The sequence below is a fragment of the Streptomyces kurssanovii genome (genome assembly GCF_040677245.1).
GTDB lineage: Bacteria > Actinomycetota > Actinomycetes > Streptomycetales > Streptomycetaceae > Streptomyces > Streptomyces kurssanovii.
In genome coordinates this window covers 57,672-113,156 of sequence record NZ_JBFAQK010000016.1, presented here as the reverse complement: position 1 = coordinate 113,156, position 55,485 = coordinate 57,672, and the positions used below count along the sequence as shown (strand labels likewise).

The window sequence follows — 55,485 nt, the reverse complement described above, 5'->3', positions numbered from 1 at the left end:
CGAGGTGAACCGGTCCGTCCTGGAAGGCATCGAACCGCACACCGCGGGCACCGTCGACGCCGCCAGCGAACTCATCGGCCGGGTACGCGTCGAGGCCGGCGCGGAGGTCCGCGGCTCACGCATCGTCGGCCCCGCCGTCATCGGCACGGGCACGCTCATCAGCGGCTCCTACGTCGGCCCCTACACCTCGATCGCGGAGAACTGCCGCATCGAGGACAGCGAGATCGAATTCTCCATCGTGCTGCGCGACTCCCGCCTGGAAGGCGTGCCCCGCGTCCAGGCCTCCCTCATCGGACGCAGCGTGACCGTCACCCCCGCCCCGCGGATCCCGGCCACCAACCGGCTCATCCTCGGCGACCACAGCAAGGTGCAGATCTCCTCATGACGACCCGAATCCTGGTGACCGGCGGAGCCGGCTTCATCGGCTCCCACTACGTGCGCACCCTCCTGGGCCCGCACGGCGACCCGGACGTGACCGTCACCGTCCTCGACGCGCTCACCTACGCGGGCAACCCGGCCAACCTCGACGCCGTCCGCGACGACCCGCGGTTCACCTTCGTCCACGGCGACATCTGCGACGCCGGCCTCGTCGACGCTCTGATGCCCCGCCACGACCAGGTCGTCCACTTCGCCGCCGAGTCGCACGTCGACCGCTCCATCGCCGGCGCGGCCGACTTCGTCCGCACCAACGTCTCCGGCACCCAGACCCTGCTGGACGCGGCCCTGCGCCACGGCCCCACCACCTTCGTGCACATCTCCACCGACGAGGTGTACGGCTCGATCGACATCGGCTCCTGGCCCGAGACCGACCCCCTCGCCCCCAACTCCCCCTACTCCGCCGCCAAGGCCGCGAGCGACCTCATCGCCCTGGCCCACCACCGCACCCACGGCCTCGACGTGCGCATCACCCGCTGCTCCAACAACTACGGGCCCCACCAGTACCCGGAGAAGGTCGTCCCGCTGTTCATCACCCGCCTCCTCACGGGCCGCCGGGTGCCGCTGTACGGCGACGGCGGCAACGTCCGCGACTGGCTGCACGTCGACGACCACGTCCAGGGCATCGAACTCGTCCGCACCAAGGGCCGCCCCGGCGAGGTCTACAACATCGGCGGCGGCACCGAACTGTCCAACAAGGAACTGACCGCGCTGCTCCTGGACGCCTGCGGCGCCGACTGGTCCAGCGTCGACCACGTGCCCGACCGGAAGGGCCACGACCGGCGCTACTCGGTCGACTGCCGCAAGATCACCCGCGAACTCGGCTACGAGCCGCGCACCGACTTCGCCGACGGCCTGGCCCGCACCGTCGCCTGGTACCGCGACCACCGCGCCTGGTGGCAGCCGCTCGAGGAGCGCTCGAGCACCGGTCGAGGAACCGGCGGCCATCCTTGACCGGCCGGTGACCGGCCGGTGATCGTCGAACCGGTGCCCCGCCGGTTCGAACACTGACGCAACAACCGAGGAGAACGCGTTTCCATGGCAGACGAGCTGCAGCCTTTTGTCGCGGACTGGAACCGGCCGGTCGTCGAGGAGTTCCGGGCGAACGGCGGCAAGGTCGGCGGACCGTTCGCGGGCGGCACCCTGGCGCTGCTGACCACCGCAGGCGCGAAGAGCGGCCGCGCGACCACCAGCCCCGTCGGCTACATGGAGATCGACGGCAAAGGCGTCGTCATCGCCTCGGCGGGCGGCGGCCCCAAGAACCCCGCCTGGTACCACAACCTGCGCGCCAACCCCCTCCTGACCGTCGAGGTCGGCACCGACAAGTACCAGGCCAGGGCCACCGTGCTGGAGGGCGAGGAACGGGAAGAGGTCTTCGCGAAGGCCTGCGAGATCGCCCCCGGCTACGCCGACTACCAGAAGAACACCGAGCGGATCATCCCCGTCGTCGTCCTCGAGACCGAGACCTACGACGACGGGCGGCGCGCCCGCGGCCTGGGCCAGGAGCTGACCGAGATCCACGGCTGGCTGCGCGGCGAGATCGCCGAACTGCGCCGCCAGGTCGCCGACTTCGCCGCCGGACGCACCGACACCGTCGACATCGGCGACAGCACCCTGCTGCAGCAGCTGCGCGACAACTGCCTGAGCTTCTGCAAGGCGCTGGAGGTCCACCACGGCGGCGAGGACCAGGGCGCCTTCCCCGTCCTGGAGTCGAAGTTCCCCGGCCTCGCACCGACCCTGGCCAAGCTCCGCGAGGAGCACAAGGTCGTCGCACAGCTGCGCGGCGACATCGCCGACCTCGTCACCCGCCTGGAGCCGGGCGACCCGCAGGGCCTGCGGCACGAACTGGAGCGCCTGACCGGCGAGCTGGAGCGCCACTTCGACCACGAGGAGGCCGCGGTCGTCGCCGCGCTCGACGCACTGGCCTTCGCGCCGGCCCACCGCGGCGCGCCCCCGGCCTGAGCGATGCGGATCCTCTTCCTCGCCGGCGGCAGCCCGGCCACCGTGTTCGCCCTCGTGCCGCTGGCCACCGCCGCCCGCAACGCGGGCCACCAGGTCCTCATGGCGGCCACCGCCGACATGAGCGGCGTCATCACCTCCGCCGGACTGCCCGCCGCGCCCGTCACCGAGCGGACGATGCGCGACTTCATGCTGGCCGACCGGGACGGCACCGCGCTGACGCTGCCGGCGGACGCGGGGGAGCGGATGCGCTTCGGCGGCCGCGGCTTCGGCCGGCTGGCCGCCGGCAGCCTGCCCGCACTGCGGGAGGCCGCCCGCGACTGGCGCCCGGACGCCGTCGTCGGCGGCACCCTCGCCTTCGGCGCCGCGCTGCTGGCCGCCGAGCTGAAGATCCCGTACGTGCGGCACGCCTGGGACATGGGCGAGCCCGCCGCGATGGACCGGGGCGCCGAGGACGAACTGGCCCCCGAACTGCGGGCCCTGGGCCTCGCGTCCCTGCCCGCGCCGGACCTGTGGATCGACATCTGCCCGCCCAGCGTCGCGGACCCCGGCGCACCCGCGGGCCGGACCATGCGGTTCGTGCCCTGCGGCCGCCAACAGCCGCTGGAACGCTGGATGTACACCCCCTCCCAGCGGCGCCGGGTGTGCGTGACGGCAGGCAGCCGGGTCAGCAAGGACTACGAGTTCGACCACCTCGACGCCCTCGTCTCCCACGTCGCCGGGCCGGACGTGGAAGTCGTGGCAGCCGCCCCCGAGGACGTCGCGGCGGCCCTGCGCGAGCGCCACCCCGGCCTGCGGGCCGGCTGGCTGCCGCTGGACACGGTCCTGCACACCTGCGACCTGCTCGTGCACTCCGGCGGCGGCCAGAGCGCCCTGACGGCCGTGCACGCCGCCGTGCCGCAGCTCGTCGTCCCCACCATGCCGAAGGTCCTCGCCCCCAACCAGCGCCTGGCCGCCTACGGCACGGCCCGCGTCCTGCCCCCGGGCGAGGACGGCCCCGAGACCGTCGCCGCCGCCTGCCGCGACATGCTCTCCACCCCCTCCTACGCCCGGCGCGCCGAAACCCTCGCCGCCGAACTCGCCGCGCTGCCGGGCCCGTCCGAGACCCTCACCGCGGTGGAAGCCCTGACCCGCGCCTGACCACCGGCCCTGGCCGGCACAAGGACCGAGACGCCCCGTGGGCGCGGCCACAGGGCCGGGGCCTTCGATCTTCCGCCTGGCCAGGAGACGCGGCGGGCACGCGACGCGTACGCCGCGCCGCCGGGCCGCCTCGGGCCGGGTGAGCGGGTGCCCGACAGGGCCTCCGCCTCGGCCGCTTGCCCAGGAGAGGAACGAGCCGCCTGCCCCCTGCCCTCACGGGCACGCCCTGGCACAGGCCCACCCCGAGCCGGATGGAACCGGCTGGGGCGGGGCCTTCGTCGGGACGGTCGTTCTTTCCACTGCGACGCACGTGGCGAGCTCACGCAGCCACCACACCGGCATCGAGCGCGCGCGGCAGTTGCTGCTCCCCTCAGCCCACGGCCGGGCGCCGCCGCCTCAGAACCGCCCACCAGGCCGATCACGTGTGCCGAACGACCACCATCACATGCTCGGCGCCGGCGGCTGACCGCTGATCCCCTCGGCCGGTTCCTGGCCGCCCGCCGCGCGACGGATCGCGGCCAGCAGGTCGGCCTGCGCCAGCAGGTCGCGCAGTTCCTCGCCGGCGGGCGCGGCATCCCCACCGCGGACCGCCGCCGTGAACGCGGCGAGCGTGGCCGCCACCTGGTCCTCGGCCGCAAGCTCGACCGTGCGCGCCCCGGACGCGTCCTCCACCTCGATGCGGGGGCGGTGACCGGCCGGCGGGGTGAACGCGCGGTCCACCGTGATGCGGCCCTTGCTGCCCCACAGTTCGTAGCGCGAGCGGTACGCGCCGTCCATCCCGAACGTCAGCTGCGCGCTCACCCCGTCGGCGCGGCGCAGCAGCGCGGCGCCCGAGGTCTCCACACCGCGGCCCGCGGCGGCCGACAGCACCGCCCCCGCCACCCGCAGGCCGGGGCCGAGCAGGTGCACCGCGGCGCGCACCGGGTACAGGCCCACGTCCGACAGCGCGCCGCCCCCCAGTTCCGCGTCGAAGCGGATGTCCCCGTCGGCGGGGGAGGGGATCGTGAACGCCGCGTGCAGCGAACGCAGTTCGCCGATCACACCGTCGGCGACCATCGTGGCGACCGTCCGGTGCTGCCCGTGGTGCACGAACATCACGTTCTCCCGCAGCACCAGCTTCCGCCGCCGGGCCTCGGCCAGCAGCGTGCGGGTGCGGGCCGGGTCCGTCGTCAGCGGCTTCTCCGCCAGGACGTGCTTGCCCGCCTCGAGGGCCGCCTCGACCCAGGGGGCGTGCAGCGCCGCCGGCAGCGGGATGTAGAGGGCGTCCACGTCCGGGTCGGCGAGCAACTCCTCGTACCCGGTCACCGGACGGGCGCCGTGCGCGCGGGCCGTCTCTGCGGCGCGGGCGGGCGAGCGGCTGGCGACCGCGGCGAGTTCGATGTCCGGCGCGGCCGCCATCGCGGGCAGCACCCGGCGGCGCGCGATGTCCGCGCACCCGAGGACCCCGAACCGCAGCACACCCGCCGCAGGCGCCGTCACCGGCGGTGCTCCGCGGTCAGCGCCTCCAGCACGGACACGAACTCGGCCGGGCCGGGCGCCTGGTTGATCTCCGCGCGCAGCGCCTGCGCGCCCTCGCCGAACGACGGCTCGTCCAGCAGCCGCGTGATCTGCTTGCGCAGCAGTTCCGTGTCGAACTCCTCGGTGGTGACGACCAGTCCGGCGCCCCGGCCGGCCATGAAGCGGGCCGTGGTCGCCTCGCTCCAGCACGGCATCGGCACGATCAGCTGCGGCACGGCGGCCGCCGTGGCCGCCGCGAACGTCCCGCCGCCGCCGTGGTGGATGATCGCCGAGCAGCTCGGCAGGATCTGCGCCAGCGGCACGTACTCCGTCAGCCGGACGTTGTCCGGCACCCGGGTCACCGTCTCCAGCATCGCCCGGTGCAGCGTGGCGACCACCTCGACGTCGAGGCCGGCCAGCGCGTCGACCACCTCGGGGAAGGAGACACCGGCCGCCTTGAACAGCTGACGGCCGCGGCCGCCGATGCCCAGCGTCAGCAGCACCCGCGGCCGCTCCGGCCGTTCGTGCACCCACGCCGGCGCCACCGCGCTGCCGTTGTAGGGGACCCGCCGGAGCGGCTCGTAACGGTGGGGGAGCGGCAGGCGCAACGCCTCGGGCATCGGGTCGATGGTCCACTGGCCGAGCAGCAGGTCCTCCGAATAGTCCAGCCCGTAGCGCTCGAGCATCGGCGCCATCAGCGCGTCCACCGGATCGGCCCCGCCGCCCCGCCGCTCGAGGGACGTGCCGCGCAGCCAGCCGATGTTGTCCTGACCCCACAGGAAACGCGCGTGCGCCGCGCCCGTCACCCTCGCCGCGACACCCGCCGCCACACAGAACGGGTCCCACACCACCAGGTCGGGCCGCCAGCCGCGGCAGAAGGCCACCAGGTCGTCCACCATCGGCGTGAACATCCCCAGCATGCCCGTCAGCCCCTGCCACTGGCGCTCCCACTGCGGGGCGTCACCCGTGTCCAGGGACAGCGCGTCGCTGAGGCTGTCGAGCATCTCGAAGTTGTCGTTCCACTTCACCGCGTCCGCCAGCACCTCCCGCGAGCCCAGCGGCACCGCGGGCAGCCCGGCCTCGGTGACCAGATGCACGGTGTCGGGGTGGATGGCCACCCGCACCTCGTGGCCCGCGTTCTGCAGCGCCCAGGCGAGCGGAACGATCGGATGCACATGGGCCGTGGCCGGGAACACGGTGAACAGAACACGCATGACAGCGACTCCAGTCGTCCTATGGGGGCTTCACACTCCGGGCGGCGGCTCGATCCCGGGTCGAGGAGGGATCGAGACGGCTGGGCGAGATTGCCGGGTGACACGAGCCCGCCCACCGTCTGGAGATGCGGATGACAGCCGCCGGCCGCTCGGCCGAGTACGTCGCCACGACCCCGGCCCCCGCCCAGCGGGCCTACCGGCTGATCGCCGGCATCGACCGCTGGCCCCTGCTGTTCGCGCCCTGCCTGCACGTCGAACGGCTGGGCCCCGGCACCGACGGCGGCGACCGCTTCCGGATGTGGGTGGCCTCCGGCGACGACGTGCGCGAGTGGACCTCCTCGCGCCACGCCGACGAGCAGGCACTGCGGGTCACCTTCCGCCAGGAGCGGCCGAGCGCCCCGCTGTCCGCCGCCGAAGGCACCTGGCACTTCGAACCGGACGCCGACGGCACCCGCATCACGCTCACCAACGCCTACACCCTCACCACCGCCGACGAGGCGACCGCCACGTTCCTCGCCCGCGCCCTCGAGCGCCACAACGCGGACGAGGTCGCCGCCGTGCGCTACTGGGCAGAACGCCCCGAGGACCTCGACGACCTGCTGTTCTCCCTGACCCAGGAGATCCTCCTCGACCTGCCCGCCGACACCGTCCACGACCTTCTGTGCCGCGGCGCGGGCCCCCGCGTCCGCCTGCCCGGGCGGCGCCTGGTCCTGGACGGCGGCCCGGCGGTGCCCGCGCCGCTGCGCGCGCACACCGCCACCTGGAGCGTCACCGCCGACGGTGCCCGCACCCGCGTCCTGGTCCGTCACGACGCGGCCCTCGACCCGGACGCCGCCGCCCTGGGCGGGGGCCCGGCGCGGGCCCGCGCCACCGCCGAAGAGCAGCTGCGCCGCAGCAGCCTTCAGATCCTGGAGAGCGCCGGTGCCCACGCCGTGGACCGGGTCGCGGCCCGCTGACCCCCGCTCAGTGAGCGGCGGCGCTGCGGTGCACGGCCTCCGCGACGCGCCGGGCCCGCGGGTCGAGCCGGTCCACGACATGCGAACCGCCGCCTGGCACATAGGCGAAGGCCAGCTGCTGCCCGGGGACGGCGCAGGCGAACGAGCCGGTCGCGCCGGCCAGCCCGAAGGAGCCCAGCGGTCCGGCCGACGCCGGGTAGAGCGGCCCGTCGGGCAGCATCATGCCCAGGCCCCAGCTGGTGTCCATCAGCATGGTGCGGCACCGGCCGGCGGAGTGCTCCCGGCGGATCTGGTCGACCAGTGCCGGCCCGGCCAGGCGCACCCCGTCCACCTCGCCGATCAGCGCGGCGAAGTAGCGGGCCAGCGACCCGGCGTCGGCCACCCCGTCGTAGGAGGCGTTCTCCAGCCGTACCCGCTTGGCGTCGTCACCGGTGTCGGCGTCGAAGGACATGCTGCCGATCGTCGCCCGGAAGGTCAGCGAGGACGGGTCGCCGAGCGCCGCGAGCAGCTCGGTCACCTGGCCGGCCGCGCCGCCGTCCATCAGGACCTCGGCCTTGGACGGCACCATCGTCGCCAGCCGCGGCAGCCGGTCCTCGGGCAGGCCGATGAAGCACTCGAGCCCCAGCGGCCCGGCGATCTCCTCGGCGAAGAACCGGCCCACCGTGGAGCCGGTGACCCGCCGCACCACCTCGCTGACCATGTGGCCGAAGGTCATGGCGTGGTAGCCGTGCGCGGTGCCCGGCGCCCACTCGGGGCGGGCGGCGGCGAGCGCCTCGACGACCGGCCGGCCGGTGCGCAGCTTCTCGTACGTGATCGGATCCGAGTCCAGCGCCACCACACCGGTGCGCTGCGCCAGCAGCATCCGCAGGGTGACCGACTCCTTGCCGGCCGCCGCGAACTCGGGCCAGTAGCGGGCGATCGGGGCGTCCAGCTCCAGGACACCGCGCTCGATCAGCACGAACAGCGCGCCGGCCGCCACGGACTTGGTGGGGGAGGCGAGCACGGCCAGGGTGTCGCGCTCCCAGGGCCTGCCGGCGGCCTCGTCGGCGAACCCGCCCCACAGGTTCACCACTTCACGGCCGCGCAGATACACGCTCACCCCCGCCCCGGTCTGCGTGCCGTCGCGGAAGTTCTGCGCGAAAGCACGCGCCACTTCCTCGAAACCGGGCGCGCATTCCCCGCGCACGGTCACGGTCTCCTCGACTTCGGTTGTCACCGGATCAACTCCTTGCGCCACATATCCACTTCGAGACTCGACATTCTCAATTTCCGGACTCGCACCCGGCTCGAACTTCTCTTGCGAATCGGCCGCGTTCGCCGGCCCTTCGGCACATGTCCGGAAGAGACCCCACGGGAGGCCCCCAAATGTTCTCCGACACAACAGAATTCCACCGCTGGTTCGAGCAGCGGTGCGCCGCGAACGCCTACAAGGTCGCCCAGGTCCCCCTCGACCGTCTCGACGGCTGGTCGATGGAGGCGGACTCCGGGAACCTGGTGCACCGCAGCGGGCGGTTCTTCTCCGTCCAGGGCCTTGAGGTCACCGACTCGGGACGGGCCGTGGAAGCCTGGCAGCAGCCGATCATCGTGCAGCCGGAACACGGAATTCTCGGAATCCTGGTGAAGGAGTTCGACGGAGTTCCGCACTGCCTTCTCCAGGCGAAGATGGAACCGGGAAATGTGAATCTCGTCCAGCTGTCGCCGACCGTCCAGGCCACGAAGAGCAACTACATGCGCGTGCACGGCGGGCGGCCCGTTCCTTATCTCGAGCACTTCGTCGCCCCGCGCGGCGGTGAGGTCCTCTTCGACGCCCTCCAGTCGGAGCAGGCGTCCTGGTTCCTCGCCAAACGCAATCGCAACATGATCGTCCGCACCGACGCCGACATCCCCGTCCTGGACGACTTCTGCTGGCTCAGCTTCGACCAGATCGCCGAACTCCTGCAGACCGACGACCTGGTGAACATGGACACCCGCACCGTCCTGTCCGGCGCCGTCGCCCTGCGCCGCCCCGCCGCGGGCCGCGGCGCCCACCCCGGCGACGACACCTTCGACGGCGCCCTCGTGCGGTCCTGGCAGCAGGACGGCCGCTCGCTGCACAACACCGTCGAACTGCTGAGCTGGTTCACCGAGGCCAAGGGCCGCTGCACCCTCAGCCGCCGGCTCGTGCCGCTGGCCGGCCTCGCCGACTGGTCGCGGCGCGACGGCATCGTCGCCCACGCCGAGGACCGGCACTTCACCGTCCTCGGCGTGGGCGTCGAGGCCTCCAACCGCGAGGTGACCGGCTGGTCGCAGCCCATGTTCGCGCCCCGCAGCCAGGGAGTCATCGCCTTCCTGGCCAAACGCGTCGAAGGGGTGCTGCACCTGCTGGTGCAGGCCCGCATCGAGACCGGGGCGCTGGACCGGATCGAGATGGCGCCCACCGTGCAGTGCCAGCCCGCCGACTACCTCGCCGACCGCGCCGGCGGCCCCGACCCGGCCGGCTGCCCCCCGTACCTGGACACCGTGCTCGCCGCCGGGCGGGAGCAGATCCGGTTCGACGCCGTGCAGTCCGAGGAGGGCGGCCGCTTCTACCACGCCCAGAGCCGCTACCTGCTGGTCGAGGTCGACGACGACTTCCCCCTGGAGGCACCCGCCGGATTCACCTGGATGACGGTCCGTCAGCTCATCGGGTTCGTGCGCTACGGCAGCCACCTCAACGTCGAGGCACGCAGCCTGCTCACCCTGCTCGGCTTCCTGCCGGCAGCGGTCCGCGAACCGCAGGCCGTCGCGTGAAACCCGTCCCACCGCAACCACCCCGGCGTCTCCAGGACGGCTCCAGCGGCCCCCGAGACGCGCTTCCTAGCGTCACACCGATTGCTCGCACGGCGAGTCGAGCGAGTTGAGCGAGTCGAACAGGCTGAGGAGAGAAGCGAATGACCACCCTGGTGAGTGCCGACTCGATCCGCGACGAACTGCGGACGCACCTGGCCGCGATCCTCTACTGCGAGATCGAGGAGATCGACGACGACGCCACCTTCGCCGAGCTGGGACTCGACTCCGTCCTGGGCGTGGAGCTGGTCTCCCTCCTCAACACCAAGTACGGCCTCGAGGAGATGCTCGACACGGTGTACGCCCACCCCACGGTCAACCAGCTCAGCGCCTACGTGAGCAGCCAGGTCGCAGCCCTGGAGGCGACCGCCAAGTGAGCCCGACCGACCTGATCGAGGGCCCGGCGCCCGCCGACACGTCCCTGCTGACCCGCCGCGTCACGGTGGCGCCGGGCATGTGCGGTGCCGGCTCCCTGTTCTTCGGGCAGCTCGGGGACTGGACGTGGGAGGCCGTCAAAGCCGCCACCGGCACCAACGTGTACGCCGCCCGCAGCACCGACGGCCACCCCACCTACCTCTCCTTCTACTACTTCCGCGTCCGCGGCAGCCGGCACATCCAGCCCTACGGCATCGCCTTCGGCGACGAGTTCGACGTCACCTCACGCGTCTTCGACCTCGGACCGCAGTCCGTGATGACCCTGCACCGCCTCTCCCGCCCCGGCACCCGGGCGACCGGCCTGGACCCGCGGGCCTTCCACGAGGAGCAGCGCGAGGACTGCCTGTACGTCGAGAACTACAACCGCTGGATCTCCCGCTCCCACCCGGACAGCAACGAGGGCCTGGTGGAGGCGTCCCCGGCCGGCCACCGGCACGAGCACCTGCCCCCGCTGCCCGCCGAGTACTCGCCCCGCGGGATCTGCGGCCGCGCCCGCAGGACGGGCACCTTCCACGACGGCGGCATCCCGGGCCGCAGCCCCTCCGCGCCCTACAGCACCACCTACACGCTGGACCGGGTACGCGACCTCAACGGCGCCGGGCTCATGTACTTCGCCTCCTACTTCTCCATCGTCGACACCGCCCTGCTGCGCCAGTGGCGCGCCCTGGGCCGCGACCCGCGCGGCTTCAGCCGCCGCACCGTCGTCGACCACCGGATCGGCTACTTCGGCAACGCCGACGCCGACGCCGAACTCACCGTCACCGTGCGGCTGTGGCACAGCGACACCGTGCCCGGCGACGAGATCGCCGATGTCGCCGTCACCGAGGCCGCGACCGGACGGCTGCTCGCCGTCTGCTCGATCCAGCAGCTCCTGGAGGACTGATGACCGCCCCCGCCGCCACCGACGAGGCCACGATCCGGCGCGTCCTCGCGGAGGTCGTCGCCGAGATCCTGCCCGACGTGCCCGCCGAGGAGATCACCGACGGGCGGAGCCTGAAGGACCTCGGGGCCGACTCCGTCGACCGCGTCGAGATCATCACCACCCTCACCCACCGGCTCGGCAGCCGCGAGCGGGTCTCCACCTTCGCCGACATCCCCGACATCGGCGGCCTCATCGCCCATCTGGCCACCGGCGGCCGGCGATGAGCACCGCCCGTATCGGCGTCGAGGCCCTCAACGTCCACGCCGGGGTCGCCAAGATCTCCGCCCGCGCCCTCTTCGACGCCCGCGGCCTCGACCCGGACCGCTTCGACAACCTCATGATGGACGAGCGGTCCGTCCAGCTCCCCTGGGAAGACCCCGTCACGGGCGCCGTCAACGCCGCCAAACCGATCATCGACGCCCTCAGCGACGACGACCGGGACTCCATCGAACTCCTCGTCACCTCCAGCGAGTCCGGACTCGACTACAGCAAGTCCCTCGCCTCCCACGTGCACCGCCACCTGGGCCTGTCCCGCCAATGCCGCTACATGGAGGTCAAGGCGGCCTGCTACGGAGCGACCGGCGCCCTCCAGCTCGCCGCCGGCTACCTGATGGCCGGCCTGCGGCCCGGCGCCAAGGCACTGATCATCGCCACCGACGTCAACCCCATGGACGAGTACGCCAAGTACGCCGAGCCCACCACCGGCCACGGCGCCGTGGCGCTCCTCGTCGGCGACAGCCCCGGCGTCCTCGCCCTGACCCCCGGCGCCTACGGCCTCAACAGCTTCGACGTCATGGACACCGCCCGGCCCGCACCGGACTACGACCTGTACAACCCGGACCTGTCGCTGCTCGCCTACCTCGAGTGCCTCTCCGACAGCTTCCGCGCCTACACCGCCAACGTCCCGGGCACCGACTTCGCCGACTCCTTCGACCACGTCGTCATGCACACCCCGTTCGGCGGGATGGTCAGAGCCGCGCACCGCAAGCTGATGCGCGAATTCGCACCCCGCGCCCCCAAGGCGATCGCCGAGGACTTCGAACGGCGCGTCGCCCCCTCCCTGCGCTACGGGCGGGTGGTGGGCAACCTGTGCTCGGGCGCCATCTGGCTCGCCCTCGCCTCCCTGATCGACCACGAGAGCGCCGAACGCGTCGAAGGCGCCCGGCTCGGCATGTACTCCTACGGATCCGGCTGCGCCTCGGAGTTCTTCGGCGCGACCGTCGTCCCCGGCGCCAAGGCGACCCTGGACAAGGCACGCATCGCCGAACGCCTCGCCCTGCGGCGCGAGCTGACCTTCGCCGAGTACGAACAGATGCTGCCCGTCACCCGCCGCATCCTGGTGCCCCAGGCCCACCGCACCGTCGACGACTCCCTGCAGGACACCTTCCTCGCGCCCTTCCGCGACCACGGCAAGCAGCTGGTGCTGGCCGGCGTCGAGAACTACATCAGGCGGTACGAGTGGCGCTGACAGCCCCCGCCCCGCTGCGCGTGGACGCCGGCCGCGCGCCCCTGGTCCGCGCCACCCTCGACACGCCCGGCACCCGCAACCGTCTCGACGACGACATGCTCACGGCCCTCACCGGCGCCCTCACCGCCGCCGAAGCGGCCGAGGGCGCCGAGGTGTTCGTCCTCGACGCCACCGGCGACACCTTCTGTTCGGGCATCGCCCTCGGCGAGGCGGACCGCGACGGCTGGCAGCCGCGCCTGACCGCCGTGCACCACCTGCTGCAGCGCCTGGCCGACTCGCCCCTGGTCACCGTCGCCGTCGTCGACGGCGCCGCCACCGGAGGCGGCGTCGGACTCGCCGCCGCCTGCGACCACGTCATCGCCGGCCCCCGCGCGAGCTTCCGCATGACCGAGGTCCTCCTCGGCCTCGTGCCCGCCGTGATCCTGCCGGTCGTCGCCGAACGCACCGGCCGCCACCGCGCCTTCTCGCTCGCACTCGGCGCCCAGCACGTCACCGCCGAACAGGCCGCCGACATCGGCCTCGCCGACCAGCGCACCGACGACTGCGGCCAGGAACTGCGGCTGCTGCTGCGGCGGCTGCGGGCCGCCGACCACGGAGCCGTACGCGCACTCAAGCGCTACCGCCGTGAACTGTTCCCCGCCCCCGAAGGCCACGCGGAGCGCGCCGTACGCGCCGTCGCCGAACGCCTTCGCGACCAGCGGGTCCACGAGCGGCTGAACACCTTTCACCGGCAAGGACTGATACCGTGACCGCTCTTTCGTACGGGCCCGTCCAGCTGCACACCGAGGCGCCCGTCGCCACCGTCCGGCTGTGCGACGAGGCGGGCCACAACCGGTTCACCCCCGAGCTGCGCGCCGGCCTCATCGCCGCCCTCCACCGCGCCGGCGGCGACCCCGACGTGCGGGCCGTCGTCCTGGAAGGCGCACCCGGCGTCTTCAGCGCCGGCGGGGCCACCGAACGCATGCTCGGCACCCACGAACAGCGCGTCGTCGAACTCTGGGAAATGATGCAGGCCATCGCCGCCTGCCCCGTACCGGTCGTCGCCGCCGCCCAGGGCCACGCACTCGGCGGCGGACTGCTGCTCGCCCTCTACTGCGACATCGCCGTCCTCAGCGAACGCTCCCGCTACGCCATGAACTTCCTCACCTTCGGCTTCACCCCCATCCTCGGCGCCTCCCACGTCGTGCCGGCGGCCTTCGGCCGCGCCCTGGGCACCGAAATGATGTACACCAGCCGCACCTACACCGGCCGCGAACTGCGCGAACGGGGCGCCGGCACCAGGATCTGCGCCCACGACACGGTCCCCGCGGAGGCCCACCGCATCGCCCTGCAGAGCGCCCAGGCACCCCGCGGCGCCCTCGCGATGATGAAGTCCCAGCTCGTGCGGACCCTCCTCACCGACGCCCGGGCCGCCCTCGAACGGGAGATCCCCGACCACGAGGCCACCATCACCGGCGACGAGGCACGCCGACGCATCCGGGGCCTGCACGGCCAGCGCATCGCCCACGCCGGACAGCCGGAGGCCGCCGCGTGACCACCGCCCACGGCACCGACGCCGCACCCGTCGCCGTCATCGGCATGTCCTGCCGGACCGCCGGCGCCGAGACCCTGCCCGAATTCTGGGACGTCGTCTCCCGCGGCGAGCGGCACCTGAGCGACGTGCCCGCGGAACGCTGGTACGGACTCGACGAGCAGGTCGCCGCCGCCAACACCCCCCGCGCGTTCCTCCTCGACTCCATCGACGGCTTCGACGCCCGCTTCTTCGGCATCGCCCACCGCATGGCCGCCTTCATGGACCCCCAGCACCGGCTCATGCTCGAACTGGCCTGGCACGCCGTGGAGAACGCCGGCCTGGACCCCCAGACACTGACCGGTGAACCCGTCGCCGTCTTCGCCGGCGCCTTCATGTCCGACTACGCCGAACGCATGAACGCCCGCGGCAGACGCTCCGACGGCGCCGCGTTCCCCGGCACCATGATGGCCTTCCTCGCCAACCGCGTCTCCTACCAGTTCGGCTGGACCGGCCCCAGCATGGTCATCGACTCCGCCTGCTCCGCCGGACTGTCCGCCCTCGGCTTCGCCGTCCAGGGCCTGCGCGCGGGCGACTACCCCATGGCACTGGTCGGCTCACCCAACCTGTTCAGCGCCGGCTACTACACCACCAACGCCTACCTCGGCGGCGCCCTGTCACCCACCGGCGACTCGGTGCCCTTCAGCGCCGCCCGCAACGGCTACCTGCGCGGCGAGGGCGGCGCCTGCCTGCTCCTCAAACCCCTGGACGCCGCCCTCGCCGACGGCGACCCCGTGCACGCCGTCATCCGCTCCGTCGGCAGCGCCCACAACGGCCGCGGCGGCGGACTGACCGGCACCGACCAGGACTCCCAGACCGCCCTCGTACGGCAGACCCTCACCAAGGCCGGGCTCACCCCGCGCGACCTCGGCCACCTCGAGGCCCACGGCACCGGCACCCGCGGCGGCGACGCCACCGAGATCGCCGCCCTCGCCCACCTCGTCGACGGGCCCGCCGCCGGCCCCGACGGCCGGCTGTGGGTCGGCTCCGTCAAGGCCAACATCGGCCACCTCGAAGCCGCCGCCGGACTCATCGGAGTCGTCAAGACGATCCTCGCCCTGCGCGCCGGCACCATCCCGAAGATCGCCGGACTCGGCGAGGCCGACGGCGAACTGCCCCTCGGCGACGCCCCCCTCGGCATCCCCGTCGAGAACGTGCCCTGGCCCGCGGGAAGCACCCCGCGCATCGGCGCCGTCAACGCCTTCGGACTCGGCGGCTCCATGTCCCACGCGGTCGTCGAAGAGGCCCCCCGCCCGATGCCGTCCCGCCCCGCACCCGCCCCCCGCCGTCCGCACGTCGTACCGCTGTCCGCGGGCAGCGACGACGCGGTCGCCCTGCTGGCCCGCCGCCTGCTGCACCAGCTCGACGGCCCCCACGCACCCGAACTCGCCTCCCTCGCCCACACGCTGCAGTACGGCCGGCGCGCCATGAAACACCGCCGCGCCCTCGTCGTGTCCGACACCGCCGCACTGCGCACCGCCCTGCGGTCGCTCGCCGACGGCGCCGGCCTGCCGCCCGCCCAGGACCCGGTCGCCCGCGAATGGACCGACGGCGGCACACCCGACTGGGACGTGCTGTGGAAGGACCACGACCGCCCCGCCCGCGCCCACCTGCCCGGCACCCCCTTCCAACGCCGCTCCTACTGGTTCGACGACGCGCCCCCGCCCGCGCTCTGAACCGCCGGGCACACCGACGGGGCCGCCTCCCACATGGAGGCGGCCCCGTCGGCATGTCGCGCTGTCCTTGCTCCTCAGTCCTTGTCGGCGGTCAGGCCCTCGCCCCAGTCGACGGCCGACATCTCCTCGTAGCTCATCTGCTGCCGCGGGATCCACGACGCGCTCGCACCCTCCGCGTTGACGCCCTTCTCGAAGATCGCCAGGCTCGGGTAGAAGTGCGCACCGGTCAGCGTCAGGTCCGTCTCGGACGCCGTCGTACCCTCCGGGAGCTCACGCTCCTCGTGGTTGAGGCCGTCCAGCAGTGCCTTGAGGAAACCCATGCTGGTGGCCGGCGAGTTCAGCTCCTTCGAACTGCCGCCGTAACCGGGCCAGTACGACGTCTGCAGATCCTCCGCCGCATACAGGCCGCCCGGCCTGACATACGGGAACAGCGCCTTGAACGCGGCGATGAGATCGGCGTTGCCGTGGCTGGCGTCGTCGATGACGATGTCGAACGGACCCAGGTCACGGCCCAGCGACTCCAGGAACTCCGCGCTCGACAGGTCACCCTCCACGGTGTGGATGCGCTGCTCACGCAGCGGCGCCTTGTCGAAGACGTCGACACCGTAGACGACCGAACGGGGAAAATAGCGCTTCCACATGCGCAGCGAACCGCCCCCGGAGGCGGGATTGCCGTAGCCGCCGATACCGAGCTCCAGGATCTTCAGCGGCCGGTCACGCAGCGGCCCGAAATGCCGGTCGTAGTGCGGCGTGTAGAAGTGCAGCCCCCACTTGTCGGAGCCGTTGCGCAGCGACAGCTCGCCCAGATCCTCGTGCCGGCCGGTGGTCCCGCGCACCAGACGCCTGACGACCGGGAAGACGTGCATGGTGCCGCCCAGGCGCTCCACGTTCTCCAGGTCGTGCCACACGATCCGCAGCGTCTGCGCCTCCACGCCGCGCCACGGCCCCAGCACCGAGCGCAGCAGCTCGGCCAGGTCCGACTCGAGCGTGGCGTGCGGCGCGTCCACGCGGCCCGCCTCGTGCTCGGCGCTCTTGCCCACGCGCACGACGTGATGGACCGTGCCACCCTCGAAGGCGAGGGCGAGCTGGATGTCGACGCCGGCCGTGCCCGGCCCGGGGATCTCGTGCAGATCGGCCCGGTTCACCAGCTCGTCGGCGAGGATCGCCGCGGTGCGCTCGGCGCCGACCGCGCGGATCGCGGCGTCGATCTGCTCGGTGCCGCCCTCGGCGGCCAGAATCAGCTTCAGGATGTCGTCGTGTGCCCGTTGAATCGTCATCACACCGCCGAACCCTCGCGGCTCCTGCTGGAGCCCCACTGGACGCCCCCTCGCGCGGGCGCGGGCGGCTCCCGCCACCCCGCCGCTGCCGCCCCGCCGGCCGTGGGACCCTCCCGACCGGGCTCCGCCCGGACCCGGCACCGCCGCTCCGCGCGGTGTTTCCGGGGGCTCCGCCCCCGTGCCCCGCGCCTCGATCACCGGCGGGGGCCACAGGGCCGGCCGCGCGCAGCGGGAAACAGCCCTGGGACGTGCCGCCCAAGTCCGCCGAACCCAGGGGAAGCCCGAAGACACCGGGCCCCCCTGCGCCGCGACAGCGACAGCCCCCTCGACGAGGCCGAGCTGTACGAGGAAATGCTCACCTCCTTCGCCCGCCGCGAGACCGACAAGACCGGCCCCGCGTCCGCCGCCGCACCCGACGAGGAAGCGCGCGCCCGCGCCGAGCCGGTCCCGGCCCGGAGCGTTCCCCGGGTGCGGGCTCTGCGCTTGCCCGGGTTCGAGAGGGGGCCTGCCGCCGGGTCCGGGCCTGCCCGGCAGACCGGGCTCGGCCGGTTCGGGCCCTCAGCCTGCCCGGTAGGGGTCCGGGGCCTGCCCCGGGTTCGGGAGGCGCCCCCAACGGCCGCCAGGCGTAGGGAAGTTGGAAGGCACCCGGGCATGCCCGGCAGGGGCCGGGCTCGGCCGGTTCGGGTCCGGGGCGTGCCCGGCCGGGGCCCGGGGCCTGCCCCGGGTGCGGGGAGGCCCCTACGGCCGCCGGGCCGTAGGGAGCCTCACGTCGCCGCGCAGCTCATCCGTCGCGCCGTCTCCGCCATCGCCCGCATCGACTCCGCCGGTGAACGACGCGGCGACCATCCCAGCACCGCCCGCGCCCGTGACGCGTCCAGGCAGGTGAAGTCGGTGCCCGTCGACGCGCCCTGCGCCGCCACCTCGCCCGCCCGCAGGGCGAGCGCCGACGCGGGCAGGCCACAGGCCTCCGCCAGGGCCAGGACCAGTGTGTCGATGCCCCTGGCCGCGCCGGTGCCGATGTTGAACAGCCGCTGGTCCGCGCCCAGAGGCCGGGCGAACGCCGCCCGTACGACAGCGTCCGCCGCATCCCGCACGTCGACGTAGTCCCGCCGGGCGCCGGCCGCCACGGTCAGCTCGATCCGCCCGCCCGGCGAGGCCGCCGCCTCGGCGAAGCGGGCCGCCAGCGAACCGAGGAAGCTGCCCGGCGCGGGGTGCGGGCCGATCGTGTTCGCCATCCGCAGCACCACCGCGTCGATCCCCGCCGCCCCCAGCACCGCCCGGGACGCGGCCAGCTTCGCCCGCGCGTACTCGGTCACCGGCGCCGGTCGCGTCAGCTCGGTCACCGGCGTGCCCCGCGGCACCGGACCGTACTCGTGGACCGTGCCGAGCTGGACCAGACGCGGACGGCGCGCCGCCGGCAGCAGCCGCAGCGCGCCGATCAGCCGCTCCACCAACTCCACGTTCACCCGGTGCAGTTCCTCGCCCCAGCCGAGCGTCGCGTTCACGACGGCGTCCACCGCCTCGGCCGCCAGGAACTCCGCGAGCTGCTCCGCCGAGCAGCCCGCGGCGTCCAGCGGCACGAACCGGTGCGCGCCGATGTGCGGGGCGTACCGGCGGGCCACACCGACGACCTCGCTGCCGCCGTTCGCGAAGGCGGCACACACGTGCCGCCCCACACAGCCGGTCGCGCCGACGACCGCGACCCGCCCGCCCCCGGCCCGCGCGCCGCCCGGCCCGGGCCGGACGGTCACCGGTCCGCGGCGGCCACGGCCGCCGGGCAGTCCTCGTACCGCGGCAGCATGCCCCTGGCCCGCGCCTCGGCCAGGCCGACCGCCTCGGTGTCGCGCCGGGAGAGCGTGAAGGACATGCCCGTCGGCCAGGGCAGGCCGAGCGCCGGGTCGAGCGGGTCGATCGCCTGCTCCAGGTCCGCCCGGTACGGGGTCGAGACCAGGTAGGACATCACCGTGTCGTCCTCCAGGGACAAGAACGCGTGCCCCACCCCGTCCGGGAGGTACACCGCGCGGAAGGACTCGGTGTCCATCTCGACGGTGTCCCACGCCCCGAACGTCGGGGAGCCGACCCGGATGTCGACGACCACGTCCATGGCCCTGCCGCGGGCGCAGTGCACATACTTGGCCTGCCCGGGCGGGGTGGTGGTGAAGTGCACCCCGCGCATCACTCCCCGGGCCGAACGGCTGTGGTTGGTCTGCGCCACCGTGAAGGGGCGGCCCACCGCGGCGACGAACGCCTCCTCCTGGAGCGGGGACACGAACAGGCCCCGCTCGTCGCGGTGCACCCGCGGCGTGAACTCGTAGGCGCCGGCGACCGCCAGCTCCCGCACCTCGGCGGTGGACGTCGAAAAGCGGCGCGCCGTACCGGTCGTCATCACGCCCCGCCCACCACGTCGAGCACCGGCAGCGGGAAGACCAGCTTGCCGCCGCCGGCCACGTACTCGCGCTCCCGCTCCACGAACCCGTCGCGGTAGATCCACGGCAGCACCAGCAGCTGGTCGGGGCGGCGGGACCTGGCCTCCTCCTGGGAGACGATCGGGATGTACGTGCCGGGGGTGAACGCGCCGTGCTTCTCCGGGTTCACCTCACCGATGACCGGCAGGTCCTTCTCGCTCAGGCCGCAGTACTGAAGGATCACATTGCCCTTGGTCGACGCGCCGTACCCGAGCGTCAGCTTCCCCGCCCGCCGCGAGTCGTCGAGGAAGGCCAGCAGCTCCTCGCGGTAGCGGACCGTCCGTGCGGCGAACGCCTCGTAGGGGGCCGCAGTGTCCAGCGCGAGCGACGTCTCGTGCGCACGGACCCGGGCCAGGGACGCCTCGTCCACCGCGACCGGCGAGTCCTTGCGGGCCAGCACCGCGCACAGGCTGCCGCCGTACACGTCGTTCAGCTCCGCCCGTACGACCTTCAGCCCCACCCGCTCGGCCATCCACTCGATCTGGCCGAGCGCGTAGTACTCCAGGTGCTCGTGGCACACCACGTCGTACGCCGTGGCCTCGAGCATCGCCGGCATGTAGCTCTGCTCCATCAGCCAGACACCGTCCTCGGCGAGGATGTCGTGCACGTCCTGCATGAACTCCATGGGGCGCGGCAGGTCGTAGAACATCGCGACCGAGGTGACGACCTTCGCGCGGCGGCCGCCGAACCGCTCGGCGAACACCTTCCGCGAGAAGTACTCGGTGATCAGCTCGGCGCCCTCGGGATACAGGTGCCGGAACTTGCCGCCGGTCGGGTCGATCCCCACCAGCTGCGGGCGCAGCGCCGGGTCCGACGGGTAACCGCGCAGCAGGGTCGAGTCGTTGCTGCCGATGTCGACGACGATGTCGCCGGGCCGCACCTCGACCGTCTTCAGGAGGGAGGCGACCTTGTCCTGCAAATGCCGGATCATGAACTCGCCGAGCCCGGAACGGTAGCCGTAGTGGTCTCCGTACATCAGGTCGAAGTCGGCCGTGTGCAGCAGCTGCACCAGCCCGCACCCGTCGGGCTGCGAGCACTTGACGAGCTCCAGCGGCACCGACGCCACCGTCTCCTCCCGGTTCTTCGGGAAGACGCCGGTCAGGGCCTGGGGGCCCAGATCCAGCACGGGCAGCAGCGCACGGTTGCCGCAGATGCGGCACTCGTCGATCTTCATCTCTTGATCCTCCTGAGGGGAACTGCCTTGGGCGGCGGCGCCCCATGCTGGCCGACGGCCCTCGAGGGCCGGTCGACGGCGGTCCTGACACACTCCGGGCGCGCACGACGCCCGGCCCTCGACGCCCGGCCCTCGGCGCACGACGCCCGGCGCGTACGGCCGTCGGTGTACGGCGCGCCCGGTTCTCAGCGGGCGACGCGTTCGAGCAGCGGCACGTACAGGTTCGGGTCGCTGCTGCTGAGCGTGCGCAGCCTGGCGCGGTGCGCGGCGAACTCCGGGTGGGCCAGGGCGGCACGGAAGGACTCCTCGTCCTTCCAGTCGGCGATGTTCACGTACAGGTGCGGCTCGTCGACGTGCTGGAGCAGCCGGTGGTGCAGGAAGCCGGGCCGGTCGGCGAAGAACGCCGACGTGGCGTCGAAGGCCGCCTCGAACTCCTCGCCGGTGCCGGTGACATGGAACCGGTTGATGAAAGTGATCACAGTGGCTTCCCTTCTCTGCCGTGTCCTTGGCCCGCCACGGTCCCGTCCACTGCTAGAGCAGCCGTCGAACCGGCCGGGCGCCGCCCGCGGCCCCGACCGGTCCCCGACCGGTCCCCGACCGGTCCTCGACCGTTCCCCTGCCGGGTCTTGAGCCGCGCTCCGGCCCCGCTCAGGGACGGTTTGGGACCCTCGGCCGGATACCCGCTACCCGTAAGGAAGCCGACGTGGATCCGACCAGCACCGCCGTCCTCGCCGAAGGACTGCGCAAGCGCTACGGCGACCGGTACGCACTCGACGGATTCGACCTCCGTGTACCCGCCGGCACCGTCCACGGGCTGCTGGGCCCCAACGGTGCGGGCAAGACCACCTCCGTCGGCATCCTGTCGACCCTGCTGAAGGCCGACGGCGGACGCGCCGAGGTCGCGGGCCACGACGTCGCCCGCCAGGCCGCCGAAGTCCGCGCGAGCATCGGCCTGGTGGGCCAGTACGCCGCCGTCGACGAAGTCCTCAGCGGACGGCAGAACCTCGTCATGTTCGGCCGCCTGCACCACCTGTCGCCGGCCGCCGCCCGCCGCCGCGCCGACGAACTCCTCGAGCACTTCCGTCTCGCCGACACCGGCAAGAAGCCGCTGAAGGAGTACTCCGGAGGCATGCGCCGCCGCCTCGACCTGGCGGCGAGCATGGTCCTCGCCCCGCCGGTGCTGTTCCTCGACGAGCCGACCACCGGCCTCGACCCGCGCAGCCGCGGCGAGGTGTGGGAGGCGGTGCGCAGCCTCGTCGACACCGGCACCACCGTGCTGCTGACCACCCAGTACCTGGAGGAGGCCGACCAGCTCGCCGACGCCGTCTCCGTCATCGACTCCGGCAAGGTCATCGCCGAGGGCACGCCCGACGAGCTCAAGTCCCGCATCGGCGGCGACCGGATCGACGTCGTGGTGCGCCGCGCCGACCAGCTCCCCGCCGCCGCGGCGGCGCTGGAGCAGGTGTGCGCCGACCGGCCGGACACCGACCACGACACCCGCCGCATCAGCGCCCGCGTCAAGGACCGCACCAGCGCGCTCGCCGGCATCGTCCGCGCCCTGGACGCGGCCGGCGTGGCGGCCGAGGACATCGCACTGCGCCGGCCCACCCTCGACGAGGTGTTCCTGCACCTGACCGGCACCGCCACCGGCAGCGGCGCGTCCGGTGGTACCGGTGACGGCGCCCGAGAGGCGGTGGCGGCATGAGCATCACCGCACCCCGCCCCATGGACCGCGCCGCCCTCGCCCCGGTGATCGCCCGCACCCCGCTGGCCCGGCTCCGCTGGGCGGCCGCCGACGGCTGGACGGTCACCCTGCGCGGCCTGACCCACTGGGTCCGCGAACCGGGCACCCTGATCGGGACGCTGGCCTTCCCCGTCATGATGGTGCTGATGTTCGGGTACTTCTTCGGCGGCGCCATGCAGGTGCCCGGCGGAGGCAACTACCGCGAGTTCCTGGTACCCGGCATGTTCGTCATGACGATGGTCTTCGGCATGGGCGAGACGGTCACCGCCGTCGCCGCCGACAAGAACCGCGGCGTCACCTCCCGCTTCCGCACCATGCCGATGGCGCCCTCCGCCGTGGTCGTCGGACGCGCCGTGACCGACATGCTCTCCTCCCTGCTGGCCCTGGCCGTCCTGTTCGCCACCGGCCTGGCCATCGGCTGGGAGGCCCACGGAACCCTCGGCGAAACCACCCTCGCGGTCGGCCTGTTGCTGCTGCTGCGCTTCGCACTGGTGTGGGCCGGCATCTACCTCGGACTGCTGATGAAGGGCCCCGAGGGCATCACCATGGTGCAGACCCTGGAGTTCCCGATCGGCTTCCTCACCAGCGCGTTCGTCGCACCGTCCACCATGCCGGGCTGGCTGGGCACGATCGCCGAGTGGAATCCGTTGTCCTCCACGGTGCTGGCGGTACGGGAACTGTTCGGCAACCCGGGATTCGGCGGGGACTCATGGATCGCGCAGCACGCGCTGCTGATGGCCGTGGTGTGGCCCGTCGTCCTGTGCGCCGTCTTCTTCCCGTTGTCGGTGCGCCGCTTCCGCAACCTGACAAGCTGATCATCGGCGCGCACGAACGGCGCCGCACGGCCACGAACGACGCAGTACGAGCACGACAGCAGCACGAGCACGACAGCAGTACGAGCACGAGCACGACGCGGCACGAGCGAGACGCAGTACAAGAGAACAGCACGCAAGAGAGAGCGGGACGCATGGTGTGGTTGGCGCCTGAGCAGGCCGGACTGCTGGCGCGGTGCGCGGTGGTCTTCGAGGCGGGGGACCCGGCGCGCACCGGCCGCCTCGTCTTCTTCGACCCGGACGGCTCCCCGCCGCCGGACACGGCGGCGGGCGAGCCGGGCGAGGCGTCCCTCGTCGTGCCGCACGACGGCGGCGTCGCACTGCGCACCCTCCCGGTGCTGCGCCTGCCCCTCGCCCAGGCGCTGCCCGCCCTGATCGAGGCACGCCGCTCCCACGGCCGGGACGGCGCCGCCGTGCATCCGGCCGCCGCGTTCTGGGGGGCCGCCGCCGCCCTCGGGCTGCATCTCGCAGCCCGGGAGCGGCTGCTGCCCGGCGTCTCCGCCGGCGGCTACGACACCTGGCGGGCCGGACCGCTCGACCTCGAGGACGTCGTACGGCTGCGGGAGCTCGCCCAGGCCGCCCCCGGCGAGGCCGTCGCCGCACCCGGCAGCGACGTACAGGCGCTGCTGCGCGCCTTCCTCGACGCCGTCGCCGACACCCTGCCGCGCACCGCCGCCGCCCCGGCCGCCACCGGACGGGCCGCGTTCTCGGCCACCGAGCCCCAGCACGTGCCCCAACTGCGCGCCTGGGCCGAGGAGATCTCCGCCGGACTCGACTCCGGCGTGCGGGTCTCCCTCCACGTCCACCTCGCCGAGACCCCCGACGGCCCGCCCGCCCTCCACCTCGTCCCGCGCGCCCACAGCCTCGCCGACCCCACCCTCGCGCTCGACGCGGGCGAACTGTTCGCCAGCGCCGACCACGCGCTCGGCCCGCGCGCCCAGGCCGACACGATCCTCGCGGTGCGCCGCGCGGCCGGCGTGTGGGAGCCGCTGCAGCGGCTGCTGCCCGTACCGTCCGCCCTGGTCCTGACCGACCGGGAGACCACCGAACTGATCGGCACCGGCGCGGCCCGGCTGCGCGCCCACGGCATCGACGTCCACTGGCCCGAAGGCGCCGCCCGTTCCCTGAGCGCCCGCGCCGTCGTCGGCGCCGACCGTGTCCCGCCCGCCGACCTGCGCTCCTTCCTCGGCGGCGACCACACCGTCGACCTGCGCTGGCAGCTCGCCCTCGACGGCGAACCCCTCACCGAACAGGAGACGGCCCACGTCGCCGACGAGGGCCGCCCCCTCGTCCGGCTCCGCGGCCGCTGGACCCTGGTGGGCGCCGACCTCGCCCGCAAGGCCCGCGAACGCGCCCTCGGACCGCTGACCGCCATCGAGGCCCTCGCCGTCGCCCTCACCGGCCGCACCCGCATCGGCACCGAAGAGGTCCCCGTCGCCCCCAGCGACTGGCTGCTGGCCCTGCGCGCCCGCCTCACCGACCCCGACGGCGGCACCGAACCCCTGCGGCAGCCCGACGCACTCGCCGCGACCCTGCGCGACTACCAGCTGCGCGGCCTGCGCTGGCTCGACCGCATGACCTCCCTCGGCCTGGGCGGCTGCCTCGCCGACGACATGGGCCTGGGCAAGACGATCCAGCTCATCGCCCTGCACCTGCTGCGCCAGGAACACGACGACACCCGCGGCCCCACCCTCGTCGTCTGCCCCGCCTCCCTGCTCGGCAACTGGCAGCGCGAGATCGGCAGATTCGCCCCCGGCACCCCGGTACGCCGCTTCCACGGCACCGGCCGCAGCCTCGAAGGCGCCGACGCCGGCTTCGTCCTGACCACCTACGGCACCATGCGCCTGGACGCCGAACGGCTCGGCGGCCACCGCTGGAGCATGCTCGTCGCCGACGAGGCCCAGCACGTCAAGAACCCGCTCTCCGGCACCGCCAAGGCCCTGCGCCTGATCCCCGCCGACGCGAAGATCGCCCTCACCGGCACCCCCGTCGAGAACAGCCTCTCCGAACTGTGGGCCGTCCTGGACTGGACCACCCCCGGACTGCTGGGTACCCACGGCCACTTCCGCCGCCGCTGGATCGCCCCCATCGACGCCGAACGCGCCGACGCCACCGGCGAGCAGCCCACCGCCCGCGAACTGGCCGGACTCGTCCGGCCGTTCCTGCTGCGCCGCCGCAAGTCCGACCCCGGCATCGCACCCGAACTGCCGCCCAAGACCGAGACCGACCGGCCCGTCGCCCTCACCGCCGAACAGTCCGCGCTCTACCGGGGGCACGCGCAGGACGTCATGGACCGCATCCGCGCCAGCCAGGGCATCGCCCGCAGCGGCCTGGTCCTCAAACTCCTCACCGGCCTCAAACAGATCTGCAACCACCCCGCGCACTTCCTCAAGCAGGACGACACCGTCCTGTCCGGCCGCTCCGGGAAACTCGAACTCCTCGACGAACTCCTCGACACCATCACCGCGGAGGGCGGCGCGGCACTGGTGTTCACCCAGTACGTCGCCATGGCCAAGCTCCTCGAACGGCACCTGCGCGAACGCGGCATCGGGGCCCAGCTGCTGCACGGCGGCACCCCCGTACCCCGCCGGGAGGAACTCGTCCAGCGCTTCCAGGACGGCGAGGTCCCCGTCTTCCTGCTGTCGTTGAAGGCCGCCGGCACCGGACTCAACCTCACCCGCGCCGACCACGTCGTCCACTACGACCGCTGGTGGAACCCGGCCGTGGAGGCCCAGGCCACCGACCGCGCCTACCGCATCGGCCAGACCAGATCCGTCCAGGTGCACAAGATGATCGCCGAAGGCACCATCGAGGACCGCATCGCCGCCCTGCTCGAGTCCAAGAAGGACCTCGCCGACGCCGTCCTCGGCTCCGGCGAAGGAGCCCTGACGGAACTGACCAACGACGAGCTGGCCAACCTGGTCGAACTGAGGAGCGTCTGATGAGCGATCACGAGGCGAGCGGCGCCCGCGGTTTTGCCGCCTTCCCCGCCCGCAAGGGCGGCCGCACCCGCGGCCAGTCCCCGTGGGCCGGCCGGTGGACCGAGGCCCTGGAGGACACCTGGCCCGAGGAGGAACCCCTGAAGAAGGGCCGCGCCTTCTCCCGCACCGGACGCATCGGCCCCATCACCGTCAGCCCCGGCCGCATCGCCGCCGAGGTCTACGCCGGCGAGGCCGCCCACGCCACCACCCTCACCGTCACGGCATGGGACGACGACGACTGGGACCTGCTGTGGGAGAGGACCGCCGACCGGCCCGACGCCACGGAGGCCCTGCTCGCCGGCGACCTGCCCGAAGACCTCCTCGAAGCGGCCGAGGACGCCCGCCTCGGGCTGCTTCCCGGATACGGCGACCTGGACGCGGACTGCGACTGCGACGCGCTCGACCACCCCTGCCCGCACGCCACCGCCCTCGGCTACCAGTTCTCCTGGCTCCTCGACTCCGACCCGTGGCTGCTCCTGCTGGTCCGCGGCCGGGACACCCACGAGGCGCTCGACGAGCTGAAGTCGGTCCTGATGCTGCGCGCGCTGACCGCCACCGACGACGAAGAGGACGACGACGAAGAGGACGAGGACGGGGACCACGGCGGGGGAGAGGCGCCCGAGCAGGAGGACCGGCAGCCGCAGGAGACCTACGAGAGCAACCGCGAGGCCTACGCCCGCCCCGCCGCCCCGCTGCCCGCCCTGCCGCCGCTGCCCGAGCCGCTGCCCACGGCCGCCGAACCGGTCACCGGCATCGAGGCCGACCCGCTGGAGCGCCTCGTCGCCGACGCCGCCGTCCGGGCGCGTGAACTGCTCGCCCACATCGCCGGGTTCGGCGACACGCCGCCCGCACCGCCGCTCGACGAGTGGCACGACACGGTCCGCATCGCCGCCACCCACCCCGACCCGCGCGTCCCCGCCCGGCTGCGCGACGCCTGCGGCCGTCCCGACGACCTCGACCGGGCCGCCGAGGCCTGGCGCACCGGCGGGAAAGCGGGCCTGGAGGTCCTCGAACAGCCCTGGGCCCCCTCCGAACAGGAGACCGCCCGCGCCCGCACCGCCCTCGCCGCGGGCTGGGACGACGACCTGCCGGCCCTCGACGTCGACGGCAACCACTGGACCCTCACAGGCCGCGGCCTCCAGCTCCGCCAGGGCCGCGACGCCCGCTGGTACCCCTACCGCGACCGCTCCGGCACGTGGTGGCCCGCCGGCCCCCCGGACACGGACCCGGCCGTCGCCCTCAGCGAACTCCTCGCCCCGCAGGAGGCGTAGCGCAGTCGACGCTGCTCATGCCGTCGCGGTGTCCTGGACGACACCGCGACGGCCCGCCGGCGGGCCGCCGCCGATCGCCCGGCCGAACGACCAGCGCTGAACAAGCGCCCTAGCATGACGGCATGGCCCTGGACCTCTTCGCAGGCATCCCCGTGAGCGACTACCGGGCCGCCCTGCTCTGGTACGAACGGCTGCTCGGCACTCCTCCCACGTTCGTCGCGAGCGACACGGAAGCCGTGTGGGAACTGGCGGAACACCGTTCGCTGTTCATCGAGCACCGACCCGAGCACGCCGGCCACGCCCTGCACACGGTCTTCGTGGACGACCTCGACGCCTTCGTCTCCCAGGCATCCGGCCGCGGACTCGAGCCCACGAAACGGGAGACGTACCCGAACGGCGTACGCAAGGCCCTGTACCGCGACCCCGACGGAAACGAACTCGACTTCGGCGGCGCCCCGCTCTGACCGCGGCCCGAACGCGCCCCCCGGCACCGCCGAGCCGACGGCCGGCAGTTTCCGCTGTGGGCAGCATCCGACCATCGTGTCTGCACCCGACAACGGCGCGTCGAAATGCCGGCAGGGCGGTCAGCCTTCGCGGCCGTGCTCACCCAGGCGGCGGTCGAGGTCGCTCGTCCACTGCTGGGCCCACGCTCTGAGCCGAGCGATCTCATCCTCGGTGAGTCCGTAGGCAGCGAATTCCTCGTCGTCGTACCAGTCGGCACCGGCGAGACGGTCGCGCAGGTCCTGGAGGCGGAAATCGTCGCGACCGTGCCGCTCGCCCAGCCGCTCGAGGTCGGTGGTGGTGCAGTGGGCGGCTGCGGCTGCGTGGACGTCTACGAGATCCCGCACCGCGCCGCGGTCGGCCAGTGCCCGGACCTTGGTCCCGATGACATCGTCCAGCGCGAGCACCGGGCCGTACTCGGTCGTGTACGGCGGCGCCCAGAGGTTCTCCTTGAGGATGTCCACCTCGCAGTCCTCACCGCTTCGGGGATCTGCCACCAGCAGGCGTGCGGAAAGCGGGTCCACACTGATCACAGTGACGTGCCAGCCCCGCCGGGTCAGGCCGTTTCGCAGGTCGTCGGCGATTCCGGCCATCGGCGCCGGGCTCTCGGTGGCCACGTCGAGGTCTTGGCTTAGCCGGTCGACCAGTCCGTGTGCCTGGACGGCGTGTCCACCGGTGATGACCAGTGGATACGGAGCGCCGATCGCGAGAACGTCTGCCAGGAGTCGGCGGTGCAGTCCCGTGAGGTTCACGCGGCGGTGGATGTCCGGCGGGCGAGCTCGGGAAAGGAGTCTTCCCACACATCGCGGATGTGCCTGCTGACCAGGGTGCGCAGCACGGGCCACTGATCGAGCAGCAGGTTCCGGTCGAGCAGGGCGGTGAGATCGCCGTGCTGCCCCTCGGCCAGGACAGTGCGGTAGAGGCTCATACGCTGCCGCGGCCGGTCCAGGTCGTATGTGCGAAGTCCGGACCAGGCGACATGCAGCGGGAGCTCGACCCGTCCCGTCACCGGCCCGGCGAGGTCTTCCAGGCGTGCCGGCAGCCGGCTCGTATACCGCCCACGCAGCACTTCGGCGGCGGATGACGAGGAACGGGGAGTGGGCTGCGGCACCATGTCCGGCATTATCCCTCGTCGGGGTCGCATCCGACAGCAGAGGGGTGTACGGGTCGTGTGCGCTTTGCCGGCGCGGGCCGTTCCCGTTCCGGTGACGTAGCGATCAGGCACACGGCTTCGGCACACTCAGTCGTCGGCGAGAAGTTGCCGGGCGAACCGGCGGACGGCATCGGTGAAGGCGCCCGGGTCGTCGAAGTTCGCGAGATGGCGTGCCTGCGGGATCAATTCGACGCGGGCGTGCGGGTGAGCCCGGGCGAAGTCCCTCTCCCCGGCCCGGAAGACGGTGTCCTTCTCGCCGTTGAGGATCAGTACCGGAGCCTTCACATGACGCATCGCGCCGGCGTCGAAGCGGCCCAGGACCTCGTCCCAGGCGGCCGGCAGGGTGTGGAAGGCGTAGCCGGCGCGGATGGTCGCCGCCACCACCTCCGGCGGGTAGAGCCGTCGCAGAAGCCGGTCGTTCCAACGGGTCAGGCGGTCCACCGGTATGCGGGGGAACAGCTTGGCCGCCCAGCGATACGGCGTTGCCCACGGACCGCGGGTCGAGGCGCTGGCCCCGGCGAGAACCAGACCGCGCACGTGGTGCGGACACCGCCGGGCGAATTCCAGCGAGGCGTATCCGCCGAGTGAGTGCCCGACCACCAGAGCGGGCCCGCGGTCGAGCGCATCCACCGCGGAAGCGATGATCCGTGTCGCACTGCTCAGGCTCCAGGGGTCGGCCGCGCGTTCCCCGTGGCCGGGCAGGTCGACGGCGGCCACCTCGAACTCGTCGCGGAGCGCGGCGAGTTGCATGCTCCACTGTCCGGCGCTGAATCGCGTTCCGTGCACGAAGACGATCGGCAAGGAATCCGCTGTCGTCATCAGTCCCCCCGTGACCACGTGATGCGGACGGCGACTGCCCGGACGCCGGGCAGTCCTCTGCAATGCGCCTTCGACGCCTCTCCCGAGTCTCTCTCATGCCTCGGGCGACCTCCGCAGCCTCTCCCCTCCTGCCTCACGGCTCCGGCGATCCTCCAGCGCGCGAAACCACCATCGAGGCCGACAGGTTTTCGCCAGTGCGAGGAGCGGAAGGGGGCGCGGCCCATGGGCGGCGGCACACTCGTCGAGGACATCGGGGCGCATGCGCGCCGTGCGCCGCAGGAGACGGCGCTCGTGTGGCACGGCGACGAGATCACCTACGGCGCCCTGTGGCGGCGCGCCGAGCGGGCCAGGGCCCGTGTCGCGGACACGCCCGGCCGGGGTCCCGTCGGGGTCCCGGCCGTCAAGTCGCCCGGCACGATCGCGCTGGTCCTCGCCTGCATGCTGGAGCGCCGTCCGGTGCTGCTGCCGTCGGCGACGCTCGGCAAGGACGTGCTGGAGCAGCTGTACGAGCAGGCCGGCGCCGTCCCCCTGCCCGAGCGGCCGGACGACGACACACCGGACGACGACACGCCGTACGGCGACCTCGGCGCCACGCGCGACACGCCCGCCGACCCCGAGGCCCCGGTCCTGCTGCTGACCACCTCCGGCTCGACCGGGCTGCCCAAGATCGTGCCCGTCGCAGGCGGCGCCGTCGACCGTTTCACCGCCTGGGCCGCCGGCGCTTTCGGTATCGGACCCGGCACGAACGTCCTCAACTACGCGCCGCTCAACTTCGACCTGTGCCTGCTCGACGTGTGGACCACCCTCGCGTACGGCGGCCGTGTCGTCCTCGTCGACCCCGACCAGGCCATGAGCGGCCGTCACCTGCTGGAGACGATGGAGCGCCACGACGTCCACGTCGTCCAGGCCGTGCCCATGTTCCACCGCCTGGTCACCGACGCCGCCCGCGAACACCGCACCACCGCCCTGCCCTGCGTACGGCACGCGATGACCACCGGCGACGCCCTGCCCGGCCCGGTCCTGGCCGAACTGCCGCGCCTGTTCCCGAACGCCCGGCTGCACAACGTCTACGGCTGCACCGAGACCAACGACAGCTTTGTGCACGAGGTGACCGGCGAGCAGGCCGCGGCCGGCGCGGCCCTGCCGCTGGGCCGCCCGCTGCCCGGCGCCGACGCCCTCGTCGTCACCGACGACGGCACCGTCCTCGAGGGCCCCGGCAGCGGCGAACTGTGGGTCACCACACCGTTCCAGACCAGCGGCTACCTCGGCGCGGCCGCCGCCCGGCCCGTGTTCGCGCCCCACCCCACCGGCGCCGACGACCGGCGCTGGTACCGCACCGGCGACCTGGTGCACCGCGGCGCCGACGGCGCCCTGACCCTCGCCGGCCGCACCGACTTCCAGGTCAAGGTCCGCGGCGTGCGCATCAACGTCCAGGAGGTCGAGCACGTGCTGCTCGCCCACCCCGAGGTCACCGAGGCCGCGGTCCTGGCCCTGCCCGACGAGGTGGCCGGCCGGCTGCTGCACGCCGTGGCCCGCCGCACCCCGGGCAGCGGCCTCAACAGCCTGACCCTGCGCGGCCATCTGGCACGCGGTCTGCCGAGGGCCGCGGTCCCCTCGGTCCTGCGCTTCACCGACGAGCCGCTGCCCCGGACCTCCACCGGCAAGGTCGACCGCGACCGTGTCGTGAAGGACCACTTCACCAAGGAGAACTGACATGCCCCACGCCCAGGCCATCAAGGAGTTCATCGTCGAGGAGTTCCTGCCCGACATGCCCGCGCGGGACCTGGCCGACCACGACGACCTGCTGGAGGGCGGCGTCATCGACAGCCTCGGCCTGCTCAAGGTGATCGCCTGGCTGGAGGACCGGTACGACATCAACACCGACGAGGTGGACCTGGACCCCGAGTCCTTCAAGTCGGTGGCGGCCATCGAGGCGTTCATCGCCGACGCCTCCCGCACCCGGGCGGAGGCCGCCTAACCATGCACGACGCCGTCGCCGCCCTGATCGCCCAGGACCGGCCCGTCGACCTTCCCCAGTGGCGCTCGTTCTGGGACAGCCTGCACGACGGCGCGCTGCGCCGGGGCGAGAGCGTGGCCCTGCTCGCGTCCCTGTCCACGCAGATGCCCGGCCGCGCCACCCTGACCGCGCTGCTCGACTCGCTCGCCGAACGCCGCCCGGGACAGGGCACCGGGCGGCCGGTGTTCGAGGGCGCCGTCAACATCGTCGGCACCGGCGGAGGCCCGCGCACCCTCAACATCTCCACCGCGGCCGCGCTGACCGCCGCCGCGATGGGCACCCGCGTCGTCAAGACCGGCTCCCGCGCCTACACCTCCGCCCTCGGCTCCCTCGACCTGCTCGAACGCCTGGGCATCGAGACGGCCTCCTCCTACGAGCAGACCCACGAGATGCTCGAACGGTGCGGCATCGCGTTCGCCGGCATGTTCGTCTACCCCGCCGAACTGGGCCTGCTCGCACGCGGCGTGCTGCCGCTCGACGTCCGCCGGCTGGGCCGCTTCGTCAACGCCCTCGGACCGTTCCTCGCCGACATGCCGGTCGACGCCCAGCTCACCGGCGTCTCCGACCCACGGCTCGTCCCCGGCCTGCGGCATGCCGCCGAGCACACCGCCCGCCGCACCGGCGGATCCGTGTGGCTGGCCACCAACGACACGGGCGCCGACGAACTGATCGGCTTCACTCCCAACTTGGTGCGCACCTACGAAGGCGGCGGCGAGGACGAGTTCGTCCTCGACCCCGCCGCGCTCGGCCTCGGCCCCGGCGCCCTGGAGGACCTGCGGCCCGGCGCCGACCCCGTCCGCGACGTCCTGGACCTGCTCGCCGGCCGCGGCCGCCCGGCGGCAGAGGACGCGGTCTGCCTCAACGCGGCGGCCCTCGCCGTCGCCGGCCGTCTCACCGGCGACTGGCACCAGGCCCTGCGCGGCGCCCGCGCGGTCCTGAACGACGGCTCGGCCCTCGCCCTGGTCGACCGGCTGCGACGCACCACGGAGGTGGCCCATGTCTGACCCCCGCCCCACACCCGCCACGGGCCCCGCGGCTGCGGCCGGTCCCGCTCCCACCCCTGCCGTCGGCACCGGCAACGGCCCTGCACCCGCCACCGCGCCCGCGCCCGGAAACGGCGCCGCGCCCGGGAACGCCACCGCCACCGCCACCGCCGCCGCGCCCGGAAACGGCGCCGCGCCCGGGAACGCCACCGCCACCGCCACCGCCGCCGCGCCCGGAAACGGCGCCGCGCCCGCGTCCCGCCCGGGCGGGTTCTTCACCCACGCCGCGCCCGGCCGGCCGGGCCTCGCGCTGTTCCTCAACGCGGGCGACCCGCCGCTGGACCGGCTGCCCGACCTTGCCGCCCTCCTCGACGAGAGCGACATCGACTGCCTCGAACTGGCCGTCCCCTTCCCCGGATCCGTCACCGACGGGCCCGTCATCCGCCGCTCCGCCGACCGCGCCCTGGCCCACGGCACCGACCTCGCGGCCGTCCTCGCCGCCGTCGCCCGGGTCCGGCCGAGTCTGAAGAGACTGCGCATCGCGCTGCTCGCCGACTTCAGCCACACCGTCAAGGGCACCGCCCCCGGCGACTTTGCCGCCGCCGTGCGCGACGCCGGCTGCGACGGACTGCTGCTGCACGGCGTCCCGCCCAGGCTGCGCGCCGCCCACTACGACGCCGCACACGACGCCGGCCTGCCGCTGGTCACCACCTGCTACGCGGTCTCCCGGCCCGACGCGGTCGCCGAGGCGGCGGCGCAGGCCACCGCCTACCTCTACCTGGTCGCGCACTACGGCCGCAGCGGCACCGCCGCGGCCCTCGACCACGACCGGCTGGCCCGGTCCGTCGCCGCCCTGCGCGCCACCGCCACCGCGCCCGTCGCGGTCGGCTTCGGCGTCAGGACCCGCGCCGACACGCTGCTCCTGCAGGACCTCGGCGCGGACGCCGCCGTCGTCGGCAGCGTCGGCGTGGCCCGTATCGAACAGGCCCTGACCGAAGGCGGCGACCCCGTCGAGGAGTTCGGCTCCTTCGTGAGGGAACTGCGCGGGCCGTGAAAGGAACAGGAACGGGCCGTGAAGGGAACCGCGCGGGCCGTGAGGGGAACGGAACGGGCCGCGAGCGGCCCCGCCGGCCCACCGTGTGAAGAGCGGAACCACCCGTACGAAAGGAGACCCGCATGATCGTCCGCAAGCTCGAAGAGGTCACCTGCGTCGACTGGGGCAACGGCCTCAGCCGCAGATTCCTCACCCAGGCCGACGGCGTCGGCTACACCGTCACCGACACCATCGTCCGCGCGGGCACCACGTCCCGTCTGGAGTACCGCAACCACCTCGAGAGCTGCTACTGCATCGAGGGCAGCGGCGAGGTGATCGACGGCGACGGCGTCTCGCACCCCATCACCCCCGGCACCCTGTACGCGCTGGACCGGCACGACGCCCACTGGCTGGTGGCGAGCCCGCACGAGGACCTGCGCCTGGTGTGCATGTTCACCCCCGCGCTGCGCGGCGACGAGAGCCACAACCTCGACTCGCCCGAATTCTCCCACTACTGATGGCCGACTTCACGAAGGACCAGCAGGCCCTGCGCGACGGCCTGGCGCCCGTGCTCGAAAAGCTCGACGACGGGCACATCGAGCGCGACGCGGCCGCCGAGTTCCCCCAGGAGGCATGGCGGCGACTGGCCGGCACCGGAATCCTCGGACTGCCCTTCGACGAGCGCCACGGCGGGCTCGGCCAGTCACTGACCACCACCATGTACGTCCTGGAGGGCCTGGGGGAGGGCTGCCGTGACGCCGGACTGAACTTCTCCGCCTGCACCCACATGGTCTCCGTCGGCGTACCGCTGCAGCGCTTCGGCTCCGACGCCCTCAAGGAGCGCCACCTGCCCGGGATCTGCACCGGCGAGCTGATCGGCGCCCACGCCATCAGCGAACCCGACAGCGGCTCCGACGCGCTGGCGATGCGCACCCGGGCGGTACGCGACGGCGACGCCTACGTCCTCAACGGCAGCAAGTCGTTCGTCAGCAACGGGCCGGTCGCCGACGTGTTCACCGTCTACGCCCGCACCAGCGACCGTCCCGGGCCGCTGAGCATCACCGCGTTCCTCGTCGACGCCGACACCCCGGGCCTGACCCTCGGCCGGCCACTGGCCAAGATGGGCCTGCGCACCTCCCCGCTGTGCGAGCTGTACTTCGACGACTGCCGCGTCCCGGCCGACCGCGTGATCGGCCGGCCCGGCGGCGGGTTCCTCGTCCTGGACCATGTGATGCGCTGGGAGATCCTGTGCTCCTTCGTCATCAACGCCGGCGAGATGCAGCGCCGGGTGGACGCCTGCGTCCGCTACGCGCAGACCCGCAGCCAGTTCGGGCAGCCCATCGGCTCCTACCAGGCCGTCTCCCACAAAATCGTCGACATGGCCACCGGCGTGGAGACCTCCCGCCGCTGGCTGTACGAGACCGCGCGCAGGATGACCGCCGGCGACAACGTCACCCGCGACATCGCCATGGCCAAACTCGTCACCAGCGAGGCCAACGTCGCCTCCGCCCTGGCCGCCGTCCAGATCTTCGGCGGCAACGGCTACATGGCCGAGTACGGCATCGAGAGCCAGCTGCGCAACGCGGTCGCCGGAACGATCTACTCCGGCACCTCCGAGACCCAGCGCAACCGCATCGCCGCACTCCTGGGCCTTTGAACCTCACCGACGGGCCTTGTGAATTCACCCGACAACGAAGCGGATCACAGCTGCCATGACGACCCGACTGAGCACCGCCGCCCTCGAGGCCACCGAGTTCCTCGACCACGAGAGCGAGCAGGTACGCGCCTTCGTGGCCGACGCCCTGCCGCCCGGCGCCACCACCCCCACCGAGCAGGCCGTCGCCCTCTACTACGCGGTCCGCGACACCGTCCGCTACGAGGTCTACGGCGCCGACCTGACCCGCCAGGGCCTGCGCGCCAGTACCGTCGCGGCCGGCCGCTCCGGCATGTGCCTGCACAAGTCGGTCCTCTACGCGGCCGGCCTGCGCTCGCTCGGCATCCCCGCCCGCCTCGTCCTGACCGACGTACGCAACCACCTCGCCTCCCCGAAACTGATCAGCCTGCTCGGCGGCGACGTGTTCCACCAGCACTGCCTGACCTCGGTACGCCTCGAAGGCCAATGGGTGCGCGCCACACCGGTGTTCAACAAGACCCTGTGCCGGCTGTACCGGATGGCGCCCCTCGACTTCGACGGCACCGCCGACAGCCTGCACCACCCCTTCGACCTGCAGGGCCGCCGCCAGATGGAGTTCCTGCGCTTCCACGGCGAGTTCGACGACCTGCCCTACGAGGCCGTCCTGACCGACCTGCGCGCCGCGCACCCCGGCCTGTTCGGCGCAGGCGACGACCGCTTCACCGCCGGCTCCCTGGAACACGACGCCGACCGGACGGCGGCCGCCTGATGCTGGTCAAGATCTGCGGCGCCACCACCACGGCGGAGGTCGACGCCGTCGCCGCCTCCGGCGCCGACCTGATCGGCCTGTGGCACCACGTCCCGGGCGGCCACGCCGACCTGACGCTCGATCAGCTCACCGCGCTGTCCGCCCGGGCCCGCAGCGCGGGCCTGACGCCCGTCCTGGTCACCTTCTCCGCCGACACCGGCGCACTGTCGGCGGCCGTGCGGGCGGCGCAGGTCTCCTGGGTCCAACTGCACGGTTTCCAGACCCCCGGCGTGCTGCGCGCCCTGCGCGCGCAGTGCCCCGACGGCCTGAAGATCGCCAAAGTGCTGCACGTACGCGACGACACCTGCCTGGAGGGCCGGCTCACCGGCGCTTACGAGCGGGCCGGCGCCGACTGCTTCCTGTTCGACGCCGTCACGGGCGACGGCCGGATCGGCTCCACCGCCCAGCGCCTGGACGACACCACGGTCACGAAGCTGGCGGACGCCACGTCCCTGCCGTTCCTCCTCGCCGGCGGCCTCGGCCCCGACAACCACGGCGACTTCCCCGCCACCCGGACCCATCCCCGCTTCCTCGGCATCGATGTCGACTCCGCCGCCCGCGACGCCGACGGCCTCCTGAACACCTCCCGGGCCCAGGCCGTCACCCACGCCTGGCGAACATCCTGAACCCCCTGCACACGGCGGCGGCCGGCCCCCGGGGGGACCGGCCGCCGCCGCGCACACCCGCAGGGCCGTCAGGAACGACCGCCGCGCGGCGCGGTGCGCCGGCCGCGGGACGTGCGGCCCCACGGCTTGTAGACGGACACCACCGCCGCGACGGTCAGCAGCGCGAACAGCACCGGCACGCTCCACAGCAGGAAGTCCGCCGGCCAGCCCGGCTTCGGCGGCGCGCCGCCCGCCGTCGCGGTGTTCTCGGTGGCCTGCATGACGATCGGGTGGATCACGAACCACGCGAAGATCGTCATGAACAGGGTGATCACCCACTTGACGATGATCCACCAGTGCAGCAGCAGGCCCCACTTGGTGCCGCAGGACAGCAGAATGCCGGACAGCGCGGCGGTGATGCTGAACACCGTGACGCACGTGTCGTCGAAGACGTACATCGCGTAGTAGACGCCCTTGGCGACCGCGGCGTCCTCGGTGGTGTACCCCATGACGGCCAGCACGGCCATCGCCAGGGACAGACCCACCCAGCCCACCGAGGTCACGACGTGGACGGCGAGCGTCAGCCGGCGCGCCCTGCGGGAGAGTTCGAACTTCTTCTTGGTCCTGCCCCGCGTGGTGGGGGACTGGCTTACGGCGGTGGCGGACAAAGCGGCGACCTTTCGTGGGGGACGAGGGGGAGAGGGAAGTGGCCCGACCAGGCGGTCGACAGCCCCGCGACGGCCCCGCGGCCACCCGACGGCCGGCCGTGCCCGGGCGTGCCGGCGCGCACGGGCACGCAGGCGAGGCCCTCCGCCGGGAGCATCCCCGCCGCCGCTCGAGAACGGCTCGAGCGGCGCTCCCGCCCTTCCCCGCCCCCGCCCGGCCCGGGGCGCGTTCCAGCCAGTCTCCGGGGGCCCTCCAGCCGGACTGTTCAGCCTTGCACCACCAAGGTCCGAGGAGTCTCGGGAAAGCCGGGACCGACAGGGTGGAGCAGGCGTGACAGTTCTGGTGACAGGAGCGACAGGATCCGTCGGCCGGCATGTGGTCGACCACCTCGTGGCGGCGGGAGCGCAGGTGCGGGCCCTGACCCGCACGCCGGCCACAGCGGGGCTCCCCGACGGCGTCGAGGTGTTCGAGGGCGACCTCGAGCAGCCGCAGACGCTGCGGGCCGCCCTGAGCGGCGTGGAACGCCTCTACCTCTTCCCGGTCCCCGGGACCGCGCGGGAGGTCGTCGCCCTCGCCGAGGAGGCCGGAGTGCGCCGCATCGTGGTGCTCTCCTCCTCGTCCGTGCTCGACACCTCCGGCGACAACCACAGCGGTGAGCACCACCGCACCGTGGAGCGCGCCGTCGAGGAGTCCGGCATCGAGTGGACCTTCGTCCGCCCCGACGAGTTCGCCACCAACCTGCTGTGGAAGTGGGGCCACTCCATCCGCACCGAGGGCGTCGTGCGCACCCCCTACGGCGGCGCGCCGCGCGTCCTGATCCACGAGGCCGACGTGGCCGCGGTGGCCGCCACCGCGCTCGTCGAGGACGGCCACGCCGGGCAGGCGTACGTCCTGACCGGCCCGCAGGCCATCACCCAGGTCGACCAGGTGAAGGCGATCGCCGACGCCATCGGCACCGAGGTCGCCTTCGAGGAGATCACCCCCGACCAGGCGCGCGAGCAGATGGGCCACTTCATGCCGCCGCCGGTCGTCGAGATGATCCTCGGCTACCTCGCCGACGCCATGGACAACCCGCCCGTGCCGCTGGACACCGTCGAGCGGATCCTCGGCCGCCCGGCCCTCACCTTCGCCCGGTGGGCCGCCGACCACGCCGCCGACTTCGCCCACCGGCGCGAGACGGTGGCGGCGTGAGCGTCGACACCGGCACGTCCGCCGCCCGCCGCGGGACCTCCGCCGCGGCCGCCACCGGCGGCCAGGCGTCCAACGCCCACGTGCAACTCACCGGCAGCGGCCGCCCCGAGGACCACATCGTCGCCGGTCACGGCACACGGCCCGGCGCCGGCCGCGGCAAGGTCGTCGTCCGCGTCGAGGCCGCCGGCGTGTCCTTCGCCGAGGTGCAGATGCTCCAGCACCTGCACCCCTTCCCGCCCAAGTTCCCCTTCGTGCCCGGCTACGACCTGGTCGGCCGCGTCGTGGAGACCGGCGAGGGCGTCACCGGCTGGAACACCGGCGACCGCGTCGCCGCGATGCCCCGCCACGGCGCATGGCAGCAGTACGTCGAGGTCCCCGCCGCCGCCCTCGCCGCGGTGCCCGAGCACCTGGACGCGGCCGTCGCCGTCTCCCTGATCACCAACGGCGTGACGGCCTACCAGATGCTGCACCGGCAGACCGGACTCGACGCCGGCTCCACCGTGCTCGTGCACGGAGCCAGCGGCGGCGTCGGCACCCTGCTCACCCAGCTCGCCGTCCACGCGAAGCTGCGCGTCATCGGCACCGCCTCACCCGCCAAGCACCCCGCGGTGCGCGCGCTGGGCGCGGAGCCCCTCGACTACCGCACCGACGATCTGCCCGCCGCCGTACGGGAACTGGCACCCGACGGCGTCGACGCCGTCTTCGACCACATCGGCGGCCGCGGCCTCGACGCCGGCTGGGCCATGCTCGCCGACGGCGGCACCCTCGTCTCCTTCGACTCCTCCGTGGCCGGCTACCGGCCCGGCCAGTGGTTCAGGCCGCATGTGCCCGCACTGCGCCGCACCGCCGCCCGCTGGATCGCGGCCAAGCTCCGCCTCACCCGCGGCCGCCGCCAGAGCATGTACTACGTCAAGCCCGGCGACGCCTTCCGGGCCGACCTCGCCGCCCTGTACCGGCTGGTCGACGAGGGCGTCCTGCGCCCCGAGATCGCCGGCCGCCATCCGCTGACCGAGGCCCCGGCCGCGGTCCGCGCCCTGCTGGACGGCGCCACCGTCGGCAAGCACGTCCTGATCCCCTGAACCCGGTAAGGAATCCGCCACCATGACCGCAACGCTCGCCGAGCAGTCCACCCTCAGCGTCCAGGAGCGCAACAAGCAGATCGCGCTCGACTGCGCCGCCGCCTGGAACCGCTGGGACCTGGACGGCATCTTCACGCACTGGTCACCGGACATCGAGCACTTCTCCGAGGACCGCCCGGTCGACTCCGAGATGATGAAGGCCGCGATGCGCGGCGGTCTCGCCGCCTTCCCCGACCTGCACCTGGACGTCAAGAGCGCCGTCTCCGAAGGCGACCGCGTCATCCTGCGGATCACCGTGACCGCCACCCACCTCGGCGACTTCTTCGGCAAGGCCGCGACCGGCAAGAAGGTCACCTGGTTCATGCTCGAGGAACTGCGCTTCGACGACGCCGGGAAGATCATCGAGCACTACGACGTCTTCAACTACCTGCCGATGCTCAAGGAACTGGGCTTCGTCGCCGCCGACGTCATGTGAGACCCGGCACCGCCGGACCAGGGCCCGGGCCGCCGACGCGGCCCGGGCCCTGGTCCGTGTCCCGGCTCAGCCGGCCGCCGCCAGCAGCCCGGGCAGATCGAGCATGTCGTCGAACACGACGGTGCCCGGCCCCGCCAGCCGGGAGGCCGGGGTCAGGCCGCCGCAGTAGCCGAAGGCGCGCATCCCGGCCGCCCGCGCCGCCTCGACCCCGTACGCGCTGTCCTCGACCACCGCGCACGCCCGGGGCTCCACTCCCAGGGAACGGGCGGCGTGCAGGAACAGGTCGGGTGCCGGCTTGCCTCGGGGGACGTCCGTCGCGCTGAAGATCCGCCCGTCGAAACGGTGGGACAGCGCGACGATGTCGAGACTGCGCCTGATGCCTGCGTGATCACCGTTCGAGGCGACGCACACGGCCGCGGTGAGACCGTCGAGCGCGTCCGTGACGCCGTCGACCGCGGTCAACCCGGTCTCGAAGGCCGCCTCGTACAGGTGCTCGTACTTCTTCTGCCAGCCCTTCTCCAGCCGCCGTCCCAGACGCTCCTCCACGGCCGCGGTGTACACCTCGGTGGACGAGCCCACGAACCGCTCGATGATCTCGGCCTCGCTGAACACGCACCCCAGATCGGCCGTGATCACCGCATCGACCTGGACGCATATCCTCTCGCTGTCCACCAGCACACCGTCGCAGTCGAATATCACCAGGTCGATGCCGCTTCCAGTCATGAGCGCCAGCGTACGGAGCCGCTCCGCCCGGACACCCCGTCAGGTCGTCCCACAGGCGCGCCGCGTGGGACGAGCCGCCGGTGTTCAGCGGCTGTCGCCGCGGACCACGAGGACCGGGCATGCGGCGTGCTGGGTGCAGTGCTGGGCCACCGAGCCCAACAGCAGCCCTGCGAAGCCTCCGAGACCCCGGCTGCCGACCACGAGCAGGGACGCGCTGTGGGACGCGTTCAGCAGCACACTGGCCGGGGTGCCGTAACGCACCTCGGTACGTACCTCCACCGGCGGCCGCGGTCCCACGGCCTCTTCGACGGCCTCGTCCAGTTCCTGGCGTGCCCGGGCCTCCAGGGCGGCTTCGTCGCCGCTCGACGGGGGCAGCCAGCCGAGCGCGCCGTGGAACTGCGGGAAGTCCCAGGCGGTCACCGCCTCCACCACGCCACCGGTGGCCTCCGCCTGACGCACGGCCCAGCGCAGGGCTTGCTTCGACGAGTCCGAACCGTCCACCCCGACCACGATGCGGTCCGTCTCCTCGCGCTGGTCAGCCATGGACGCTCCTCGACTCGACGGCGGCGGACGGCCCACGGGTGGGCGGTCCGCCGCCACAGGCTCGGCCTCCAGCATCGTCCCGACAGCGCCGTGTACGCAGTCCGGCAGGTCCAGACGGGGGCCGGCCCCGGCTGCGGTACCCGCCCGGCCCGGCGGTGTTCAGCGCGCCCGCCCTGCTGCGGTCATGGGTCCGACCGGTGACCGGGCCACAGGAAGCAGTGTCGCGCGCCGTGGGGGGCGTCCATGTACGGAGCAGTGGTCAGGCGGTCGGCGTGCCGCGGAAGGTGCTGAGGGCCCAGATCACGGACACGTCGACCGCGATCGAGATGACGGCCCAGAGCGGCGCGTAGGGCAGCCAGGCGAAGTTCAGCAGGATGCTGAGTGCTGCGAGGCACACGCCCGCTCCCTGCGCCCAGCCGGCGCCCCGCAGGACGCCTGCGCCCGTCACGAGCAGGACGACGCCGAGGACGAGCAGGACCCATCCCCACGCCGTGAGGTTGAACTCGAAGACGTAGTTGCCGAGCCCGTTGTAGACGTCGTCCCTGGCGATCCCCGCAATGCCCTTGAAGAGGTTGAGGAGGCCGTCGAGCTGCAGAACGACCCCGGCGAAGATCTTTCCTCCGGCCGGCGGGGCGCTGCCCGCCGAAAAGTCGTGTGCTGGGGGGAATCGTGGCATGCAGGGGCTCCTTCAGGTGTGGCGCCATGGGCTCCGCCGTCGACGCCGAGACTGCTCCGGCGCCCCGGCGGGGCAACCTGGGCGCGTCCGAACGGGCGGACGTCCGGGCGGCTACGAGCCCGACGCCGATGACGATCCGGACGCGGTCCCAGGCCGTCCGATCGCACCCGACGGTGTGGTCGGATCAGCTGACACCGGTGGCCCCGGGAAGGACGCGACCTGACCCCGTCCCCGTACCCACGGGGGTGGCACAGGCCATGGACGGACGTCTTCTCACGACGCGTCTGATCCCGTCCTGTCCCGGACGACGACGACGGAACTGTGCGCGTGGTGCAGCAGCGCCTGGCTCACCGACCCCAGGAGCAGGCCGGTGAATCCGCCACGCCCCCGAGCTCCCGCGACCATGAGTTGGGCGTTTGCACTGCGTTCGATCAGCACTTCCCGAATTTCGCCGCTGGCCACCTCGCGTCCGACCGTGACGTCCGGATGCTTCTGTGCGTGCCCGGCGAGTGCCTGGGCCAGCAGCCGCTCCGCGCTCTCGACACCGGTGCCGGCCGGCGCGTGATCCGGCAGCCATGCGTGCACGGCCGCGATCTCGGCTCCGCGCAGCGCCGCCTCGGCGAAGGCGAACTCGACCGCCTTCTCACCGGCGGGGGAGCCGTCGACACACAGCACGATCGGGCCGGTGTCGGCAGAGCCCTCGCGGGCCACCATCACCGGGCAGCGACTGTGGGCCGTCACGGACGCCGCCGTCGAACCCAGCAGCATGCCGATGATGCCTCCCACCCCGCGCGCGCCCACCACCAGCAGGTCCGCCGACCGGGACTCGTTCTCCAGCACCGTCACCGTGTCGCCGGGCACGACGGCGTCGGTGACCGCCACCTCCGGTGCCACGCCCCGCGCACGCTCCGCGGCCTCGCTGACCAGTTGGTGGAGCGGTGTGGTGTCCCGCGGCGCGTACATGGGTCTGACGGGCCAGTCGAGGGCGTACACCACGCGCAGGTCCGCACGACGGCGCCGGGCCTCCCTGGCGGCCGTCTCCACCGCGACGAGACTCGACGACGAGCCGTCAGTTCCCACAACCACCGAGTTGCCCATCACTCCTCCACGTGCGGGCGGGAGCCGGCCGTCGGCTCGTTGACAGGGAATCGTGCCGGTTGCCCGGTCACCACGCGTACGGCCTCTTCGGCGGCGATGCTCCGTACCGTCCTCATGGATTCCTCGGAGTAGTAGGCGGCGTGAGGGGTGATGATCACGTTGGGCAGCTCGAAGAGGGGGTTGCTCGGGAGCCAGCCGCGTTGCTTCGCGGGTTCCTCCTCGAGGTCGTCCAGCGCCGCGCCGGCGATCCATCCTTCGGTGAGCGCCTGGTGGAGCGCCGCATCCTCCACGATGGGCCCGCGTGCGGTGTTGACGAGGACGGCGGTCGGCTTCATCCGGCGGAGCGTCGTACGGTCGAAGGTGTGGTGGGTCTGTGGGGTGAGCGGCGATTGGACCACCAGACAGTCGGCACCTTCCACGAGGTCGTCGAAGGACACCGGCCGGACCTGGAGTGCCCGTATCTCGGCCTGGTCGAGATACGGGTCGTGCGCCCACACCTCGACGCCGAACGCTTGCGCGCGTTCGGCGATGAGCCGTGCGATGGAGCCGAAGGACAGCAGGCCCAGCACCTGTCCCTTCAGCCTGTGGATGGGCTCTCCGGTCTTCCAGTGCCATTCGCCCTGCCGGGTCGCCCGGTCGTACCGGCAGATCTTGCGGGCGGCCGCGAGCCACAGCGCGATGGCGTGGTCGGCGACCTCTTCGGCGCACCAGTCGTTCGGCGCGTTGGTGACCTGGATCCCGCGGCGGGTCGCGGCGTCGACGTCGACGATGTCCACGCCGGTGCCGTAGCGGGCGATCACCCGGCAGCGGGTCAACGCGTCGATGGCGCGGGAACCGACCGGCGCGTACTGGGTCAGGATGCCGCCGGCCTCCCGTCCCGCCTCGATGACCTCGTCCTCGCTCTTGCACTGCGCGGCGACGAGTCGGAGTCCGGCGCCTTCGACGATCGCGCGTTCGATGTCCACGTCACCGAAGTCGAAGTCGGCGATCAGTATCGCTTCGCCGGTGTCAGTGCGAGTCACGAGGAATCCCCTTGGTATGGACGAGGTCCTGGTACGACACGGCAAGCTCCAGGCAGCCCCCGCTGTCCAGTTGACCGACCGTGGAACGGTAGATCTCCTGCCACGGCGTCTGGTGCTCCCTCACCGGGGGTGTGTACTGGGCCATTCGCGCGGCGATCTCCTCGTCCGGCAGGAGGACGTCGACGCGTGCGTTGTCCAGGTCGAGACGGATCCGGTCGCCGGTGCGCAGGACGGCGAGGTTGCCGCCGACCGCGGCCTCGGGGCTGGCGTTGAGGATGGACGGTGCGTCCGACGTGCCGCTCTGCCGGCCGTCACCGAGCGTGGGCAGCGCGGTGATGCCTCGCTGGACCAGCCCCGCGGGAAGTTCCATGTTCACGACCTCGGCGGAGCCGGGATATCCGACGGGCCCGGTGTAGCGGATGACGAGGATGCAGTCCTGGTCGATGCCCAACTCCGGATCCTCGATGCGAGCGTGGTAGTCCTCGGGCCCGTCGAAGACGATGGCACGGAAGTCGAACACCGATGGATCGCCGGATTGTCGCAGGCCGCGGGCCCGGAAGCTGTCGGTGATGACCGACGTTTTCATGATCGCGGAGTCGAACAGGTTCCCGGTCATGACGAGCAGCCCGCCGTTGGCGGTGACGGGATCGTCGACGGGCCGGATGACCGCCGGGTCGGCGGGCGGGACATCCGCCAGGTTCTCGGCCACGGTACGGCCCGAGACGGTCACGGCGTCGCCGTGCAGGTGTCCCGCTTCCAGCAACGACCGCATGACCGCCGGGACACCGCCGGCGCGGTGGAAGTCCTCGCCGAGGAACTCCCCCGCGGGAGCGAGGTTCACCAGCACCGGGATGTCGCGTCCGACGCGGTGCCAGTCCTCGTTGGACAGGTCCACCCCGACATGACGCGCGATGGCGTTGATGTGGATGGGCACGTTCGTCGACGCGGCGATGGCCGATGCGACGACGATGGAGTTCTCGAAGGCCTGCCGGGTCATGACCTTGCGGGGGGTGAGGTCCTCCCGCACGATGGTCACCGCCCGCAGGCCCGTGTCGTAGGCCATTTGCGCCCGCGCGCTGTGGGGGGCCGGGATCGCCGCACAGCCGGGCAGGGACATTCCCAGGGCCTCGGCCAGGCTGTTCATCGACAGAGCGGTGCCCATCGTGTTGCAGTGCCCGATACTGGGCGCGGAGGCGGCCACGCGCGCCATGTATTCGGCGTAGTCGATCTCCCCGGCGGCGAGCAGCCGCTTCGACTGCCAGATCACCAGCCCCGAACCCGTCCGCATGCCGTTGTGATAGCCGTTGAGCATGGGCCCGCCGGACAGGACGATCGCCGGGATGTTCACGGTCGCCGCCGCGGTCAGGCACGCGGGTGTGGTTTTGTCGCAGCCCGTCGTCAGGACCACTCCGTCGAGTGGATATCCGTAGAGCACCTCGACCAGTCCGAGATAGGCGAGGTTGCGGTCCAACGCCGCGGTGGGGCGCTTTCCGGTCTCCTGCAACGGATGGACGGGGAACTCGAACGGAATGCCGCCACCGTCGCGGACCCCGGCCTTGACCCGGTCGGCGAGGGCGAGATGGTGCCGATTGCAGGGAACCAGGTCGTTGCCCGTCTGGGCGATGCCGATGATCGGCCGGCCCGACTGGAGTTCTGCCGGCGTGAGGCCGTAGTTCAGGAACCGTTCGAGATACAGAGCCGTCATCTCCGGGTTTCCCGCGTTGTCCCACCAGGCCTGGCTACGCAGCTCCCCCGTGGTGCGCTCCGTCGGTGACATAAGGAACTCCCTCGCCGACCTGTCCAAGGTTCCGCCCCGGCGCGGACGCTGCTGTGGCTCGCAAGAAATCCGCGGGCACCCGCCCGGGCGGGCCGGCTCACCCGTCGCGCGTCCCTTCGCTGCATCGATCCACGACGTCATGGTCCGAATGCGTCAGGCCCAAGATCTCGTCATGCCCGTTCCGCGTGACGCGCCGACCCGCTCGGGGACGGTCGACGCACGACGGTCGACGCGCCGGTCGTCACTCCATCCTGCTCCGGCCCGGCCGTTCCGGCACGCCGAGCCCGGAGGCGGGCCGGAGCGGGCTCCGACGCCGTCGCCGGGGTGCGGAGAAGAGGAAGGCCGGACACAGGTTCGAGTCCGTGTCCGACTCCGGTCCCGGACGCCGCCCCGGTGTCAGCGGCGCCTGGGACATGAGCCGTCGATCGGCGGCGAACAGAGCCGCGTCACACGAAGACGACGCTGGACGCCGCCGGAACGGCGAGTGACCCGGCGCGGCGGGGCACCCCCGTCGCGTCGACGTCGAACCAGGTCACATCGCCCGATCGCTCGTTGGCGGCGTACAGGTGGGCGCCCGACGGGTGCAGCGCGAGGTCGCGTGGCCAGCGGCCTCCGCACGGCACCGACGTGACGACCCGCGCCACCTCACCGGCCTCGTCCAGGGAGAGGACCACGATGGTGTCGGTGCCGCGTACGGCCGCCCACAGGTGCCGGCCGTCCCGGGAGACGACGGGGGCGGACGGCTGCACCGGAACGCCGGCGCCGTCCGGGAAGAGGGGGCATTCCGCGATCGGCCGCAGCACCCCGGTCGCCGGGTCCCAGCGACAGACCGTGACGGTGGGCCGCAGCTCGCCGAGCACGTACGCGTGGCCTCCGCGCGGGTGGAGGACGAGGTGGCGCGGGCCGGTGCCCGGGGGCAGGCCCATGACGCTGTGGAGGGTGAGCTGCCCGGTGCCCGGGTCCAGGGAGCAGACCCGCACCGAGTCGGTGCCGAGGTCGACGCTCAGCACCCAGCCTCCCGAAGGGTCCCGGACCACCTGATGGGCGTGCGGGGCCGACTGGCGTTCCGCGTCCGGCCCGGATCCCTCGTGGCGCAGCACGCCGCTCGGCGCGAGCGGGGTGCCGTCGGCGGCCAGCGGCAGCACGGTGACGCTCCCGGATCCGTAGTCCGCCGTCACCAGGTGGTCCTGACAGACGGTGAGGTGCGTCGGGTCGGCCGCTCCCGTCGGGACGGGCTCACCGAGCGGCCGGGGGACCGGCCCCGAGACGTCGAAGCCGGCGACCGCTCCTTGGGCCGTTTCGGACACGCAGTACAGAACCGGGCCCCGCTCACGGTGCCCGACAGCCAGATACGAGGGGTTGTGAACGGTTTCGACGGTGCCTGCCGCGGTCAGGGCTCCGGTGCGCGGATCCACCGCGGCCTGGACGATTCCCCGTCCCCCGGCCGACGTGAAGCAACCGATGAAAGCCCTCACCGCATCCGTGCCGTTCATGGTCCACCACCCTATGGGACGGCCGGCGGACCGGGTCGGCCCGTCGCTGTCCCGGGTGCACCAATTCCCGAGGTGGCCGCTTGCGGCAGGGGTGGGCCTCGACGAGTCTGGAGTGGATTCCGCGCCGCGGGCGGACAGCGGTGGCGCGACCCGGGGTACGGAGCGGCTGCTGCGCATCCTGGAGAAAGGCCGCCTCGACCCCACACGCATGACCACACGTACTCCTTCGACGAGACGGAGCGCGCCTTCGAGGTGTCGGACCAGAAGCTCGAGGACGTCGTCAAGGTGCCGGTGAGCCTCTGGACGGCCCACCGGCGGCCGCCCCGACCCGAGCAGGCGTACACGCGAAAGCCCGAGACCGGTCAAGGAGCGAACGGAATGCACGACTCCGACCCGCCGTTCCGGCCGGTTCGCCGGCCGGACGGCTACCTGCCGCTCGAGGACCTCGGCCTGATCGGGGACGGCACGACCGCGGCGCTCGTCGGCCTCGACGGCACCATCCCCTGGATGTGCCTGCCCCGGTTCGACGCCGAACCCGTGTTCTGCGCGCTGCTGGACCGCACCCGCGGCGGCCACTTCACCGTGACACCGCGGAACCTGCGCGAAGCGCGCCAGCGGTACGAGCCCGACACCGGCGTGCTGCACACCGAGTTGCGCAGCGACACGGGTCTGGTGCGCGTCACGGACGCGCTGGTCCTGCGCTCCGGGGCCGACCTGTCCGACGACGCGCCGTCCAGCCGCGGGGAACTCGTCCGCTCCGTGCTCGTCCTGGACGGAGACGTACGTCTCGACGTGGACCTGGAGCCGCGCGGCGGCGCGCAGACCCACCAGCTGTACAGCGGACTGGAGGTACAACCCGCCCTCAGGACAGGCCTGCGCCTCCACCTGCGCTCCAACCGTCCCCTGAGCGGCCTGCGCACCGTGCACGACCTGCGGCAGGGAGACCGTCTCGACCTCGTGCTGTCCTGGGGACGCTTCCACCGCCACCACCGCTTCGACCCCGACGCCATGCTCCGCCAGACGGAAGACGCCTGGCGCAGATGGATGCGGTCCTGCGACTACGCCGGTCCGCAGGAAGCACTCGTCCGGCGTGCCGCGATCACCTTGAAGATGTGCGACGACTGGGCCAACGGCTCGCTCGCCGCCGCCCCCACCTCCTCCCTGCCCGCGCCCATCGGAGGAATCCGGAACTGGGACTACCGCTACGCCTGGATCCGGGACGCCGCCTTCGCGGTCTTCGCGCTGCGCCGCATCGGCTTCGACGGCGAGGCCGACGCCTTCCTCGGCTGGGTCCTCGACGCCTTCGAACGCAGCCGCCGGCCACGCATCATGTACACCCTCGACGGCGACCTGGTGCCGGACGAGATCGAGGACGCCGAGCTGGAGGGCTACCGCGGCTCCTCACCCGTCCGCTGGGGCAACGGCGCCGCCGACCAGCGCCAGCACGACGTGTACGGCGAGATCCTGGACTGCGCCGACCAGTGGCTGCGCCGGGGCGGCGAGATCCAGCCCGCCATGTGGGCCAGCCTGGCCGGGCTCGCCGACACGGCCGGCCACGCCTGGCGCCGGCCGGACCAGGGCCTGTGGGAGATCCGCAGCGAGGGCCGTCCGTTCACCTACTCCGCCGGGCTGTGCCACGTGGCCCTGGACCGGGCGGCGCAGATCGCTGAGCGCTTCCGTCTGCCCGGCGACATCGGCGGCTGGCGCGACGCGGCGGACCGGTTGCGCGACCTCATCCTGGAACAGTCCTGGGACGAGGACGCACAGACACTCAGCGTCTACCTCGACGGCGGCGGCGTCGTCGACGCGAGCCTGCTGAACCTGCCGCTGCGCCACGTCGTACCGGCCGGCCATCCACGGATGGTGGCGACCACCCGGGCCGTCGCCGAACGCCTCTCGGCCGGCGGTGGGCTGCTCTACCGCTATCTGCACGACGATCACCCCGACGGCCTCCAGGGCGACGAGGGGGCCTTCGTCCTGTGCAGCTTCTGGATGGTGGACAACCTGATCGCCCAGGGCCGGCTGGAGGAGGCCGAGGAACTGTACGTGTCGCTGTGCTCGCGAGCGAGCCCACTCGGGCTGCTCTCGGAGCAGATCGACCCGACCACGGGAGCTTTCATGGGCAACTTCCCCCAGGCGTTCAGCCACATCGGCATCATCGCCAGCGGCGTCAACCTCGAGCGGGCGAGGGGCGGTTCCCGATGACCATCCGACGCCTCGTCGTCTTCGGCGGGACGGGCGACCTCACGGGCCGCTTCCTCCTGCCGGCGCTGGCCGCCCTGCACGCGGCGGGACACATCGACGACCGGTTCAGCCTGACGGGCGCCAGCCGGGAGGACCGGGACGGCGAACGCTACCGGGAGTGGGCCGCCGCCCAGCTCGAACGCCACGGCACCGGCCTCCCGGCCGACGCCCGACGAGCCGTCACGGCCTCGGCGGACTACCGCAGGGCCGACGTCACCAACCCCGCGGACGTGGGCGCGGCCGTCGCCGGTGAGGACCCCGTAGCCGTCTACCTCGCCCTTCCCCCGGCGCTCTTCCCGGCGGCGGTGACCGCCCTGCACAAGGCGGGGCTGCCCCCGGGGAGCCGCATCGTCCTGGAGAAGCCTTTCGGTGAGGACCTCGCCGGCGCACAGGAGCTGAACCGGCTGCTCGCCGATCTCGTACCCGAGCGCGCCGTCTTCCGGGTCGACCACTTCCTCGCCATGACGACCGTTCAGAACGTCCTCGGCAGCAGGCTCGCCAACCGGGTGCTCGAACCGATCTGGAACAGCACGCACATCGCCGAGATCGAGATCGTCTGGGACGAGACCCTCGCGCTGGAAGGGAGGGCCGGCTACTACGACCATGTGGGCGCGCTGAAGGACATGGTGCAGAACCACCTGCTGCAACTGCTGTGCCTGGTCGCCATGGAGCCGCCGCTCACCCTCGGCGAACGGGACCTGCGGGACCGGAAGGTCGACGTGCTGCGATCGGTGCGGCCGCTGACCGACTTCGACGTCGCGCACCGCACGCGCCGCGCCCGCTACTCCTCCGGCCGGGGCGCCGACCACGCGGTGCCCGCCTATGTCGACGAGGACGGTGTCGACGCGCGGCGCCGGACCGAGACCTTCGCCGAGATCGTCCTGGAACTGGACAGCTGGCGCTGGGCGGGCACCCGGTTCCGTCTGCGGAGCGGCAAGGCCCTCGGCAAGGACCGCAAGGAGGTCGCGGTGCGCTTCCGGTCCGTTCCTCACCTGCCCTTCGGCCAGGACCAGGACGTCCGGCCCAACGTGCTGCGTTTCGGACTGGAACCCGAGAGCCTGAGCATGGACATGACCGCGATCGGCTCGCGTGCCGAGAACCTCACACCGCTCTCGTTGACCGCCGAGATGGACGCCCCCGCTCTGCCGGCCTACGGCCGTCTGCTGCTGGACGTTCTCCACGGTGATCCCGCGCTGTCCATCCGCGGCGACGAGGCCGAGGAGGCCTGGCGCGTCGTCGAGCCGGTCCTGTCCGCCTGGGAGAGGGACCTGGTGCCCCTGGAGGAGTATCCGGCCGGCTCGGACGGGCCCGCTCCACGCCAGATCACCCCTGAGCGGCGGGACGACCTGCTGCACGAGGAGGCGGTCATGCCGGCCGACTCCTGACCACGACAGCCGTGCCGCACCGGTCACCGCACGCCGGTCCTGGAGGAGGGGCGATGGCCCACCGAACCGAGAGCCGCTCTCCGTGTGTCGTGATCACCGGGGTGTCCGGGGCCGGGAAGTCGACGGTCGCCCGGCAGCTGGCCGAGCGCCTGGAGGTTCCCTTCGCCGAGGCCGACGACTTCCACTCTCCCGCCAGCATCCGGAAGATGGCGTCGGGAGTCGCGCTGGACGATCGGGACCGCGGGCCGTGGCTGGAGGCCGTCGGGCGCTGGCTGCGCGAACGCGACGCCACCGGCCGTGGGGGAGTGGCGGCCTGCTCCGCCCTGCGGCGACGCTATCGGGACATCCTGAGGGCGGCCTGCCCCGCCGTGACCTTCTTCCAGCTCACGGCCGACCGCACGGTGCTCGCGGACCGGCTCGGCGGGCGCAGGGGCCACTTCATGCCCGAGAGCCTGCTCGACTCCCAGCTCGCCACGCTCGAGCCTCTCGAACCGGACGAGAGAGGAGCCTTGCTGGATGCCGCACCGGCTCCCGAGGAGATCGTCCGGACGGCCATGAAGCTGCTCACCGGACCCGGGGCCTTCTGACGGGGTCACGTATCAGTGGCCCGTGTCTCCGTCGGGTGAGGAACGAGGGCGATGGGCGCGTCGGCGAAGTGGAGGGTCGCGTGGGCGACATGCCCCACATAGCGGCTGCGGGGTTCGGCACGGCGGCCGACGACGAGGAGCTGAGCCGCAGCCGCCAAAGACACCAGCATTTCCGCAGTCGGACCCGGTTGGACATGTTCCACCACCGTGACCTGCGGATAGCGCTCACGCCACGGCGCCAGAAGCTCCGCGAGGTCATGGCGGTGGACCTCCTCCAGCCCACCGTGCTCATCCGCGCGGCGCACCAGCTCGGGCTCGTAGGTGAACATTGCCGGCAGGTTCCACGCGCGCGCCGCGCGCAGCGGGACACCGCGCGCGGCGGCGGCCCGGAAGGCGAAGTCCAGGACCGCTTCGGCCTCCTCCTCCCGGGGCACACCTGCCACGATCTCGCCGTCCCGTGGACGGCGGCCGGCCGTGCCGCCGCGGATCATGACCACGGGGCAGACCGCTCGGCCCAGCACGCGAAGTCCGACCGATCCGAGGAAGAAGCCCGTCACCGGGCCCGGCCGGCGGGAGCCGAGCACGATCATCTGTGCGTCCCGGCCGCGTTCGACAAGCAACTCCGCCTCCGGCTGCACCACCAGGTCGGCACTCACCTCGACGTCGTCGAAGTGTTCGCGCACCCACGCCAGAGCGTCGTCGAGCAGTCGCCGCGCCGTGCGGCGCTCGTGCTCGATGTCGCCGGCGAGCACCCGGTAGAACCCCGGCTGCGGAACATGACCGTGGAGCAGAACCAGTGGCGCCCCCTGCCGTCGTGCCTCACCGGCCGCCCAGCCCGCTGCGATCAGGCTGTCGGAGCTGCCGTCGACTCCGGCGATGACGGGCCGTTGCATGAAGGTACCGCCTCTCACATGACATTCATGACAAAAAGCGCTTTCAGTGAATCATGCCCATAGCGGACTTCTTGCCCGGCGGTCGGGAGCGAAGCCCCCACGGGAAGGGGCCCGGACCGCCGACGCGGTCCGGGCCCCTTCCCGTCGGGCGGGCGGAGTTCAGAGGTCCAGCGACTTCAGGTACGCCCCGAACGACAGCAGCCCCGGGTGCTCGGCGCGCAGCGCGGGGATGTCCGCCCGGTAGCCGTGCTCCTGGAACCACTCGAACATCAAAGCGATCTCCGGTGCGTTGGGGATGTACGGGTTCCCCGCCACCGCGTCCAGCGGCAGCTCCTCGAACCGGGCCGGCAGGCCCGTCCGCGCGGCGAACGCCTCGGCGACCTCGGTCGCGCTCAGCTCGTCACCCGCCAGCTCCACCGCACGGCCCACATACTCCGCGGGCCGCTCGAACGCCTCGGCGGCGAAGAAACCGATGTCCTCCACGGCGATGAACTGCACGCGGGTGTCCGGCTTCAGCGCCAGCTGCACCACCAGCGTCCCGTCGACGTTCTGCGGGCCGTGCGCGGCGAAGTTGTCCATGAAGAACGACGGACGCAGCACCGTCACCGGCACGGAGAGCTCCTGCAGATACCGCTCGATGTGCCGCTTGGACTCGAAGTGCGGTACGCCGCTGTGCCGTTCCGCGCCGCCCACCGAGCTGTACACGACGTGCGCCACGCCGGCGGCCTTCGCCGCCCGCGCCACCGCGCGGCCCTGACGGACCTCGCCGCCCAGGCCCTTGGGCGTCATGAACGTCTGCACGGAGAACACCCCCTGCACACCCTCCATCGCGGCACGCAGCGACGCCTCGTCGTCCAGGTCGCCGCGCACGAGCGTCACGCCCAGGCCGGCCAGCGCACGGGCCGCCTCGGAGGCCGGGTCGCGCACCAGCGCCGCCACCGTGCGCCCACGGCGCACCAGTTCACGCGCGGTCGCCCCGCCCTGCAGACCCGTCGCACCGGTCACCAGGACCGTACCGGCCTCGGTGCTCATACGGTCACCTCCTCGGCGGCGAACAGCGCCGCGTTCGCCTCGGCCCACGCCCGGTAGCCGCGCGGCTCGCGGCCGGTCAGCAGCCGCACCGCCGGCGTCGGCCGGGACCACGGCACCTCGGGGCTGTGCAGGGCGGCCACATTGGTCACCGCGGCCGGACGGTCGCCGGTGATGCCCGCGAAGACCTCCACGACCTCCTCCTGCGGCGCGACGGAGAAGTCCAGCTCACGGCCCAGGACATCGCCCAGGATGCGGGCCTGCTCCTCGGAGGTCAGCACCTCGGAACCGGTCAGCACATACGCCTTGCCCCGGTGGCGCTCGTCGGTCAGCGCGGCCACCGCCGAGGAGGCGATGTCGTACTCGTCGATCGGCGCACCCGGGTTGTTGCCGATCCAGCAGCGCACCGCGCCGCTCTCCCGCACGCTCTTGATCCACCACGAGGTGTTGGCGTGGAACGGGCCCGGCCGAAGGAACGTCGTGTCGACGCCGGACGCGGTGATGGCCTCCTCCGCGGCCCGGTGCTCGTCCGCGATGCCGTGCGGCAGCGGGTGCAGCACGCTCGCCGACGACAGGAACACCAGGTGCCCCACGCCCGACGCCGCCGCGGCCGCGGCGACGTTACGGGCCTCGCCCGCCACATCGCCGGACAGCACCACCAGCGCCGAACTCACCCCCGCGAACGCGGCCGCCAGCGACGCCGGGGCGGCGGGGGAGCCCGCCACCACCTCGACGCCGGCCGGCAGGTTCGCCTCCTCGGGCGTACGGCTCAGGGCCCGCACCCGGCGGCCCGCCGCGGCGAGCTGTTCCACGGCCTCACGGCCCACTTTGCCGGTCGCTCCGGTGACAAGGATCATGGCTCAGTCCCTCCAGCCGTTCGGCTCCGGCCACGGCGACCCGAGCTGCCGGTAGGTGCCCTGGTAGTCCGGCCAGTCACGGTGGTCACGGATCTTGCCGTCGACCAGGCGGATCAGATGGATCTGCTCCCCGGAGAAACGGCGCCCGGTCGGCGCCATGCCCACCAGGTTGCCGACATGACGGCCGTACAGGACGAGGTTGGCGCGCACCCAGTCGCCGCGCTCCTCGATGAGGACCTCCTCGAGATACGCCTCCTCGGAGAAGGTCATCTTCAGCCACTTCACGGCCATCGCGAACGAGTCGGGACCACGCAGGTCCATGTGCTCCATCGTCGCCGGATTCAGATAATCCGGGTGGATGAATTCCGCGACG

General features: G+C 72.7%; 55 protein-coding genes (2 of these 55 running past the window's edge). 32 read left to right on the top strand and 23 right to left on the bottom strand.

The window, feature by feature from the left end; translation table 11 throughout:
* The 4 genes from AB0K36_RS14670 to AB0K36_RS14655 all read left to right on the top strand — a co-directional run.
* Positions 1–385, top strand: the 3' end of a protein-coding gene (locus AB0K36_RS14670) for a glucose-1-phosphate thymidylyltransferase (protein WP_364593263.1). 683 nt of this gene lie to the left of the window's left edge; only the last 385 of its 1,068 coding nucleotides appear in the window; its start codon lies beyond the left edge, outside the window; its stop codon occupies positions 383–385.
* Positions 382–1,389 carry a dTDP-glucose 4,6-dehydratase gene (gene rfbB / locus AB0K36_RS14665; protein WP_364593260.1) on the top strand — a complete coding sequence of 336 codons (1,008 nt, stop codon included), beginning with the start codon at positions 382–384 and terminating at the stop codon, positions 1,387–1,389. Before AB0K36_RS14670 ends, rfbB begins: the two co-directional genes overlap by 4 nt.
* A gap of 84 nt (positions 1,390–1,473) precedes the next feature.
* Positions 1,474–2,397 carry a nitroreductase/quinone reductase family protein gene (locus AB0K36_RS14660; protein ID WP_364593257.1) on the top strand — a complete coding sequence of 308 codons (924 nt, stop codon included), beginning with the start codon at positions 1,474–1,476 and terminating at the stop codon, positions 2,395–2,397.
* A gap of 3 nt (positions 2,398–2,400) precedes the next feature.
* Positions 2,401–3,534, top strand: a complete 1,134-nt coding sequence (locus AB0K36_RS14655) for a glycosyltransferase (RefSeq protein WP_364593254.1) — start codon at positions 2,401–2,403, stop codon at positions 3,532–3,534.
* A gap of 441 nt (positions 3,535–3,975) precedes the next feature.
* On the opposite strand, the gene AB0K36_RS14650 is transcribed toward AB0K36_RS14655, so the two are convergent.
* Both AB0K36_RS14650 and AB0K36_RS14645 read right to left on the bottom strand, forming a co-directional pair.
* Positions 3,976–5,013 carry a Gfo/Idh/MocA family protein gene (locus AB0K36_RS14650; RefSeq protein WP_364593251.1) on the bottom strand — a complete coding sequence of 346 codons (1,038 nt, stop codon included), beginning with the start codon at positions 5,011–5,013 and terminating at the stop codon, positions 3,976–3,978.
* A complete protein-coding gene (locus AB0K36_RS14645) occupies positions 5,010–6,245 on the bottom strand; it encodes an activator-dependent family glycosyltransferase (protein ID WP_364593248.1) in 1,236 nt (411 codons plus the stop codon). Before AB0K36_RS14645 ends, AB0K36_RS14650 begins: the two co-directional genes overlap by 4 nt.
* A gap of 125 nt (positions 6,246–6,370) precedes the next feature.
* On the opposite strand from AB0K36_RS14645, the gene AB0K36_RS14640 reads away from it, so the two are divergent.
* Complete coding sequence (locus AB0K36_RS14640; RefSeq protein WP_364593245.1) at positions 6,371–7,201, top strand: aromatase/cyclase; 831 nt, start codon at positions 6,371–6,373, stop codon at positions 7,199–7,201.
* 7 nt (positions 7,202–7,208) lie between these two features.
* Here AB0K36_RS14640 and AB0K36_RS14635 read toward each other — a convergent pair whose 3' ends face one another.
* Complete coding sequence (locus AB0K36_RS14635; protein ID WP_364593242.1) at positions 7,209–8,417, bottom strand: serine hydrolase domain-containing protein; 1,209 nt, start codon at positions 8,415–8,417, stop codon at positions 7,209–7,211.
* A gap of 149 nt (positions 8,418–8,566) precedes the next feature.
* Here AB0K36_RS14635 and AB0K36_RS14630 point away from each other — a divergent pair, with 149 nt between their 5' ends.
* The 8 genes from AB0K36_RS14630 to AB0K36_RS14595 all read left to right on the top strand — a co-directional run bounded on the left by AB0K36_RS14630 (position 8,567) and on the right by AB0K36_RS14595 (position 16,077).
* Positions 8,567–9,970 carry an NDP-hexose 2,3-dehydratase family protein gene (locus tag AB0K36_RS14630; RefSeq protein WP_364593239.1) on the top strand — a complete coding sequence of 468 codons (1,404 nt, stop codon included), beginning with the start codon at positions 8,567–8,569 and terminating at the stop codon, positions 9,968–9,970.
* Positions 9,971–10,110: 140 nt separating this feature from the next.
* The gene (locus AB0K36_RS14625; protein WP_364593236.1) at positions 10,111–10,383 is read left to right on the top strand and encodes an acyl carrier protein; all 273 of its coding nucleotides are present in this window, start codon (positions 10,111–10,113) and stop codon (positions 10,381–10,383) included.
* A complete protein-coding gene (locus AB0K36_RS14620) occupies positions 10,380–11,324 on the top strand; it encodes an LnmK family bifunctional acyltransferase/decarboxylase (protein ID WP_364593233.1) in 945 nt (314 codons plus the stop codon). Before AB0K36_RS14625 ends, AB0K36_RS14620 begins: the two co-directional genes overlap by 4 nt.
* Positions 11,324–11,587 carry an acyl carrier protein gene (locus tag AB0K36_RS14615; RefSeq protein ID WP_364593231.1) on the top strand — a complete coding sequence of 88 codons (264 nt, stop codon included), beginning with the start codon at positions 11,324–11,326 and terminating at the stop codon, positions 11,585–11,587. Before AB0K36_RS14620 ends, AB0K36_RS14615 begins: the two co-directional genes overlap by 1 nt.
* Entirely contained in the window at positions 11,584–12,831 is a 1,248-nt protein-coding gene (locus tag AB0K36_RS14610) for a hydroxymethylglutaryl-CoA synthase family protein (RefSeq protein WP_364593228.1), read from the top strand. The genes AB0K36_RS14615 and AB0K36_RS14610 overlap by 4 nt, the downstream gene beginning before the upstream one ends.
* On the top strand, positions 12,822–13,580 hold the full coding sequence (locus AB0K36_RS14605) for an enoyl-CoA hydratase/isomerase family protein (protein ID WP_364593225.1): 759 nt from the start codon (positions 12,822–12,824) through the stop codon (positions 13,578–13,580). Before AB0K36_RS14610 ends, AB0K36_RS14605 begins: the two co-directional genes overlap by 10 nt.
* The gene (locus AB0K36_RS14600) at positions 13,577–14,365 is read left to right on the top strand and encodes a polyketide synthase (RefSeq protein WP_364593222.1); all 789 of its coding nucleotides are present in this window, start codon (positions 13,577–13,579) and stop codon (positions 14,363–14,365) included. Before AB0K36_RS14605 ends, AB0K36_RS14600 begins: the two co-directional genes overlap by 4 nt.
* Entirely contained in the window at positions 14,362–16,077 is a 1,716-nt protein-coding gene (locus AB0K36_RS14595; RefSeq protein WP_364593219.1) for a polyketide synthase, read from the top strand. The genes AB0K36_RS14600 and AB0K36_RS14595 overlap by 4 nt, the downstream gene beginning before the upstream one ends.
* Positions 16,078–16,151: 74 nt before the next feature.
* On the opposite strand, the gene AB0K36_RS14590 is transcribed toward AB0K36_RS14595, so the two are convergent.
* The 5 genes from AB0K36_RS14590 to AB0K36_RS14570 form a co-directional block, all read right to left on the bottom strand.
* Positions 16,152–17,354: a hypothetical protein gene (locus AB0K36_RS14590; protein WP_364593217.1), complete on the bottom strand. Its 1,203-nt coding sequence runs from the start codon at positions 17,352–17,354 to the stop codon at positions 16,152–16,154.
* A gap of 764 nt (positions 17,355–18,118) precedes the next feature.
* Positions 18,119–19,105: an NAD-dependent epimerase/dehydratase family protein gene (locus AB0K36_RS14585; protein WP_364593214.1), complete on the bottom strand. Its 987-nt coding sequence runs from the start codon at positions 19,103–19,105 to the stop codon at positions 18,119–18,121.
* On the bottom strand, positions 19,102–19,740 hold the full coding sequence (locus tag AB0K36_RS14580) for a dTDP-4-dehydrorhamnose 3,5-epimerase family protein (protein WP_364593211.1): 639 nt from the start codon (positions 19,738–19,740) through the stop codon (positions 19,102–19,104). Before AB0K36_RS14580 ends, AB0K36_RS14585 begins: the two co-directional genes overlap by 4 nt.
* Positions 19,740–20,993: a class I SAM-dependent methyltransferase gene (locus AB0K36_RS14575; RefSeq protein WP_364593208.1), complete on the bottom strand. Its 1,254-nt coding sequence runs from the start codon at positions 20,991–20,993 to the stop codon at positions 19,740–19,742. Before AB0K36_RS14575 ends, AB0K36_RS14580 begins: the two co-directional genes overlap by 1 nt.
* Positions 20,994–21,178: 185 nt before the next feature.
* Complete coding sequence (locus AB0K36_RS14570; RefSeq protein WP_364593205.1) at positions 21,179–21,472, bottom strand: antibiotic biosynthesis monooxygenase family protein; 294 nt, start codon at positions 21,470–21,472, stop codon at positions 21,179–21,181.
* A 224-nt stretch (positions 21,473–21,696) separates the two neighbouring features.
* Between AB0K36_RS14570 and AB0K36_RS14565 the strand changes: the two genes are divergently transcribed.
* The 5 genes from AB0K36_RS14565 (at position 21,697) to AB0K36_RS14545 (ending at position 28,286) form a co-directional block, all read left to right on the top strand.
* Positions 21,697–22,698 (top strand): ATP-binding cassette domain-containing protein, encoded by a 1,002-nt coding sequence (locus tag AB0K36_RS14565; protein WP_364593202.1) that lies wholly within the window; start codon positions 21,697–21,699, stop codon positions 22,696–22,698.
* A 20-nt stretch (positions 22,699–22,718) separates the two neighbouring features.
* Positions 22,719–23,552, top strand: coding sequence for an ABC transporter permease (locus AB0K36_RS14560; RefSeq protein WP_364593310.1), 834 nt, complete (start codon positions 22,719–22,721; stop codon positions 23,550–23,552).
* Positions 23,553–23,704: 152 nt separating this feature from the next.
* Complete coding sequence (locus AB0K36_RS14555) at positions 23,705–26,512, top strand: SCO1167/SCO6262 family helicase (RefSeq protein ID WP_364593200.1); 2,808 nt, start codon at positions 23,705–23,707, stop codon at positions 26,510–26,512.
* Positions 26,512–27,822: an SWIM zinc finger family protein gene (locus tag AB0K36_RS14550; protein WP_364593197.1), complete on the top strand. Its 1,311-nt coding sequence runs from the start codon at positions 26,512–26,514 to the stop codon at positions 27,820–27,822. Before AB0K36_RS14555 ends, AB0K36_RS14550 begins: the two co-directional genes overlap by 1 nt.
* Before the next feature lie 122 nt (positions 27,823–27,944).
* Positions 27,945–28,286, top strand: a complete 342-nt coding sequence (locus AB0K36_RS14545; RefSeq protein ID WP_364593194.1) for a VOC family protein — start codon at positions 27,945–27,947, stop codon at positions 28,284–28,286.
* Positions 28,287–28,406: 120 nt separating this feature from the next.
* On the opposite strand, the gene AB0K36_RS14540 is transcribed toward AB0K36_RS14545, so the two are convergent.
* From AB0K36_RS14540 to AB0K36_RS14530, 3 genes are all read right to left on the bottom strand, one after another.
* Entirely contained in the window at positions 28,407–29,075 is a 669-nt protein-coding gene (locus AB0K36_RS14540; protein WP_364593191.1) for a nucleotidyl transferase AbiEii/AbiGii toxin family protein, read from the bottom strand.
* Positions 29,072–29,437 carry a hypothetical protein gene (locus AB0K36_RS14535; protein ID WP_364593188.1) on the bottom strand — a complete coding sequence of 122 codons (366 nt, stop codon included), beginning with the start codon at positions 29,435–29,437 and terminating at the stop codon, positions 29,072–29,074. The genes AB0K36_RS14540 and AB0K36_RS14535 overlap by 4 nt, the downstream gene beginning before the upstream one ends.
* A 126-nt stretch (positions 29,438–29,563) precedes the next feature.
* The gene (locus tag AB0K36_RS14530) at positions 29,564–30,295 is read right to left on the bottom strand and encodes an alpha/beta fold hydrolase (protein WP_364593185.1); all 732 of its coding nucleotides are present in this window, start codon (positions 30,293–30,295) and stop codon (positions 29,564–29,566) included.
* Positions 30,296–30,517: 222 nt separating this feature from the next.
* On the opposite strand from AB0K36_RS14530, the gene AB0K36_RS14525 reads away from it, so the two are divergent.
* From AB0K36_RS14525 to AB0K36_RS14490, 8 genes are all read left to right on the top strand, one after another.
* The gene (locus AB0K36_RS14525; RefSeq protein ID WP_364593182.1) at positions 30,518–32,008 is read left to right on the top strand and encodes an AMP-binding protein; all 1,491 of its coding nucleotides are present in this window, start codon (positions 30,518–30,520) and stop codon (positions 32,006–32,008) included.
* 1 nt (position 32,009) lies between these two features.
* Complete coding sequence (locus tag AB0K36_RS14520) at positions 32,010–32,273, top strand: phosphopantetheine-binding protein (RefSeq protein WP_037775600.1); 264 nt, start codon at positions 32,010–32,012, stop codon at positions 32,271–32,273.
* Positions 32,274–32,275: 2 nt separating this feature from the next.
* Entirely contained in the window at positions 32,276–33,316 is a 1,041-nt protein-coding gene (locus tag AB0K36_RS14515; protein WP_364593179.1) for an anthranilate phosphoribosyltransferase, read from the top strand.
* A complete protein-coding gene (gene trpA, locus AB0K36_RS14510) occupies positions 33,309–34,349 on the top strand; it encodes a tryptophan synthase subunit alpha (protein ID WP_364593176.1) in 1,041 nt (346 codons plus the stop codon). Before AB0K36_RS14515 ends, trpA begins: the two co-directional genes overlap by 8 nt.
* 122 nt (positions 34,350–34,471) lie before the next feature.
* Positions 34,472–34,846: an ectoine synthase gene (locus tag AB0K36_RS14505; RefSeq protein ID WP_364593173.1), complete on the top strand. Its 375-nt coding sequence runs from the start codon at positions 34,472–34,474 to the stop codon at positions 34,844–34,846.
* Positions 34,846–35,985: an acyl-CoA dehydrogenase family protein gene (locus AB0K36_RS14500; RefSeq protein ID WP_364593170.1), complete on the top strand. Its 1,140-nt coding sequence runs from the start codon at positions 34,846–34,848 to the stop codon at positions 35,983–35,985. Before AB0K36_RS14505 ends, AB0K36_RS14500 begins: the two co-directional genes overlap by 1 nt.
* Positions 35,986–36,040: 55 nt before the next feature.
* Positions 36,041–36,730 (top strand): transglutaminase-like domain-containing protein, encoded by a 690-nt coding sequence (locus tag AB0K36_RS14495; protein ID WP_364593167.1) that lies wholly within the window; start codon positions 36,041–36,043, stop codon positions 36,728–36,730.
* Positions 36,730–37,395 (top strand): phosphoribosylanthranilate isomerase, encoded by a 666-nt coding sequence (locus tag AB0K36_RS14490; RefSeq protein WP_364593164.1) that lies wholly within the window; start codon positions 36,730–36,732, stop codon positions 37,393–37,395. Before AB0K36_RS14495 ends, AB0K36_RS14490 begins: the two co-directional genes overlap by 1 nt.
* Positions 37,396–37,463: 68 nt before the next feature.
* On the opposite strand, the gene AB0K36_RS14485 is transcribed toward AB0K36_RS14490, so the two are convergent.
* Positions 37,464–38,042, bottom strand: coding sequence for a DUF2269 family protein (locus AB0K36_RS14485; protein WP_189473726.1), 579 nt, complete (start codon positions 38,040–38,042; stop codon positions 37,464–37,466).
* 328 nt (positions 38,043–38,370) lie between these two features.
* On the opposite strand from AB0K36_RS14485, the gene AB0K36_RS14480 reads away from it, so the two are divergent.
* Genes AB0K36_RS14480 through AB0K36_RS14470 form a run of 3 tightly spaced genes read left to right on the top strand, consistent with a single transcriptional unit; the run spans position 38,371 to position 40,785 of the window.
* Positions 38,371–39,231, top strand: a complete 861-nt coding sequence (locus tag AB0K36_RS14480) for an NAD(P)H-binding protein (protein ID WP_364593160.1) — start codon at positions 38,371–38,373, stop codon at positions 39,229–39,231.
* The gene (locus tag AB0K36_RS14475) at positions 39,228–40,310 is read left to right on the top strand and encodes a zinc-binding dehydrogenase (protein ID WP_364593157.1); all 1,083 of its coding nucleotides are present in this window, start codon (positions 39,228–39,230) and stop codon (positions 40,308–40,310) included. The genes AB0K36_RS14480 and AB0K36_RS14475 overlap by 4 nt, the downstream gene beginning before the upstream one ends.
* A 22-nt stretch (positions 40,311–40,332) precedes the next feature.
* On the top strand, positions 40,333–40,785 hold the full coding sequence (locus tag AB0K36_RS14470; protein ID WP_364593154.1) for an ester cyclase: 453 nt from the start codon (positions 40,333–40,335) through the stop codon (positions 40,783–40,785).
* Positions 40,786–40,851: 66 nt separating this feature from the next.
* On the opposite strand, the gene AB0K36_RS14465 is transcribed toward AB0K36_RS14470, so the two are convergent.
* The 7 genes from AB0K36_RS14465 to AB0K36_RS14435 form a co-directional block, all read right to left on the bottom strand.
* A complete protein-coding gene (locus AB0K36_RS14465; protein WP_364593151.1) occupies positions 40,852–41,508 on the bottom strand; it encodes an HAD family hydrolase in 657 nt (218 codons plus the stop codon).
* A gap of 84 nt (positions 41,509–41,592) precedes the next feature.
* On the bottom strand, positions 41,593–42,051 hold the full coding sequence (locus AB0K36_RS14460) for a universal stress protein (RefSeq protein ID WP_364593148.1): 459 nt from the start codon (positions 42,049–42,051) through the stop codon (positions 41,593–41,595).
* A gap of 259 nt (positions 42,052–42,310) precedes the next feature.
* Positions 42,311–42,727, bottom strand: a complete 417-nt coding sequence (locus AB0K36_RS14455; protein WP_364593145.1) for a DUF7144 family membrane protein — start codon at positions 42,725–42,727, stop codon at positions 42,311–42,313.
* A gap of 273 nt (positions 42,728–43,000) precedes the next feature.
* Positions 43,001–43,825, bottom strand: coding sequence for a universal stress protein (locus AB0K36_RS14450; protein WP_364593142.1), 825 nt, complete (start codon positions 43,823–43,825; stop codon positions 43,001–43,003).
* Positions 43,825–44,847, bottom strand: coding sequence for a C-terminal binding protein (locus tag AB0K36_RS14445; protein ID WP_364593139.1), 1,023 nt, complete (start codon positions 44,845–44,847; stop codon positions 43,825–43,827). Before AB0K36_RS14445 ends, AB0K36_RS14450 begins: the two co-directional genes overlap by 1 nt.
* Positions 44,834–46,624, bottom strand: a complete 1,791-nt coding sequence (locus AB0K36_RS14440) for an IlvD/Edd family dehydratase (RefSeq protein WP_364593137.1) — start codon at positions 46,622–46,624, stop codon at positions 44,834–44,836. The genes AB0K36_RS14445 and AB0K36_RS14440 overlap by 14 nt, the downstream gene beginning before the upstream one ends.
* Positions 46,625–47,070: 446 nt before the next feature.
* Positions 47,071–48,117, bottom strand: coding sequence for a lactonase family protein (locus tag AB0K36_RS14435; RefSeq protein ID WP_364593134.1), 1,047 nt, complete (start codon positions 48,115–48,117; stop codon positions 47,071–47,073).
* A 378-nt stretch (positions 48,118–48,495) separates the two neighbouring features.
* On the opposite strand from AB0K36_RS14435, the gene AB0K36_RS14430 reads away from it, so the two are divergent.
* Genes AB0K36_RS14430 through AB0K36_RS14420 form a run of 3 tightly spaced genes read left to right on the top strand, consistent with a single transcriptional unit; the run spans position 48,496 to position 52,333 of the window.
* Positions 48,496–50,322, top strand: a complete 1,827-nt coding sequence (locus tag AB0K36_RS14430) for a glycoside hydrolase family 15 protein (protein WP_364593131.1) — start codon at positions 48,496–48,498, stop codon at positions 50,320–50,322.
* Complete coding sequence (locus AB0K36_RS14425) at positions 50,319–51,746, top strand: glucose-6-phosphate dehydrogenase (RefSeq protein ID WP_364593128.1); 1,428 nt, start codon at positions 50,319–50,321, stop codon at positions 51,744–51,746. Before AB0K36_RS14430 ends, AB0K36_RS14425 begins: the two co-directional genes overlap by 4 nt.
* A gap of 53 nt (positions 51,747–51,799) precedes the next feature.
* Positions 51,800–52,333, top strand: coding sequence for a gluconokinase (locus AB0K36_RS14420; RefSeq protein WP_364593125.1), 534 nt, complete (start codon positions 51,800–51,802; stop codon positions 52,331–52,333).
* A 5-nt stretch (positions 52,334–52,338) separates the two neighbouring features.
* On the opposite strand, the gene AB0K36_RS14415 is transcribed toward AB0K36_RS14420, so the two are convergent.
* From AB0K36_RS14415 to AB0K36_RS14400, 4 genes are all read right to left on the bottom strand, one after another.
* Positions 52,339–53,226: a universal stress protein gene (locus AB0K36_RS14415; protein ID WP_364593123.1), complete on the bottom strand. Its 888-nt coding sequence runs from the start codon at positions 53,224–53,226 to the stop codon at positions 52,339–52,341.
* A 159-nt stretch (positions 53,227–53,385) separates the two neighbouring features.
* On the bottom strand, positions 53,386–54,258 hold the full coding sequence (locus tag AB0K36_RS14410; RefSeq protein ID WP_364593121.1) for an NmrA/HSCARG family protein: 873 nt from the start codon (positions 54,256–54,258) through the stop codon (positions 53,386–53,388).
* Positions 54,255–55,112, bottom strand: coding sequence for an SDR family oxidoreductase (locus AB0K36_RS14405; RefSeq protein WP_364593118.1), 858 nt, complete (start codon positions 55,110–55,112; stop codon positions 54,255–54,257). The genes AB0K36_RS14410 and AB0K36_RS14405 overlap by 4 nt, the downstream gene beginning before the upstream one ends.
* A 3-nt stretch (positions 55,113–55,115) precedes the next feature.
* Positions 55,116–55,485: the 3' portion of an ester cyclase gene (locus tag AB0K36_RS14400; RefSeq protein WP_005321817.1), read on the bottom strand. Its footprint extends 65 nt past the window's final position; only the last 370 of its 435 coding nucleotides appear in the window; its start codon lies beyond the right edge, outside the window — the gene reads right to left on this strand; the stop codon is at positions 55,116–55,118.

Bases quoted from the DNA above. Each gene is read 5' to 3' on its own strand.
- AB0K36_RS14500 (WP_364593170.1), top strand. From the start codon at position 34,846: ATGGCCGACTTCACGAAGGACCAGCAGGCCCTGCGCGACGGCCTGGCG.
- AB0K36_RS14505 (WP_364593173.1), top strand. From the start codon at position 34,472: ATGATCGTCCGCAAGCTCGAAGAGGTCACCTGCGTCGACTGGGGCAAC.
- rfbB (WP_364593260.1), top strand. From the start codon at position 382: ATGACGACCCGAATCCTGGTGACCGGCGGAGCCGGCTTCATCGGCTCC.
- AB0K36_RS14490 (WP_364593164.1), top strand. From the start codon at position 36,730: ATGCTGGTCAAGATCTGCGGCGCCACCACCACGGCGGAGGTCGACGCC.
- AB0K36_RS14630 (WP_364593239.1), top strand. From the start codon at position 8,567: ATGTTCTCCGACACAACAGAATTCCACCGCTGGTTCGAGCAGCGGTGC.
- AB0K36_RS14655 (WP_364593254.1), top strand. From the start codon at position 2,401: ATGCGGATCCTCTTCCTCGCCGGCGGCAGCCCGGCCACCGTGTTCGCC.
- AB0K36_RS14550 (WP_364593197.1), top strand. From the start codon at position 26,512: ATGAGCGATCACGAGGCGAGCGGCGCCCGCGGTTTTGCCGCCTTCCCC.
- AB0K36_RS14555 (WP_364593200.1), top strand. From the start codon at position 23,705: ATGGTGTGGTTGGCGCCTGAGCAGGCCGGACTGCTGGCGCGGTGCGCG.
- AB0K36_RS14525 (WP_364593182.1), top strand. From the start codon at position 30,518: ATGGGCGGCGGCACACTCGTCGAGGACATCGGGGCGCATGCGCGCCGT.
- AB0K36_RS14405 (WP_364593118.1), bottom strand. From the start codon at position 55,112: ATGATCCTTGTCACCGGAGCGACCGGCAAAGTGGGCCGTGAGGCCGTG.
- AB0K36_RS14535 (WP_364593188.1), bottom strand. From the start codon at position 29,437: ATGGTGCCGCAGCCCACTCCCCGTTCCTCGTCATCCGCCGCCGAAGTG.
- AB0K36_RS14610 (WP_364593228.1), top strand. From the start codon at position 11,584: ATGAGCACCGCCCGTATCGGCGTCGAGGCCCTCAACGTCCACGCCGGG.
- AB0K36_RS14430 (WP_364593131.1), top strand. From the start codon at position 48,496: ATGCACGACTCCGACCCGCCGTTCCGGCCGGTTCGCCGGCCGGACGGC.
- AB0K36_RS14645 (WP_364593248.1), bottom strand. From the start codon at position 6,245: ATGCGTGTTCTGTTCACCGTGTTCCCGGCCACGGCCCATGTGCATCCG.
- AB0K36_RS14640 (WP_364593245.1), top strand. From the start codon at position 6,371: ATGCGGATGACAGCCGCCGGCCGCTCGGCCGAGTACGTCGCCACGACC.
- AB0K36_RS14495 (WP_364593167.1), top strand. From the start codon at position 36,041: ATGACGACCCGACTGAGCACCGCCGCCCTCGAGGCCACCGAGTTCCTC.
- AB0K36_RS14625 (WP_364593236.1), top strand. From the start codon at position 10,111: ATGACCACCCTGGTGAGTGCCGACTCGATCCGCGACGAACTGCGGACG.
- trpA (WP_364593176.1), top strand. From the start codon at position 33,309: ATGTCTGACCCCCGCCCCACACCCGCCACGGGCCCCGCGGCTGCGGCC.
- AB0K36_RS14545 (WP_364593194.1), top strand. From the start codon at position 27,945: ATGGCCCTGGACCTCTTCGCAGGCATCCCCGTGAGCGACTACCGGGCC.
- AB0K36_RS14440 (WP_364593137.1), bottom strand. From the start codon at position 46,624: ATGTCACCGACGGAGCGCACCACGGGGGAGCTGCGTAGCCAGGCCTGG.
- AB0K36_RS14470 (WP_364593154.1), top strand. From the start codon at position 40,333: ATGACCGCAACGCTCGCCGAGCAGTCCACCCTCAGCGTCCAGGAGCGC.
- AB0K36_RS14615 (WP_364593231.1), top strand. From the start codon at position 11,324: ATGACCGCCCCCGCCGCCACCGACGAGGCCACGATCCGGCGCGTCCTC.
- AB0K36_RS14520 (WP_037775600.1), top strand. From the start codon at position 32,010: ATGCCCCACGCCCAGGCCATCAAGGAGTTCATCGTCGAGGAGTTCCTG.
- AB0K36_RS14450 (WP_364593142.1), bottom strand. From the start codon at position 43,825: ATGGGCAACTCGGTGGTTGTGGGAACTGACGGCTCGTCGTCGAGTCTC.
- AB0K36_RS14560 (WP_364593310.1), top strand. From the start codon at position 22,719: ATGGACCGCGCCGCCCTCGCCCCGGTGATCGCCCGCACCCCGCTGGCC.
- AB0K36_RS14575 (WP_364593208.1), bottom strand. From the start codon at position 20,993: ATGAAGATCGACGAGTGCCGCATCTGCGGCAACCGTGCGCTGCTGCCC.
- AB0K36_RS14590 (WP_364593217.1), bottom strand. From the start codon at position 17,354: ATGACGATTCAACGGGCACACGACGACATCCTGAAGCTGATTCTGGCC.
- AB0K36_RS14515 (WP_364593179.1), top strand. From the start codon at position 32,276: ATGCACGACGCCGTCGCCGCCCTGATCGCCCAGGACCGGCCCGTCGAC.
- AB0K36_RS14425 (WP_364593128.1), top strand. From the start codon at position 50,319: ATGACCATCCGACGCCTCGTCGTCTTCGGCGGGACGGGCGACCTCACG.
- AB0K36_RS14465 (WP_364593151.1), bottom strand. From the start codon at position 41,508: ATGACTGGAAGCGGCATCGACCTGGTGATATTCGACTGCGACGGTGTG.
- AB0K36_RS14530 (WP_364593185.1), bottom strand. From the start codon at position 30,295: ATGACGACAGCGGATTCCTTGCCGATCGTCTTCGTGCACGGAACGCGA.
- AB0K36_RS14580 (WP_364593211.1), bottom strand. From the start codon at position 19,740: ATGACGACCGGTACGGCGCGCCGCTTTTCGACGTCCACCGCCGAGGTG.
- AB0K36_RS14415 (WP_364593123.1), bottom strand. From the start codon at position 53,226: ATGCAACGGCCCGTCATCGCCGGAGTCGACGGCAGCTCCGACAGCCTG.
- AB0K36_RS14460 (WP_364593148.1), bottom strand. From the start codon at position 42,051: ATGGCTGACCAGCGCGAGGAGACGGACCGCATCGTGGTCGGGGTGGAC.
- AB0K36_RS14455 (WP_364593145.1), bottom strand. From the start codon at position 42,727: ATGCCACGATTCCCCCCAGCACACGACTTTTCGGCGGGCAGCGCCCCG.
- AB0K36_RS14660 (WP_364593257.1), top strand. From the start codon at position 1,474: ATGGCAGACGAGCTGCAGCCTTTTGTCGCGGACTGGAACCGGCCGGTC.
- AB0K36_RS14410 (WP_364593121.1), bottom strand. From the start codon at position 54,258: ATGAGCACCGAGGCCGGTACGGTCCTGGTGACCGGTGCGACGGGTCTG.
- AB0K36_RS14420 (WP_364593125.1), top strand. From the start codon at position 51,800: ATGGCCCACCGAACCGAGAGCCGCTCTCCGTGTGTCGTGATCACCGGG.
- AB0K36_RS14435 (WP_364593134.1), bottom strand. From the start codon at position 48,117: ATGAACGGCACGGATGCGGTGAGGGCTTTCATCGGTTGCTTCACGTCG.